This window comes from Sphingomonas sp. PP-F2F-G114-C0414, from assembly GCF_003688595.1.
Classification (GTDB): Bacteria; Pseudomonadota; Alphaproteobacteria; order Sphingomonadales; family Sphingomonadaceae; genus Sphingomonas.
In genome coordinates this window covers 57,672-113,852 of sequence record NZ_RCWT01000015.1, presented here as the reverse complement: position 1 = coordinate 113,852, position 56,181 = coordinate 57,672, and the positions used below count along the sequence as shown (strand labels likewise).

Genomic DNA, 56,181 nt, shown 5'->3' with positions numbered 1-56,181 from the left:
GACCCTGACGGCGCGGCCTTCGTCTCACGCCGTCCCAAGCCCGATCGCGGCAAAAAAGGCCGGCTGCGGCAGCAGAAGATGTTCCGCAAACTCCGGATGGCGAAAAGCCTGAAGGCGGGCGGTAACGCCGATGAAGCATGGGTCGGCTTCGCCGGCCGGGCGTCGCGGATTGCGAGCATTCACCAGGAAGGCCTGTCGGATGCACCGGCACCTGGTCAGGCGAAAGTCCGTTACGCGCGCCGCGTCCTGCTCGGTCTGACGGAAGCAGAACAGCAGCGGATCCTCGACCTCATTCTCGCCCAGGTCACCGCGCGCTGATCTTGTAGAAAGCGTTTCTACAAGAGCGCGGCATAGCCACGCCGTCGCAACCGCGACGACATGGCCGGACCATGGCCGCAATCTCCACCACCGTCGATCTGTCGCGCCTTCCCGCTCCGATCGTCGTCGAACAACTGACGTTCGACCAGATCGTCGACCAGATGGTCGCGACGCTGCGCGTTAAATTGCCTGCGTTCGATGCAACGGTCGATAGTGATCCCGGGGTGAAGGTGCTGCACGTCGCGGCGTACCGCGAGCTGATCGTGCGGCAGGCGTTTCAGGACGGCGCGCTGCAACTGTTCGTCGCGTACGCCACCGGCGCACGCCTCGATCATCTCGCCGCGCTGGTCGGCGTCACCCGCCAGATCGTCACGCCAGCCAACCCGGCGACGGGCGCGGCAGCAATCTACGAAGACGACGATCGTTTGCGCCAGCGTATCGTTCTCGCACCCGAGGGTTTCTCGGTCGCCGGCCCCGAGCTGGCCTACGTCAAGCATGCGAAGGATGCGTCGGCCGACGTCCTCGACGCCAGCGCGATCAGCACGACACCGGGGGAAGTCCTGGTATCGGTCCTGAATCGCAGCGGCGACGGGACTGCCCCGGCTGTTCTGCTCGCCAAGGTTACGGCGATCGTGAACGATCCCGGCATCCGACCGCTCGGCGATCTCGTCACGGTCGCCTCTGCCCGCATCGTGCCGTTCGTCGTCACCGCGCGGCTTCTCACCTTCTCCGGCCCGGATCCCGACCTTATCGTCGCGACCGCGCGCGATGCGCTGGTCGCCTTCCTTGCCGAGAACCGCAAGCTCGGCCGCACCATCACGCGATCGGGGCTCATGGCCGCTCTCAGTCCGAAAGGCGTGCACCGGGTCGACCTCGATCTCGATGCCGACGTCGTCTGCGATGCGACGCAGGCCGCCTACTGCACCGCCATCGCAGTTTCTCACGGCGGTATCGCCTCGTGACACTGCTACCGCCGAACGCAACGCCGCTCGAACGAGCGATCGAGGCGGCGACGGCGCGGGTCGGCGACGTCACCGCGCCGATCGATACGCTGTTCGATCCCGCCACGATTCCCGCGGAATGGTTGCCGTGGCTCGGCTGGGGCCTGTCGCTCGATAGCTGGGATGCCGACTGGAGCGAGGCGGTCAAGCGCCAGGCGGTTGCCAGCTCGATCGCGCTTCACCGGATCAAGGGCACGCGCGCCTCGGTCGAGATCGTGCTGCGCCGGTTCGACCAGCTCGCCTACGTCATCGAATGGTTCGAAGCGACGCCGCGCGCCGCGCCGCACACCTTCGAGGTCATGCTCCCGCTCACCGTCGACGGCACCGCGCCGGGCGGCACGCGCGCGACCGCGGCGTTCGCCGAGGCGATCATCCGCGAGGTCTCGCGCACCAAGCCGCTGCGCGAGCACTTCCGCCTGGTCCAGCTGCTCGCCGTCGCCGGCACGATCGGCGTGATGGGCGCGGTGCGCGCGACGCAGTCGCTTCGGCAGGACGCGACCCTGACCACCGCCCCGGCCGCCCCCTGGGATGCGTACCTCCAGACCGAGGACGGCGAGCCGCTGGAAGATGATGCCGGCAGATTTATCGAGGACGACGCCTGATGCCGCTGCCGTTGACGCTCACCTTCACCAATGCCGGCCTGGCGCGGTTCACCGCGGCGCAGCTCGGCAACGGCGCGGACCTGCGGATCTCCGCGGTCGGCCTGACGGACAATCCCATTGTGGTCGCTCCCACGCTGACCGCACTGCCGGGCGAATTCCGCCGCGTCGCGACGATCTCGGGCGCGCAGGTCGGCAACAACATCGTTCACCTGGTTGTCCGCGATGATGGCGTCAACGCCTACGGCTTTCGCGCGTTCGGCCTCTATCTGTCCGATGGCACGCTGTTCGCCGTCTACGGCCAGGCCGAGCGCATCATGCAAAAGGCGGCGGGCGCGTCGAACATGCTCGCCGTCGACATCGCGTTCCCGACCGCCAACGTCGCCAACGTCACGTTCGGCGACACCAACTTTCTCAATCCGCCGGCAACCGACGTCACCAAGGGCATCGTCGAACTCGCGACCGATGCAGAGACTCTCGCCGGTCTCGATCCGCTGCGCGCTGTCACCCCCAAGGGGCTCGCCGCGCGCATCGTATCGTTCCAGACGACGATCGACGCCGCGTTCGCTGCGGTCGGGCTGAAGATCAGCGGACTGGTCGTTTCGACGCGCCGTGTTTCGACGATCGGCCTCGCCACCGGTGGCCGCACCCTCGACGGTGACGTGACCATCGACGTGCCGGCCGCGACCGCTGGCGAAGCCGACGCCGCGGCGATCGGCACGAAAGCGCTGACGCCCGCCAGCCTGGTCAACATTCTCGCATCGATCCTCGCGCGCGTGCCGCTCGCCCGCCGCGTCGATACCTCCGGTCTCGCGATCGGCGGCAATGCCCTCACCACCGACATCACGATCACCGTGCCCGCCGCAACCGCTGCGCAGCTGCTCGCGGGCACGGCCAGCAACGCCGCCGCGACGCCGGCAGCGCTCGCCGCGGCCGGCGTCATCTACCTCGTCGAGAGCAAGTCGGACGGGGCCAGCCGCTACCGCCGGTTCTCGGATGGCAGCGTCGAGATGATGGGTGTGTCAGCGCTGCCGGGCAGCGAGGCGGCATTCACGCTGACTTTCCCGTGGCCGTTCCCGAACGCCTGCGACGGGGTCTTCGCGACGATCATCAACAGCGGGCAGTCCAATGACGGCCAGTCGACCGTCCAGGAGGTCTCGCTCGGCGCGGTCAGCGCGCAGCTTTACGCCCAGAACCACAAGAGCCCGACCGCCGATGCCGCAGGCGGTTTCCGCTGGTTCGCGCGCGGTCGCTGACATGCGCCCGCTTCCACCGATCTCCATTCGCAGGGCCTGACACATGGCGAAAATCTCCGCGCTTACCGTTCTCGACGCCGCTGACGGCACCGAGACCATTCCCGTCCTGAAGGGCGGGCGCACCATGCGCATGATGATGGCGCCGCTCGCGCGCGCGATGGTCCCGTTCCTCGCGAACTATTACCGCGGCGACAAGGGCGAGATGGGCGGCAACGTCCTGTCGGTCGGCCGCTTCGACCAGATCGGTGGCGACAACGGCATCAACGTGCCGGGCGGCACCGACCTGATCCAGACGAGCGGTGCAACGCGCGGGCTGCTGTACGAAGATACGACGCTGACCGATGCCGACGTTGCTGCGCATCCGCTGGCGATCGTGAAGACGAAGAACGGCCGCTATTTCCGCCGCGACCCGCGCGAGCTGTATATCGAGATGTTCGGCGCGCGCTCGGTCATCGACAAGTCGTTCGACAGTACGCCCGCCATCCTTGCAGCGATCAGCTATTCAGGTTTCTGCGCCAACCGGAAAGGCAGCGTGCGGGGCACGAGCAACGGACCGACGGTGTATCTTGGGATCGGCCGGTTCTACATGGCGTCGCGCGTCAACGTGAAAACGTCGCTCGCCATCCTCGGGGCGGGCCGCGGTCATATCCTCGGCGGTAACGCCTCGATCCTCGCGGTCGAGGAATCTGGCTTCCTGTTCGAACGCCAGGACACGCTGAATTTCAAGAAGGTCGCGCCGACGACCGGCGCGGACGGTTCGTGGATCAGCGGCGTGCAGATCGCCTATGTCGGCCCGAACAAACCGCGGTCGGGCGGCTATTCCGGCGAGTTCGGCATCGTCAACAAATGCCAGATGGATATCGACAACAACTATATCCACGGCTTCCCCGGGCCGGGGATCCTGACGCTTGCCACATCGGGCGGTGACGAGGTTGCGCAGGGTGAGGCGTCCTGCACGCGGATCCGGTCGAACTGGATCGAGGAATGCTGGGTCGGCTACATGCCGCAGGGTGCCGACGCCAACATCATCAAGGTCGAGGACAATACGTTTTCGACCTGCATATGGGCCATCTGCGCGCAACAGTTCCTGTCGTGCACGTTTATCAACAACCACTTCAAGGCCAACGGGCAGCTCGTCCACTTCGAGGGCAAGCGCTATCAGCCGATGCCCGAGAAGGATGACCTGTGGGGCACGACGCAGCCCGGCACCGACATCAGCGTCTGGGGCTATTGCGAGATGGGTGGGCCAACGGCTCCGGGATACGTCGGTTACGACGCGGTCCCGACCTGGACGCCGAACAGCACGGGCTATTATGCGGGCGGACCGGTCTGGCACCCGAGCCAGAATGCGCGCTCGGGCTTCCTGTTCAATTACATGGAAGGCGGGCAGCCGCTTCCGATCATCAGCTTCCCCGCGGTGTCGATCGGCGGGCAATGGGCGCATGCCCAGGCCGCGACGGGTGACTTCCTGAATTTCGAGCAGGGCTCGACCAATGCGCGGTCGTTCGTCGCAGCCCGTAACCAGGCCCTTCCTACTGTCGGCAAACGTACCGCGATCGACTGGAATGGCGGGCTTACCCTGTACAGCGGAGATCTCGCCTACGGCCTGAGTTTTCAGGTCTGGGGCAAAGACTTCCGGTTCACGCAGGGCAATGCCGATTACGGGCAGTCCGCGGCGATCACCGGCGACGTCACCACGCAGAAGTTCGGTCGCGCGACCACCGTCCCCAACACGTTCTGGTTCGCCAAGGGGTTCGCGTTCGGCAACCGTATATGGTCGAGCGGCAGCGGCCCGCCGGCCTCCGGTTCGGCCGGCCGCGGCGAGACCATCTGGCTCGACAACCCCACGCCGGGCGGCCGGATGTCGCAGATCTGCACCACCGCAGGCGACGTCAACTCGACCGCCGTATTCAAAGCCGCCGCAGCGATCGACGCATAGGAGACACCAGATGGCTATCATCACCAACCTCACCACCGACCAGGGCGATGTTCGCCCGGTCTATATCCGCCTCAACAGCTTCGACCAGGTCGCCAACCATGCGGTGCCGGCCATCGCGCGCTTTCGTGCGTTCGCCAGCCGCGATGCGTTCGAGGCGGGCGCGAGCTTCCTGTGGGAACGCCTGGTGTCGTTCACGGCCAATCACCAGGACGCGGCGCCTTCGCTGTGGACGCAGGCGTACACCGCGCTTCAGACAACCGACTTCGCATCCGAAACGCGCACGCGGTGCGCCGAGCTTGAGGGGCAGATATTCCAGATCGAGACGCAGCTCGCCGCGCTGCCGGAACCCGAGGCCACCGAACCGATGGCGAACGCTGCCGCGCAGGCCAGAGCGGACGCTGATGCCGAGGTGCGGCATGCTGCGCGCCAGTCGTTCGTCGAGCAGCTCGAACGCCTCGAGGCGGAGCGGCCGGTACTGGCGGCCGAACTCGCGCGGCACCGCGAAACGGCTGCGGCCATCGCCGCGTCGGCACCCGCATAACGGGCGGTTCGCCCTCGTACGCGCCGCTTCGTGTTTCACGTAGCTCTTGTAGAAAGCGTTTCTACAAGAGCGAGGCCTCGCCTCTCGAAACGTCACGCGCATGGTCGCCGCTATGGCTGCCACTGCCGATATCCAACGCCTTATTGGCGATCTCGCGCGCGAAGGCACTGTCGTGTCCGTCGATCTCGACGCCAAAACGTGTCGCGTCGAATTCGCCAACGATCTGACCACAGGCGATATCCCTTGGCTTGCCGCCCGCATCGGCAAGACGAAGGTCTGGTCGCCACCCTCGGTCGGCGAACAGGTCGCGGTGCTATGTCCCGAGGCCGACACGGCACGCGGGTTCGTTATCGGCAGCCTCAGCTCCGACGCCAACCCGCACCCGGCAAATGACGGGTCCACCTTGATCGAGTTCGAGGACGGCGCGCGGATCCTGTACGATCCGGACGGTCACTATCTGATCGCCGACTTGCCAGCAGGATCCTACGTCGAGGTCCGGGCCGACGACATCTATCTTCGCGGCAACCTGCACGTCGCCGGCTACGTCAAAGCTGACGGCGACGTGATCGGCGGGGGCAAGAGCCTCAAGGACCATACGCATACCGGCGTCCAGTCGGGTGCGGCGTTTTCGGGACCGCCGCGATGAACGGCATGGATCGCCACACCGGCGCGCCTCTCGCCGGCATGGATCACCTGAAGCAGTCGATCGACGATATCTTGAGCACGCCGTTAGGCACCCGCCTCGGCCGACGCGAGTACGGCTCCCTCGTCCCTCAGTTTCTCGACCAGCCGAACAACGAACTCGGCCGGATGCGGATTTTCGCCGCGGTCGCGCTGGCGCTCCTTCGTCAGGAAGGGCGCGCGCGGATCTCTCGTGTCCAGCTCTCCCCCGGAGAACGTCCGCACGAGGCAGTCATCACCGTCACAGGCCGTCGTACCGACATGTCAGGCGCGCGTCCCTTCTCTCTCTCCACATCCCTCCGCGCCTTGTCGGCGCTCGTCTGAAAGGCCCGCATATGAGCTTCCTCCACGGGATCAATGTCACCGAGGTTACGGCAACACGTCGCTCGATCGCGACTATCGCCACTGCCGTCATCGGTCTGATCGCGACCGCGCCCGCTGCGGTGGCTGGCGCATTTCCGCTCGACACCGCGGTCTCTGTCACGAACATCGACGACGCCATCGCGAAGGCTGGTGCGGACGGTACGCTCCGCGCCGCATTGCGGGCCATCGCCGGGCAGGTCGATGCGCCGATCGTCGTGGTGCGCGTCGCACCTGGTGCTACGCCGGCCGATACCGCGAAAGCCGTGATCGGCACCGACGTTGCAGGCGTGAAAACCGGCATGCAGGCGCTGCTGACCGCGCCGGCGCAGCTCAACCTCCATCCCCGGATCATCGGCGCACCCGGCCTCGAAGCCGAACTGGTGACGAAGGCCATGGTCACGGTCGCAAAGCGGCTGCGCGCCCGTGTCTATGCGAAGGCTATCGGCAACGATCGCGGCGAGGCTATCGCCCACCGGGCGCTGTTACCCGACGCGCGCGAGCTGACGTTGCTCTGGCCCAGCGTAACCGCACCGTATGGCGCTGACGGTGCCAGCATCGGCGTGCCGGTTGCGGCCGTCGCGATGGGCGCACGGGCCGCGATCGACCAGACGCAGGGCTGGCACAAGACGCTGTCCAACGTCGCCCTTCCGGAGCTCGACGGCCTGGCCGCGGATGTCACCTTCGATATCCAGGACGCGGACTGCGATGCCAATGTGCTCAACGCATCGCAGCTGGTCACCGTCGTCCGCATCGCCGGTGAGCTGCGCTTTTGGGGTAACCGCACATGCGCCGACCCGAAGAGCGACTTCGTGTTCGAAAGTGCCTGCCGCACCGCGCAGATCCTTGCGGACACCGTAGCGCTCGGCCTGGTGTGGGCAATGGACAAGCCGCTGCTGCCCAGCCTCGCCAAGGACATCGTCGAGCAGATCAACGAGAAGTTTCGGCAGGAGAAGCGCACCGGCCGGATCCTCGGTGCCGTGGCCGTGTTCGACGGTGCCAAGAACCCGGTCGACAAGCTGAAGGCCGGCCAGCTGCTCATTGGCTACCGCTACACCTTCGTACCGCCGCTGGAGGCGCTGGGGATCGAGCAGGAGATCTCCGACGAGTTCTTCGCCGACTTCACCAGCCTGGTCGCCGGCAACTAACCCTACCTCACGCACGAAAGGTCGACGCGATGGCGTTCCCCAGCAAGCTCAAGCAGACGATGATGTTCAACGACGGCGAAGCCTTCATCGGCGAAACCGTCTCGATCACGCCCCCAAAACTCGTGCGCAAATTCGAGGACTATCGTGCCGGTGGCATGAGCCGCGCGGTGAAGGTCGACATGGGCGGCGAAGCCCTGGAGATGGAGGCGGTCTACGGCGGCCCCATGCGCCAAATCCTGCGCCAGCACGGCATGCTCAATATGTCGGGCGTGCAGCAGCGCTTCGTCGGCTCGTTCCAGAACGACGACACCGGCGCTGTCGACGTGGTCGAGATCGTCACCCGCGGCCGGCACGAAGAAATCGACATGGGCGAATGGAAGCCCGGCGAGGACACCGAGTTCAAGGTCAAAAGCCAGCTCAGCTATTTCAAGCTGACGTGGAACGGCGCCGTCGAGGTCGAGATCGATGTGCTTGGCATGATCGAGGTCGTCGGCGGCGTCGACCTGATGGCCGCGCACCGCACGGCGCTTGGTCTGTAGTCCGCGCACCACAACCACCGCCCCGCCGCAAACGAAACCCGAGGACTGATACAATGAACGACCAGAACGACACGCCAATCTCCGCACACGCCGCCCCCGGCGACGTCACGCTGGAATACGACATCGTCGTCGCCGACAAAGTCGTGCTGCCAGCCGGCACGCTGATTCATGTTCGAAAGCCGATGGGCGGTGCGCTCCGCAACGCCAATCTCGGTGGCTTGGTGCGGATGGACTACAACCAGGTCGCGCTGGTCGCGCCGCGCGTGACGCAGCCGATCCTGCACCCGCATATGATCGATGCGATGGACCCGGCAGACGTCACCCAGATCGCGGGGGTGCTTGTTGATTTTTTGCTGCCGACTGCGACGAAGGAGGCTCTCTCCCAGAACATGTAGAGGATCCGATGGCGGACATTGCCTTTGTCTTCCACTGGTCGCCCGACGCCCTCGACGCGCTTTCGATCCATGACTTGATGCAGTGGCGCGCGCGCGCCGCCCGCCGCCATAACCCCGAAGGAAAGACCCGTGGATCGTAACCTGCGCATCCGCATGCTGCTGGAGGCCGGTGACCGCGTCACCGGTCCGCTGCGCGCCATCGCTGGCGGCTCGACGAAGGCGGCTCAGGCGCTCAAGCTGACGCGCGACGGTTTGAAAGAGATCGAACGCGCGCAGAGCGATATCGCCGGTTTCCGCAAGCTCAAGACAGGCCTCGGCGATACCGGCACCGCGCTGGGGACGGCACGCACCCGCATGGCGGGATTGCGGCAAGAGATCGCCGCCGCCGACAAGCCGTCCGCGACGCTGACCCGCGCGCTCGCCAAGACGGAACGCGAGGTGACGACGCTGGAAGCAACCGAGCGCAAACAGGCGCAGTCGCTTCAGGAGATGTCGCTGCGTCTACACACGGCCGGGATCGATACGAACGACCTCGCACGTCACCAGCGCCGCCTGCGCACCTAGGCCGTTCAGACCAACCGTACGATCATAGAGCAGACAGCGGAGGTCGGGCGGCTCGCCGACCGCGAACGCCGCATGGCGGCAGGTCGCGCGCGGTTCTCGCGGACGCAAGCTATGGCGACCGGGCTCGCGGCTGGAGGTGCCGCGGCAATCGGCACGGGCATGGCGATGGCCGCGCCGTTGATCGGCAGCATCAAGGCCGCGCAGGACTATCAGTCGGTCATGACTGACATCGGCCAAAAAGCCGATCTATCGCGCGCCGCATCGGAGCAGCTCGGGCGCAACCTGCTCGTTTCCGCGCGCGCCGCCAACCAGATGCCGGCAGACCTCCAGGCAGGGGTCGATGCGCTCGCCGGGCTCGGCGCGAAGGTGCCCGACGCGGTCGCGATGATGAAACCGATCGGCCGCGCCGCGACCGCGTACAAGGCTGAGATCTCTGACCTGTCTGCCGCCGCGTTCGCCGCCACCGACAACCTGAAGGTGCCGGTTGCACAGACCGGCAAGATCATCGACGTCATGGCCAGCGCCGGCAAGGCGGGCGCGTTCGAGATCAAGGACATGGCGCAGTATTTCCCCGCGCTCACCGCCGCGTATCAGGGGCTCGGGCAGACCGGCGTCGGTGCCGTCGCGGATCTGGCGGCCGGGTTGCAGATTGCGCGCAAAGGTGCCGGCGATGCCGCCAGCGCCGGTACGAACCTCGCCAACATTCTTCAGAAGATCGCGTCGCCCGCCACCAACAAGGCGTTCGAGAAAATGGGCGTCGATCTGCCAGCAGCGCTGAAGAAGGCCTATGCAGAAGGCAAGACGCCACTCGAAGCCATCGCCGAGCTGACGAACAAGACGCTGAAGGGCGACCTGTCGAAGCTCGGCTATCTGTTCGAGGATGCCCAAGTGCAGCAGGGCCTGCGTCCGCTGATCCAGAACATGGAGGAATTCCGCAAGATCCGCGCCGAGGCGGCAAAGGCCGGGGGCACGACCGACCGTGACTTCGCCGACCGCATGAAGGATTCCGCCGAACAGTCGAAACAGCTCAAGATCAACGCGACGACGCTGGCGATCACGCTCGGCTCGCAGCTGCTGCCGACCATCAACGCCATCGTGACGCGCGCGAATGCGTTCGCGACGTGGATCGGCGATGTCGCCAACCGCTACCCCAATTTGACCAAGGCGGTGGCGATCGGTGCCGCGGCATTTGCGGGGCTCTTTTTCGTGCTGGGGGGCGGCGCGATCGTCATTGCCGGCCTCGTCGCGCCATTCTCGGCGCTCGCGTTCGCGGCTGGAGCGCTCGGAATCGGGATGCTGCCGGTCGTCGGCATTGCGCTTGCCGTCGTGGCTGGCATCGTGGCGATCGGGGCGGCGGCCTATTTGATCTATGCCAATTGGGGCGCGATCGGCGGATGGTTCGCCGGGCTATGGCAGGGGATCAAGGGAACGTTCGCGGGGGCCGTGGACTGGTTCGCCTCGCTGCCGACCCGCTTTGCGCAGATCGGCCGCGATATGATCTCTGGGCTTATCCGCGGGATCTTCGGCATGTTCGGCTCGCTGAAAAGCACGATCGTCGGCGTCGCGTCGTCCGCCGCCGGCTGGTTCAAGGCGAAGCTTGGCATCCATTCGCCCAGCCGCGTCTTCGCCGGCTTCGGTGGCAACATCGTCGACGGGCTGACCAACGGCATTGCCGCGCAGGAGGGCGAGCCAGTCAAGCGCATGGTTCGCCTCTCCAGCCGCCTGACGTCCGCGATCGTCACCGGCAGCGCGATCCCGGCGCTGGCGATGGGCGGCACCGGCGCCGGCAGCGCCGGGGTCGCGTCAGCTCGCGCGGGCAACGCTGCGCCGCGCAGCTACACCATTCACATTAACCAGCAGCCCGGACAGGACGCGCAAGCTCTCGCGCGTGCCGTCGCCGACGAGCTGGACCGACGCGAGCGCGAGACCGCCGCGAGAGGCCGATCATCGTTCGCCGACACCCCTGATTACGAGACCGTCTGATGTTGCTCTCAATTGGCCTTTTTGCGTTCTCGATCGACACGCTGGCGTTCGATGAGATCTCCCGTCGCGCGAGCTGGCGGCACGCGACGTCTGCGCGGATCGGCGCTCGCGATGCCACCCAGTTCACGGGACCGGGCGACGAGACAATCTCGCTGCCAGGTACCGTGTATAACGAGATCGTGGACGGACGTGTGTCGATCGACGAACTGCGGCGCATGGCGGATACCGGCGACGCCTGGTCGTTGGTCGACGGCCTCGGCTACGTCTACGGTGCGTTCGTCATCACCAGCATCGACGATCGCGGGAAGGCGTTCTTCCCCGACGGCACGCCTCGCCAGATCGACTTCGCGATCGACCTCCTGCGCGTCGACAGCGACGTCGCATGATCGCCAACATCGCTGCCGTCCGTGTCGTCGTCGACGGCACCGACATCACGCCGCTGCTCGAAGGCCGCGTCGCGCAAGGCAATGGCCGCCCGCCGCGCCGTCGCCTCGTCTCGCTCGGCATCACCGAAAAGCGCGGCGAGGAGGCCGACCAACTCGATCTCGTCATCGACGATACCGATGGCGTCGTCGCGCTCCCGCCGACGGGCGCGAAGATCCACGTATGGCTCGGCTGGAAGCAGGGCAGCGACGTTACGCCCGGCTTGGTCGACAAGGGATGGTTCATCGTCGACGAGGTCGCGCATGGCGGCCCGCCCGACCTAATCACGATCCGCGCGCGCTCTGCCGACTTCACCAGCGACCTGAAGACCAGGCGGGAGAAGAGCTGGCACGGCACGACGCTCGGCGCGATCGTGACCGAGATCGCCGAGCGGCATCAGCTGACACTTCGCTGCGCGGCCAGCCTCGCCGACATCGCGGTCACGGCAAAGGCGCAGAACCGCGAAAGCGATATCGCCTTCCTCCGTCGCCTCGGCCGTGAGCGAGGGGCGGTGGCAAAGATCGCGCGCGGCGTTCTCATCTTTTCCCCCATCGCCGCCAGGACGACGCCGTCCGGCAAACCGATCGCGACCATCACCATCGCGCGACGCGACGGCGATGCCCACCAGTTCAGCCGCCAGAAACGCGACGACGTGCCGGGGGTTAAGGCGACGTGGCACGATCGGAAATCCGGCAAGCGCGAGCAGTTCGTGGCGGGGAAGGTCGAGGGGGCGAAGACGCTATCGCGAGTGTACGCCAACCAAGCGGATGCACAGGTCGCCGCCACTGCGGCAAGTAGCCGTGCGGCCCGGGAGCCAGCCTCGCTCATTCTCAGGCTTGCGCTTGGTCGGCCGGATGTCCACGTTGAAATGAAAGCGAGCGTGAGCGGATACAAAGCGCAGATCGACAGACCCGCGTGGCTTGCGGTCGAGGTGACGCACACATTTGGCGATCGGGGCTATTCGACGGACCTAAAGCTTGAAGCGGTCTAACGTTTAATCTGTCTATTCTCTTTCAATGATGCGACCATATTGGCCGCTGAAGTTCAGAGCCGATGTTCAACATGTGCGCACCTCAGCACTATCGGACAACCGAAAACATTTGCTCTTCAAAATTGCGACAGCCGTGCTAAATCGCCTATACTTCAAACTCCTACGGAATCGACAAGTTTTCTCACGTAATCAGCCAGCGGTATCAACAAATTACGATCGCGTTTGGCCATCGTTTGCAAAAGCTCTAGAGATTCCTTATTTTTGTTGAATGTCACGGTACCCTTGCTGACAGATTTAACCGCCTCAGCAATTAATCTACCTCCGTGCACCTCGGCGAGCCATTCCGGGTCGCTAATGCTGCCCTTCCAGCTTCCTACAAGCAGTGGGGGCTGGGCTGCTATTTGCCTCAAAGCCTCGGCAACCTCTTGAGCCGTAGTTGTCGAGGTTGTTTCAACTCTTGCATTAATGAACGCGGAGATCGCCTCTTCGTCCACAAGGTAGCATTCCAACATACGACGCGGTAGAAATATAATCCTATTCAGCGCACGTCGGTTTAAGTCTTCTTGCTCACGATCTGTAAGTTCCTCCGTATCAAAACTGAATACTACTGCCTTTACGAGCGAACTGGTGGCCGAGCTGAGTCGGGTATATATGTTGAAGATGAGAGTTGGATCCAAACGTTTACTTAGGAAATCTCCTGTTGCGGCGACTCTGCTGAAGACAGTGCCACGAGGTACATGGCCAAATAGCTGCTCATAGACATAAGGAAAGCAGCGCTCTTCGGTTTGCCCCTCCACCCAGATGACTCTTTCTGCAGCGAAAACGTCGCTCATCGAGATGCCGAGGTGGTCGGCCATAATCTTTAGTTGATCAATTGCGCCGAGATCGATTGATTGAACATGCGAGTTATACCCCTCACGAGTAACGAGATGGACGGTCGCTGGATTGCCAAAACTGACAACCTCTGGCGAATGCGTCGATACAATGTATTGATGCTCGCTGTATTCTGATTCAAGAATACGCAACAAATTCTTGACTGCTGCAGGATGCAAAAAGCTATTTATCTCGTCAATAACGATTACCGCCTCCTTGACTGTCATTACAGCGGTCAGAATAGCTATAACTTGTGCAACACCTGTTCCACTCTGTGAAAGGGGAAATGCAAGGAGGGGGTTATCTGCCTGGCTTGTCGGCCATATCAGCACTTCAACCAAGTTGGCACCAAAACTGTGAGGTCGCACACTCATGTTGCCCACAGTTGGGAATATATCAGTTAGATGATATACTAATCGATCGAATACACTTACATTTGATCCCCGTATCGTCATCAGTACTGCTGGGAGGTTAGACGCATCCGGTGTCAATCGGGTGGCATGCTGAAAAACACTTTCACCCAACGAAAGTCGCTGAGCAGAAAAGTAAAATAGCTTCCTGTCTAAAGCCTCAATAGCAAGACTTGGTAGATCGTCTCCATTGATGAGAGATTGCGCGAAGGCAATATCTCCATTTTTCCCGGCTACAAGCGCCGCTCCAGCATGAGCGCCTGAACTGAATAATTTATGCGACGGGTACTCCCCTGGCATAATTCCTTCCGGCGATCGGTCGATGGTAATGTCGACACCCTCATGAATTATTTTTTCGGCGTATTCAATGGCGGGATAAAGCTGACCATATGGCGTAGGAATAAGTGTCCTATTTCTTCGCCGCAACTCGTCCTTTAACTCAGACCCGCTTAGTGAAGCCACGATTTGCTGAGTAGGGGTGGGTAGCTGATGGCTCTCAAAGCGTTCGGGTGTGCGATGTGGATCATTTGGCAATTGGCCGTATAATGATCGAAGCAGGGCACTCTTGCCGGCATTGTTAGGGCCGATTATTAAATTCGTGCCTCTCTTCAACTCAATATCGCCGGTGTTAGCGAATGATTGAAAACCGACCAGTTTGATTTTGCTTAAATGCATAGTGCTTAGATCATCCAAAACCTACGATATGGAACTCACAACAACAGGATAACTAAATTGGTTCATATGCAAATCACAAAGTGACCGTTGTATATAATGTACGCTGCACACGTTGGCACCGACGTTTGCTCACCACACCTTCGTCAAGTCGACCGCCTACGTAACGGCAGCACGGCGTTGTCAACTGCCGAATGTTATGTCGGTCCCCATTTTTAAACCCCTCTTTTTTTATTGGAATTCGTGCCGTACAGCACGGAACATAACAAGAACAATATGAGTTGGCGTTATGGTGTCAGTTTTCCAGTCTCAGCCCCGCTGCGAGCGCGGATGCGCTCGGTGTGAAACCGCCTGCGCTATGCTCGCTGTCGTGCGGGACGATCGTCATGACCGTCTTCAGGTTCGCCTGGCGGAACATCGCTGTCGTCCGAGTCCTCGAACACAAGCGGCCCTTGCAGAAGCCCGAGCCCTTTGGGCAGCATCCGTGCAAGCTCATCAGAAAGAGCATCCTGAGACATCCCCTCAGACGCTTTCAGAATGCCAAGAAACATTCGGGCCAAGGCCCGCTGATCCGGCAGCAATACCTGCATGGTGGCGACCTGCACGGTCGGCCTAGGCCGCGGCGGAGCGGCTCCCTCATAGGGATCATCGACGTCACCCGTGAGATACGCCGGCGAGGTCGCCAATTCTCTCGCGATGGCAGCGATGTGCGTCGAGCCGCGGGATTGCCCGACGACCAGCTTATGTATGGTCTGCTGGCTGATACCTACGCGTCGCGCCAGTTCGGACTGCGACAGTCCATTGGCTTTCAGCCGCTCAGCTAATCGTTCACCGTCAATCATAAGGGCAAGCTACAACCAATGGTGTAGTTGCATACGGACGAATAGGTGTTGACCGAACTACAACCATATGTGTAGTCAGCGGTTATGGAGATCGCATCCCCTTCCGCGTCGCTGAAAACGGCGGTTCTCAAATTAGGTTCGCAATCCGCGTTCGCTCGACTGTGTGGCGTTTCGCAGACCGCCGTCTGGAAATGGCTGCAATCCGCAAAGCGCCTGCCCGCTGAGCATGTGCTCAAGGTTGAGCGAGCGACCGGCATTTCCAAGCATCTTCTCCGCCCCGACATCTACCCCGAGACTGAAGAAGTAATCGCGGAGGCTGCCGCCGTCGATTGTAATCGATCCGCGGTTTTCCAGAAGACGGCTTCGCTGTGACTAAGCCCCGCATCCCCGACAGCTTTCCCGACGCGATGATCAAGGTTCTCGCGCAGATCAAAGGGGAAGGCGCCGCTGCGGCGGTCGGCAAATCCGTGAGCACCATTTACGAGTGGTCCAACCCGAACAGCGGCACGCTGCCCTCGCTTCTCGACGCCCTTGCGCTCGATACCGCGCACCGGCTTTCTGGCGGTGAGGGTGCGCCGTTCTGCGATGCGTTCAGCCACCAGCTCGGCATCAAGGTCGACCAGGAAGATGCCTGCCGACGCCAGCTGGTCGCAGACTCGATCGATTTCGTCCGTGAGGCAGGTGAACTGACCTCCGCCCTATTCGGCGCCTCTCAGCCCGGCGCCTCCCCGCTCGATCATCATCGGGCGCTGGTCGAGGCACAGCAGGTTGACGGCGTTCTCCGCCGCATTCGCCGGCGCCTGCCAAATTTCCTTCGTCCCATCATGTCGACGGGGCCGGGGAATTCCGGGGGGACCCATCAGTGACGAAGAAGAGAAACTACACCCCGCGCGTACCCGCGACGGAGTGCCCGCACTGCCTGACGCGGGCGATCGCGTACGACTCCGTCAAGCTGGACGTGTTCACGCGCGAGATCCGCTACGTCTGCCAGGATGCCGATTGCCTACACACCTTCGTAGCGCAGCTGGGCATCTTCCGCACCGTGCGACCGAGCATGAAGCCCAACCCCGCAATCGAAGCGGTCCTGCCGAAGGGCGACTGGCGCTCGAAGCCCGCGAACGATGACCAGCGGGTTCCTGCCAACGACGATCAGCCTGACGCGGCGGAGGTCGCGCCTTCGCCGACCTGATCCCGTGACCTGATCCCCGCGACCTCAGCCGCGAATGTCCTGAACCATCCCCCCCGCCATCCGGAAGCACCCGCTTCCGGCACCGCTACCCCCTTGTCGAAAGGAATGCCCGATGATGCACGTCTTCCCGCGTACATTCACGATGCCGATGCAGAGAGGCGAGCGCGCCGCAACTGCTAGCGCCGCTCCCCTGACGCCCGCCGGATACATCAAGCTGCGTCGCGAGGCGTCGGGAATGTCGACCAAGGTAGCGGCCGGCATGCTTGCACAGAACGCCGATGAGGTTGCGCCCGCACTCAACCTGATCCACGCGCTGGAAACGCCCGGCAACACGGCTCGCCGCCCCGAAACGCTGGAAGCCCTGCGCAGCGTTTTCCCGTTCGACACGGACGTCTACCGCCAGCTCGCCACCGATCCGGCTGATAGCCATCCTCGCATCTGCCGTGGTTGCGGTTGTAGCCATTGGGATCCCTGCACGAGCGACGAACATGGCGCGTGCGCATGGGCGACCGATACCGCCTGCACCGCATGCCTGCCCGACACCGCGCCGGTGGAGTGCAGCCAGTGATCGCTGCGGCACCATGCAGCCCCGCACGGCTGGAGCGCCGCATGCGCAACCGCCGTATCGCCAAGATCGTCGTGGCGATCCTATTCGCGGTCGTTTGGATCCCCGTCGCGATCGTCATGGTCGTCGCCGGCACATCGGATCGGCGTCGCTGATGCTGCACGATGTCCTCACCGGCTTAGCGCTGGCCGTATTCGGCAGCGCAGGCGCAACGGCGATCGGCGTGATCGGCACGACGATTGCTCCCCAATGGGACCGGATCTGCCGGCTTGCGCTTGGCCATATCGAACCGGCCAGCGCGCCTATCGTTGAAGCGGTACGCTGATGCGCTGGTCCGCCACGTACAAGTCGCGTGCGATCGTTGCCACCGTGCTGCTCGCCTGGTCGCCGATCCTCGCATGGTGGATCCTGTGACGTGGCGGACGTCGCGGTCAGCGGTGGCGATCGTGCCCTCTTCGAAGGGCTCGGCCGTACCGGAAAGCAGTGCGACGTCCTGGCCGTCCGCAAGGCTTTCGCCTCGGTCCGCTTCGACGACGGACAGGCCGTCCTCTGCCTCGCCAAGGATCTGCACCCGATCCAGCGACGCCCGCCGCCCATGTTCTGACCCGTTCGCCGCTCTTGGCGAAATGCTTTCTACAAGAACGGCCGCTGGCGCGACCGCTCGATCCCCTCGCACCAACAGGATCTCCATGATGATCAGCGCCGCTCCCTCTGAAGCTCGCAAGTCTCTGCCATCGCCACAACCCAAGACCTGTTCCCCAAAGCGGGAACAGCGCGGCTTTCCGGTCGAAATGCCACGCATGATGGGGCTGCATACTGCCTACGAAATCCTCGGGGGCAAAAAGCAGACGCTGGCGGATATCTTGTGCGTCACCCCGCGCAACGTGAATTTTAAGCTCAACGCTGAACGCGGCATTTCTAACCTCGACCTGTTGCTCACCGCAAAGGCGCTTGAAGCCCGCGGCAACAAGATGCTGGAGCATGCCGCCAAGCTCCGCGCCGTCATGGCTGATGAGACCGTCCCAATGGTGTGCGGCTATTGCCGGGCCGAGATCACAGGCGGCGTATCTGTCATGCACGAGCATATTCGCGTCTCCCACAACGGTACGGGAACGCTCGCGGCGGAAATCATACTCGATAGCACGAAGATCTCTGACACCGCCTCGGCCAAGGCGCTGCGCTGATGTCACGCGCTACCCTGACCGCAAGCCTCCGCGCTCTGGAGATCATCCGCGACGACGGCGCAAAGCGCCTCCACGACGCTGGCATGATCACAACAGCGCTGGCGCACACGGCGATCATCGACAACGCGATCCGCGCGTCGCTGGACCTTGCCTATGCGGTGAAGGCCGCTGCCGAAGGCAACATGGCACCCGCATGGGAGGCGATCGACGTGCTCGCCCTCAGCCAGATCGAGGTGCGGGCTGCATGAACATGATGCCCAGCGAGCTTTCGCGCCGGAGTCTTGCGTCTGACAAAATGAACGGGCGCCCTAGCGACGGTGGCCGGTTCCTCCGCATAAACGACGTGATCGCCACTGTAGGGCTCAGCCGCGCGACGATCTACCGGCTCATGGACGCAGGGGATTTCCCGAAAAGCAAGGCGCTAACCAAGCGCTGCGTCGGCTGGTGGGAAGCAGAAGTATCCAAATGGGTAGCGGCACGACTGGCGGACGCCTTTGACACCGGATGACTAAAAGCTGGGGTCACCAAAGGGGGCACCAGTCTAGTTTTTTCGGATATTTATTTAACGTTTCAGGTGCCTTACCATGACTTACGCCGCAGTCACCCCGTCCGCCAATTTACGTCGCTCGCCCGTGCAAATTCCGAAACGGACGATCAGTTGGTTCGGTCCGGCGGGACGATCGGTAAGGGCAGCGCAGCAATCGCGACGCCTTCGTCCGCAAGAGCCTTAGCCTCGGCGAGGCTCGCCCGCCCGTGGATGGTGGCGTGCTTTTCCTCGCCGAGATGCATGGCGCGGGCGCGATCGGCGAAGGCTGTACCGACCCACTGCGATGATTCGAGCGCCTTGGCCTGCTGTTTCGCCAACATCGCCAGGGCGGACTTGATCGCGTCGGGGCTCGGCGATGGCGCCTTGCTGTTGCCCTTGGCGGGGATCGCAGGGGCCATGAGCGCCTTTATGATCGTGCTATCGCCGCAGATCGGGCAGTGGACCTGCCCCGCTTCGCGCTGCGTTTCGTACGCAATGCTGGAGCCGAACCAGGCCTCGAAGACATGGCCGCCGCCGCACTTCAGATCGAAGACGATCACCGCACGACCGTGACAAGGGGGATGGCACAACGGTGCGCGATCACCGGGATGCGCGATCGCACCTCGCGCAGTCGCTCGGCGTCGATCTCGGCAAAACCCAATCCAGCCGCGTCACCCATGTCGAGCAGGACATCGCCCCAAGGATCGATGACCAGCGAACGGCCGTAGGTCGTGCGTCCGTCGGGATGCTCGCCGGTCTGCGCCGCGGCAACGACGAACGCCCCCGCCTCGATCGCACGGGCGCGCAGCAGTATGTGCCAGTGCGCCGCGCCCGTCGATCGCGTGAAGGCGGCGGGGACGGACAATATAGTCGCACCGGCGTTGCTCAAAGCGCGGTACAGATCGGCGAACCGAAGATCGTAACAGATCGATGGACCGACCATCCCGACGGGCGTGTCGATCACGGTCGCGGTGTCGCCCGCGACATAGGCGGCGGATTCGCGCCAGCTCTCACCTGTCGGCAGATCGACGTCGAACAGATGCAGCTTGTCGTAACGCACGCGGATCGTGCCGGCATCGTCGATCACGAACCCGCGATTGGCGAGCCTGCCATCGGAGCGGCGAACTGCCAACGAGCCCAGATGCACCCAGATACCCGCATCGGCGGCAGCGGCGCAAACCGCTGCGAGCACGCGGTCCTCGGCCTCGCTCACGATCGAAGCGCCCGCCCGGACCCGATCGCGGTCGATCAGGCCGGACATCTCGGGCGTGAACAGCATCGCCGCGCCCTCGGCCGCCGCCCTATTGACCGCATCGACCAGCGTCGCCGCGTTGACGACCGGATCGATACCGCTCGTCATCTGGAGAACGCCGATCCTGGCCATCAGGCCAGCAGAGCGTCGAGACCGCCCTTTGCGTCGAGCGCCGCGAGGTCGTCCGATCCGCCGATATGCTTACCGTCGATAAAGACCTGCGGCATCGTGTTGCGACCGCCCGAGCGCTCGACCATCTCGGCTTTCTTCGGGCCGCCCATCGTCACGTCGAACTGCTCGGGTTCGACGCCCTTCGAGGCGAGAAGTTTCAGCGCGCGCGTGCAGTACGGGCAGAACGCCTTGGTATAGATTTCTACTTTTGCCATGCGCCGGAGATGTGGTTTCCGCCGAGCGCTGTCAACTCGGTGAGGGTAAATTGGGCGGTCAATTCGGCGTGGATCAATCGCTTGCCGTCGGAGACAGCACGCGCGCCCAGCACAATATCGTGACCGATCGCGCACCCGCCTTGAGCAAGACGCGCGTACAGCCGTCCGTGGTCGCGCCGCTGGTATACACGTCGTCGACAAGCACGACCGACCGCCCCCGAACCCGCTCGGGCGCGCAAACGGCGAATGCACCCGCGACCGCCTTCGCGCGCGCTTTCCCTCCCAATCCCCGCAGCACGAGCGTCCGCCGCGCCCGAACGAGTATATCGCAATCGTGGGTGACGCCGGATAATGCCGCCACCGAGCGGGCGATCAGCGTCGCCTGGTTGAACCCGCGCGACCAGATTCGCCATCGGTGCAGCGGCACCGGCACCAGCAGGTCGGCAGCATCGGGCATCAGGCGATGCATATGCCGCGCCATCGTCTCGGCAAAAGCGATCCGGCCGCCATATTTGAGCCGCAGCACGAGGCTGCTTGCGATGGGTCCGTAAGCGACCGCAGCGCGGACACCGGCATGCCGGGGCGGCTCGGCGAGACATGGCGCGCAGACGACGCCATCGCCGCGATCGAAGGCAAACGGGCGGTTGCACGCCACGCACCAGGGCGGTCCGAGAAACCGCAGGCTGCTCCAGCAGATCGCACAGAACCGGTGATCCTCGGCGACGGGTGTCCCGCAGCCGCCACAGCGCGGCGGCAACGCGAGGCCGATGATCCGGCGAAACAGTCCGGTCATGCCGTATCTCCCCTCGCCTTGAAGCCTGCTCCCGTCTGGCTCCCTTGCGAGACCTTGTCGTGGAAGCCCGACCACGGCACAAGCGCAGTCGTGTCAGACAGCCCTCCCGAAATCTTCGACCGCGCGGCGCGTCGCCGGCGTCGCGACCGCGCCGAGCCCGATTATGCCGATCATGCTTTTCTTCGCGAGACGATGCTCGACGGAATCGCCGAGCGGCTCGATGCGGTCACCCGCCCGTTCACCGACATCCTCGACCTAGGGTGTTTCGATGGCGGGTTTTCGCCGCCGCAGGGCGCCCGCGTAGTGCGGTGCGACGCGGGCTTCGCGTTTGCCGCAAGAACCGGCGGGGTACAGGCCGACGAGGATCGCCTGCCGTTCGCCGATGCGTCGTTCGATCTGGTGGTCAGCGCCGGCGTGCTCGACCAAGTCAACGACCTGCCCGGCGCGCTTGCTCTCATCCGACGCGTGCTGCGTCCGGACGGGCTATTTCTCGGCGCGTTCGTCGGCGCGGGGAGCTTGCACGCGCTCCGTGCGGCGTTGCGGATCGGCGAGAGCGAACGCCCCGCCGCGCGCCTCCATCCGCAGGTCGACGTGCGGTCGGCAGGCGACCTGCTGATGCGCGCCGGCTTCGCGTTGCCGGTCGCCGACGTCGAGACGCTCGATGTCCGCTATGCCGATCTGAGCCGCGTGTTCGCCGACCTGCGCGGCATGGCGGCGAACAATATGCTCGCGCAACGCCAACCCCTGACGCGCGACGTGCTCGGCCGGACTTTCGCGGCATTTGGAGACGCTGCCGACGATACGGGAAGAACGCGGGAGACGTTCCAGATCGTCTTCCTGACCGGCTGGTCGCCCGATCCCTCGCAACCCAAGCCCGCTAGACGCGGCAGCGCGACGGCGTCGCTGGGCGACGCGCTCAAACGCTAGGCGATCAGTCCGTCGCCCTCCGCGGCGCGCGCCAGGATGCGTCCCATCGCCTCGAACAGCGCATCCATCGCGACCGGCTTGAAGATCACGTCGTCCGCTCCCGCGGCAAGGCATCGCTGGCGGAGGTCGGGCGCGATATCCGCCGTGACGACGATGATCGGCACGACCGCCTTCGCATCACCTCGGGCGCGGATATGCCGGATCGCGGTTATCCCATCCATGCCGGGCATTCGCAGATCGACCAGGACGATCGCGAACTCGTCGTCATCGAGGATCTTCAAGCCGATTTCGGCGCTCTCCGCTTCGACCATCGTCGCCCCGGCGACGTCGAGCATGTCTTTGACAACACGCCGGTTCATCCGGTCATCTTCGATGAAAAGGACGTTCACGAGGTAGGTCGCGAGGGGCGTTTGAAAGGAGGCGAAAGGACCGTCATGCCGCTACGTCTACGCGTCATGCAGCGTGAGATACAAGGTCAGGAATTGAGTGGTTTTTTGAAACTGATCCATGTAAAACTGCTGCGATGAGATCGGCCCCGCTGACCGGCTTTGCCACGACGCGCGTGATCCCTGTCGCGAGCAATTCCTCGCGTTCCCGATCAGCCGAAATGGGCCAGAGCAGCGTCGTTTCGACACATGCCGATGCGGCTGCGTAGGCGATCCGAGTCAGCGCTGCGATATGATCGCCCTCCCCTCGTACCGTCACGTCGTCGATCAGCACGCGCGCGACATTGCCCAGATCAAGTCGTGCGATGGCTTCGTCGACCGACGTCGCGCACCCGACCGGACCACAACGCGGCGCGAGCAACGTCGTGAACATGCTGCGGGTGATCGGGTTGCGATCGAGCACCAGCGTTACCGTTCCCTCCACAGCGCCGCGTTCGGTGATCGCGATAGGTTCGGCGCGGATCAACGGGAGCGTCAACGTGAACGTCGCGCCGCGACCGATCGCGCTGCCGACCGACACCTCGCCGCCCATCGCACGCGCCAGATTGCGGCAGATCGAGAGACCAAGCCCGGTACCGCCGAATTGCCGCGTCGTGCCCGCATCGGCCTGTTTGAACGACTCGAATATCTCCTCGAACTTGCCCGGCGAGATGCCGATACCCGAATCGGTGACGGCAATGCGGAGGCGGTCATCCGTCGCGACGTCGATCGTCAGCGCCACCTCGCCCGATGTCGTGAACTTGAGCGCGTTCGACAGCAGGTTGAACACGATCTGTCGGACGCGCGCGGCATCACCCATGATCATGTCCGGACAGCCGTCCAAATCGACAACGAACGACAATCCCTTGGCACGGGCCTGCTCGTCCCACATCCGGGTCGCGTCGATTACCGTCGCGCGAAGATCGAACGGCGCGGACTCGATCGTCAAATTCCCCGTCTCCATCTTGGCCACGTCGAGAATGTCGTCGACCAAGGCGCGCATCCTGACACCCGCGCCGTGGACGATGTCGAGGCGGTCGCGGATCGCGGACCCGAGCGCCCGATCCGCGAGCATCACCTGCGTCATGCCGAGGATACCGTTGAGCGGCGTCCGTATCTCGTGGCTCGTGGTCGCCAGGAACTCGGTCTTGGCGGCGAGTGCTTTGCCGAGCGCATCGTTGGTCACGGCGAGGTCGTCGTTCGCCGCCCGCACGCGGTCGCGGCTGCGGCGGATCGTAACCAAGCCGACCGCCAACATTGCGATCAGCACTGCCACCGCGGCCGATGTCCCCAGAAACACGTAGCGCTGAGTCTGCGCGCGCGCGCGCTCGAACGCGATGCTGCGTTTAAGTTCTCTGGCCTTGAGTTGACTGATCTTCAGTTCCTGATTCGCGAAGTCGAACCTTGCCGCCATCAAAGCGGTCTTGGTGCTGGTTGCCAGTTTGGTGGCATCATCATCCAGTCGCTTGATCGCCTGAAGTTGAACCAAGGCGCTCGACGCATCGCCGCTTTTTCTACTGACGTCATAGGCCGTCTGGTGGACGTCCCTGTATGACATATCGGTGGTCTTGGAATCGATCCCCGACAATGCCGCAGAGATCAACTCATGTGCCGAAGCGATATCGCCGTGCTGCAATGCAGCCTGTGCTTCGGTAGCGAACAGCCGGCTGCGTAGCCCCGCGTCAAGCGAATCAGCGGCCTTGCGCGCCATTCTTAGCGCTTGGTCCGCCCGCGCGAAATTTCCAATCTCCAGTTGGATGCGCGCGGTATTGATATAGATTTCTTCTATGAGATTGCGGCTTCCAAGCTTTTTGGCCATCGCCAGTGCCTGCGCCAACTCGTCGCGTGCTTGCGGATAACGGCGCATCTGAGCCAGGGAGAGCGCCCGGTTATTATGAATGGCGAGCGAAAGACTGATATCGATCCCGTAGATATCCAATGCCTGCTGATAATATTTGAGCGCCGTCTGCTGCTCTTGGGCTTGGTCGTAGAGCGATGCGATAAACACCAGAGCGCGCGACTGCCCCCGCAGATCGTCGAGATACCGATATAGTTCGAACGCCCGCTGATAGTCCCGCAACGCGTTGCCCGCCTGACCTCGATTGCTGTCTACCCACCCAAGCGAGAGAAGAAGGTCAGCATGCAGCTTCGACCTCGGTTCGCGCTGCACTACCTCGGTGATAGCACTCCTTACCGCGGCCTCCGCCAAATCTGTCTTGTTCGTCCTTAAATATGCTTCCCCCTGCAGCCACAGCGCAGTTGCCAGCGCGATGTCGCGGCGATCAGCTTGCGGGATGCGTGCGCCGAGACGCTCGGCGTCGATTGCCTTGGTCAGCGCCTCCGTCGGATCGGTCAGCATCGCCTCCTTCGCTGCGGCGACCGCCGTTTCGTAATTTTTGCTGCTCGTCGTCACGCGCGCAAGCGGTGACGCCGTCGCGGATGCGGCGTTCATCAGCAACACCAGCGGCGCCACGAACGTAGCGAAAAATCGGACTAGAGCGTGGGTCAGGCGCGCTTCCACACGGTCGCCAGTCGATTGAATGGCGCCCGGACGTCGGTGGCCAGCGCCAGCGCCTTGCCGTCGTCGAGAAAATGGATCAGCGCATCGATATTGATCGGACGACTGATCAGGAATCCCTGGATCATGTCGCACCCCATCACCGAAAGGAGCGCCATCGCCGCGGGCGTCTCGACGCCTTCCGCGACGACTTCCATTTCCAGCGCATGCGCGAGATCGATGGTCGAGCGAACGATCAGCGGGTCGCGGTTCGAGCTCGTCAATTGAGTCACGAAAAGCTTGTCGATCTTCAATTCTCGGGCCGGCAACTGCTTGAGATACGCCAGCGAGGACAACCCCGCCCCGTAATCGTCGATCGCGATGACGATGCCGATCTCGGCAAAGACCTTGAGGTTCGCGATCGCGCTTTCGGGATCGCGAATGACCGACGTTTCGGTGATCTCGAACCCGAGTTGAGCACCGCTCTGCTCGACCAACGTGCATGCCTGTCTAACGAACCACGCATCTGCCAGGAGCACGCCGGAGATATTGATGAACACCCGCAGATCGTGCCCGGCCCGCGACAATATCTTCTGGTCCTCGATCGACCGTCGTATCGTCCACAGGGTCAGCGGGACAATATCGTGGGTTTCTTCAGCCAATGGAATGAAGTCGCTCGGCAACACCAGTCCGCGTGTCGGGTGGTTCCAGCGAACCAGTGCCTCGACGCTCGTGATCTGCTGCCGCCGAAGGTGGACCTTCGGTTGATACTGCAGAAAGAGTTCTTCGTTTTCGATCGCGACGGGCAAGTCCCGGACGAGTTGAGCCCGATCGATCGCCTCCGTACTTCCAGCTACGTCGAGCGCGACTGGGGTGCGCTCGATACGCGCCTCCGCCAAAGCCTGTTCCGCTGCCTCGATCAGATGAACCTCGTCGCGATGGGGCGCGGCCGCGGCACCACCGAGGCGTGGCTGGATATCATGGGTCTCGCCATCGATATCGAATGGGCTTTCGAACGCGCCTTCCAGTGCAGCGATCGCGACATCGAGCGCAAGCCGCGCCCCGCTCTCGAACGCAATTTCCAACATTTCGCGACCGACCGCAACGACGCGCGCGTCCGGAAGAGCTTCGCGGACCCGTGCGCCGAAATCGACGATCAGTGTCTCCGAACGGGCTTTGCCGAGGTGGCGTCGTAGCGCGGCAAAGTTGGCGATCTCTGCTAGGATCAGGAAACGCCAACCGTTCAGCGCCCGATCGCAGATCCCGTCCTGCCGAAGTTCGCCGAGCAAAACCGAATCGACCAGCCGCGCATCTGTTTGCGTCGGGCTGCACTCGATCTGCGAGTACGGATGTTCGCTCATCCCGTCGTGCTATCGGCGAGCCCTAAACATACCCTTAACCGCAAACGACACACACGCATAATGTATGGTTAACAGACTATAAAGATGATTGTTTAACGTCGCATTAGTGATATGTTGTGCGAGCACCGGTAACGGTGCCCATAAGGGAGCATAAACATGCTGAATTTCATTGTCTTTCTACTCGGTAACACCATCAAGCCTTGGTGAATAACGTTCGTCGGTCCGGATACAGATTCGCTACCAGTTGGCGCGTCAGGTTTCCGGACCGACATTTAACCGTTATTAGTCAATGACTAACGAGTTTTGATCAGGGATGTCCAAACGCGCTTTTGATCAAAGCTTCCAACGCAACGTCAAATAAAACCTTATTAGCTGCAAGTTGCACCAATTCCGGTTTCCAATCCTTGCATTGCCGAACAGCGCTCATTCAGGAGCCGAATCGACGGTTAGGCCCGCGTCATGTCAGCGCGTAGCGAATGAAGCGTCGCCGGGTTCGAGAACCTCATCGAATCGTCGACCGAGCCGAACTTCAACGCTAGCAGATCCAGCGCATAATTCTGGTTCAGCTTCCACGGCTTGCGTGCGCCTTGAACCGGCAGAGCCGCAGCAGCGCGCTGCACATAGCCTGAGGTGAAATCCAGGAACGCCTCCTGCTTCATGCTGGGATCGTCGTTGCTCGGCGTCGCTTGCCGCAACCCACGTTTCTTCATCGTGTTGAGCAAGCGGCAGACATACACCGCGGTCAGGTCCGCCTTCAGCGTCCACGACGCGTTGGTGTAGCCGAAGGTCGAGGACAGGTTGGGCACGCCGTCGAACATCATGCCCTTGTACTGGAGGCGCCCGGCGAGTTTGATCGGCTTGCCGTCGAGGCTGAACGCGACCCCGCTCATCAATTGCAGTTCGAGCCCCGTCGCGGTGACGATCACGTCGGCGGGCAGGTCCTTCCCCGAATCGAGGTGGATGCCGTCGGGCGTGATCCGCGCGATCGTGTCGGTGACGATCGAAGCGGTGCCGGCGTTGATCGCGGTGAACAGGTCGCCGTCGGGCACCAGGCAGACGCGCTGGTCCCAGGGATTGTAGCGCGGGGTGAAGTGCGTCGCGACATCGTAATCGGGACCGAGCTGATCGCGGACCATGCCGATCATCCGCTCCTTGATCTGGGCAGGCCGCTTCCGCGCCATCCGGTAGAAAAACATCCCCATCAGCACGTTCTTCCACCGCGTGATGCCGTACGCGGCCTTGGCCGGCAGCTTGCCACGCAGCCAGTTCGCCACGCCGTCCTCGCCCGGCCGCGCGACGATATACGTCGGCGATCGCTGAAGCATCGTCACGTGCGCCGCGGTCTTCGCCATCGACGGGACGAGCGTCACGGCGGTCGCGCCGCTGCCGATCACGACGACGTTCTTGCCGCTATAGTCGAGGTCCTCGGGCCAGAATTGCGGGTGGACGATCTGCCCGGCAAAACTATCCGCCCCCTCGAACTCGGGCGAATAGGCCTTGGCGTAATTGTAATAGCCCGCGCACATCGAGAGGAAGTTGCAGGTCAGCGTTACCGGACCGTCGGGGCCGGTCGCTTCGACCGTCCAGCGCGCGTCCTCGGTCGACCACGCAGCGGACTTTACGTGGTGGCCGTAGCGGATCTTTCGGTCGATGCCGTACGCTTGCGCCGTGTCCTCGACATAGGCGCGGATCGACGGGCCGTCGGCGATCGACTTGGCCGCGGTCCAGGGGTGGAAGGCGAACCCCAGCGTGTGCATGTCCGAATCGGAGCGGATGCCGGGATAGCGGAACAGGTCCCACGTCCCGCCCATCGACTGCCGACCCTCGAGGATCATGTAGCTGCGATCAGGGCAGCGCGTCTGCAGGTGGTAGCCGGTGCCGATCCCGGAAATGCCGGCACCCACCACGATCACGTCGACATGTTCGGTCATGCTGCATCCTCGCGCCCCGGCGTTACGCCGTAGGTTTCATAACCGAACCTATCCTGTTGTGATCTTTACTCAATAGTCCTTCGTATATTTCACGCTCGCGCTCTGCCCGCCGCTCGATCCCGCGGCCGACAACAGGCTGAGCGCCTTGGTCAGTGCGATCTCAAGCTGGGTCGAGGTGAAGCCCTTCGCGTCCGTCACGATCTCCACATAAATGTTCTTCGTGATGTACTTGCCGGCCGCGAGGCTGGTGCCACGCCCGGTCGCCTGATCGGCACCGAGCACGCGCAACCGGTCGAACCCGGTCGCCGAGCGGAGCTTGCCGAGCGGGTTCAGACCGCCGCCGCCCGACCCGCGCAGCGAGTTCAGTGCGGACGCCAGCTGGATCGCCTCGGTCGCCGACAGGTTTGCCGGGCTCGATCCGAACAACAGGCGGCTAAGCACTTCGTCCTGCGGCAGGACCGGGGTCGACGTGAACGCGATCTGCGGCTTCTGGCCGGTCCCGGTGACGTTGATGACGACGGTGATGTCGCTGGTGGTCGTGGTCGCCTGGATGTTGATGTCGGGATCGGTCAGCGCACCGCCGCGGAAGCGGATCTGGCCCTTGTTCACCTCGAACCGCTTGCCCGAGAACGAGTAGGTGCCGCGGACCACGTCCATGCCGCCGGTGACGATCGGCGCGGCGGACGTGCCGCCGATGTGCATGTCCATCTCCCATTCGGACTCGAGGCCCATTCCCGAGACGAACAGCTGGTTCGGCGCACGAACGCGAAGGTCGAGCTTGAACTTGCCTATCGCAGGCACGTCCGAGCGATCGGTCGAGACCGGCGTACGGATGTCGCTCTTGCGACGCACGCCCGTCAGCTCGGGAACTTCGGCCTGGCCCTGACGGATGATCTGGTAGCGCGCCTCGGGGATCTGGAGATCGCCCTGGATCAGGCCGCCATCGCGTCCGTTGGTGAGGTGAACCGTACCCGTGGTCGTCGCGCTGATCGCGTCGCTCTTGGCAAGCTGCGCATTGTTCAGCGTAGCGCGGATGTCGATCGGGAAGCCGCTATCCGCCGCAAACCCGATTTTGCCCTGCGCCTGCAAGGTACCGTCGCCGGCCTTTGCGCTTAGCTGCGTCAGTTGCAGGTCGGTGTTCGAGAACCGCCCAGCGATCCGCATCTGCGACAGACGCGTGCCATAGGTCTCGTTGTCGTAGGTCAGGTTGTCGGCCCGGACGACGCCGTTCAGCTGCGGTGCGGACAGGCGCCCGGAGAAGTCGGCGGCGACCGCGATCGGACCCGACAGCTGCTGGTTCGGGATCGCGGCAAAGCTGAACAGCACTGCCGACGGGCCGTTATAACGGATCCCGCCCGACAGCGGCGCGGCCATCAGGCGCGTGCTCCACGAACCGTTGCCCGCCGGCAGCGGCCGAAGATTTGCGACCATCCGGCCGATGACCGACGTTCCGCGACGCACCAGTGCACGACCGGTCGCACCCTCGCCGCCGAGCGTTCCGGCGAACACAATGTCGACGGGGTCGGAGACGGCAGCGAGACCCGAGCGGGTGAAGTTGGTGACGGTCACGCGTGCGTCCGCGGTCGGCAGTGCGGCCGAGTTCGCCTGCGCAAAGTCGAGGCTGCCGGTCGCCTTGCCGCCGATGCCGAGGTTCGGAACCAGCGCGGACAGCGTCGACAGATCGAGCCGATCGAGCCGGACCTGCGCGTTCGTGCCGCGGCCGTAGCTGCCAGCCAAGCGCGCCGAGCCACCGCCTGCGCCGCCGAAGTCGATCCGGGTCGGCGACAGGCGGTACTCGCCCTTCACCGCCTGGATACGCGCCGGATTGACGGTGCGGAAGTCGATGCCGTTCGCCTGGCCCTGTGCGGCGACGAGGTATTTGTTGGGGCTGAGCTTCGCGTTGACCGCGAGACGGAACGGCACGCCGTTCGAGCCGGTCAGCAGCGCCTGCGCAGTGCCGTTGCCGCCAACATAGTTTACCTTCGCGCGTGCCGCCGAGAGGACGATCGCGCCGTAGCGCATGTCGGCGATCTGCGCGTCGGCGACGATCTGTGGCGTCGGGGTCAGCACCGCAGTGGCGTTGACGATCGCGCGGCCGATGGTGAAGTCGACCATGCCGGGGATTTTGGCGCCGTTGGCACGAGCCGCGACGTCGGCGCGCTGGTAGCCACCCTGGTTGGCGAGGCGCACGTTGCCCGACAGGCCCTGCCCGGCGAACTGGAGCGCACCCGCGAACGGGCCGGCGGCGGTCTGCACGATCCGACCGCTGCCGACGATCCCGGCGAATACGACGCGGCGCACATCAACCGCGAGTTGCGCGCCCGGCTTGACCAGCACGTCAGCGGTGAATGGCCCATAGTTGGTGCCACCGCTCGCGGTGACGGCATACACGCCGCCACGGCCGACGATGCGCGCGTTGAGATTGACGAGGCCAACGCCCACGCCCGGCCGCGGTGCACGCAGGACGACGACCGGCGCCGTCGCGCTGCCCGTCACGCGAGCGGACAATGGGCCATAGGCGGTCGAATACGCGTCGGCATTCACCAGCACCGCGCCGGTGGCCGGATCGAACCGGCCTTCGCCACTCGTCACGCGGAACTGTGGCGCGTTCATGCGGAGATTGCGGAAGGTGACGATGCCTTCGGGGCTGTAGCCGATGTCCGAGCGGACGATCGCGTTGCCGCCGAGGAAGCTGCGCGCGCCCTCATTGAAGATCTGCGAGGTCTGCGCGACGACGCGACCGGTGATCCCGAAGCCGCCCTTGGGTCCCGGCACCAGCTTGGCGTCGGTCGTCAGGTTGACGATGCCGATCCCGTCGACGCGGTAGTTGTTGATCCGCCCCTTCAGCGCGCCGGTGTAGCGCCCGGTCGCCATGTTCGCGACGACCACCGCGGTCGCGTCGATCTTGTCCGAACGGATCTTGAGGTTGTCCGAGAGGACGTTGACGCCGGAGATCGCGAAGTCGCCGTCGATCGCGACGTTAGTCGCGAGCCCGCCGACTGCGGCATTGAGCCCCGTCACGCGACGTGCACGCGCCTTGATCGGTACGAGGATACGGTCCGAGTTCACGCGCGCGAGACCCTCGGCGTAGAGGTTCTCGACGCCCATGTCGCCGAACGCGATCGTTGCCGCGCGGACCTTGTAGTCGACCGTCGGCGTCGCGAACGCACCGTCGAGCACGACGCGCGCCGTGACGTCACGACCACGAAGGTTTGGCAGGATCGCGCCCGGGGTCAGCAGCTTCGCGTTGACCGCGAAATTGCCGAAACGGCTGTTGGCTAGATCGATCAGGCCACCGGCATCGACCGCGAGCGCGTCCGACTTCAGCGTCATCCGCGTGTCGGCCTTGCGGTCGTTGAGCGTCGTGTCGATCGCGACGTCGAGCTGCGGCGACGTCAGGCGCTCGACCGGACCTTCGAGATACAGACCGGGACGCGTCGAACCGCGCACTTCGATATGGCCGTTCTTCGCGGTCAGGCCGAGGTTGGCAAGTTGCCCGCCGCCGAGCGTCGCGACGGTGCGACCCTGCCACGAGGCCCAGCTGCCGCGGCCGTCGATGGTTGCCGTCAGCGGCGCCTTGAACGACCCCATCGTCGAGACGACGCCGCCGACCGGGGCGGTCAGCTTCACGTTGACGTCGAGCTTGTTCTGCTCGGGCACCGCGTCGAGCTTGAGCACGAGGCGGTCGCCACCAGCGATGCCGGGGCCGGTCAACGCGGTCGCGTTGGTGGTCAGCTGCGCGCGCTTGTCGGCGATGTGGACCGCGCCGTCGATCTTGACGATATGCGTCTGGCCGGTGACCGGCTTGGCGATCAGGAAGCGATCGATCACCAGACGGTTCACGTCGATGTCGAGATCGGGGAGCAACGGCGCGTTCGGATCGGTCGGCGTCGCGTTGAGCACGGGACGGCGCTGCAGCGTCACCAGCGGCGTGGTCAGCGAGCGCACATCGACATGGTTCTTGGCGAACGCGAACGGACGCCAGTCGACGGCGAGCTTCGGGCTGGTCAGGAAGACGCCCTTGGGATCGGACACGCGTACGTCGCTGAGCGTCATCGCGCCGTAGATCGAGCCGTCGATCCGGCCGACCTTGATGTTCAGCCCGGATGCGGTCGTGTAGCCGCCGATCTGGTCGGCGACGAGACGCCGACCCGGATCGGTGTTGATCCCGAACAGCACGATCAGGACGAGCGCGACCAGGCCGACAGCCAGGATCGCGAGCCATTTCAGGATGCGCTGCCATAGCGGGCGACGGTCTACGATCACCGTTTCGGTCTGCTCGAACTGGTCCCGCTCAGCAGGGCCCTGTTCAACAGGTGGAGTGCCGTTTTCGGCCATCAGAATGCCTGCCCGATCGAGATGTAGAGGGCGACCTTGCCGTCGCCCTTGCGGGGGTTCAGCGGAGTCGCGACGTCGAACCGCATCGGGCCGAAGCTGGTGTAGAAGCGCCCGCCGATGCCCGCGCCGTAGCGCAGGGACGACAGGTTCGGCGTGCTGCTCTCATAGCTGTTGCCCGCGTCGATGAACGGCACGATGCCGTAATCACCGAACCGGTAGCGAGCCTCCAGCGCGAATTCGTTGAGCGAGCGGCCGCCGACCGGGTTGCCGTTGGGATCGAACGGCCCGAGCCGCTGATAGCCATAGCCGCGCACCGATCCGCCGCCGCCGCCGTAGTAGCGCCGCGAGGGGGCGAGATCGTCGCGGTCGACGCCCTGGATCGAGCCGGCCTTGGCGCGGCCCGCGATGACGATGCTGCTGGAGACGGGATAGTAGAACGTCCCCTCGATCATCGTGCGGACGTACGGCTTGACCGACCCCTGCACCGAGGTCTCGGGGCTGAGGTTGAGCGTGAGGCGATAGCCCTTGGTCGGGTTGAGCAGACTGTCCGAGCGATCGAACTTCACCTGACCAGGCAGCGCGACGATGCCGTAAGTCCGGCGGACGTCCTTGCCTTGCGTGAAGTCGTAGACGCTTTCGTTCGTGCCGACGAGTTCGCCACCGTAATAATAGGTCAGCGGCTTCTGCCAGATCGGCGTGGAATCGTAGCTCCAGCGAACGCCGACGCTGGTCGTGAACGCGTCGTAGGCGTCGTAATTCGAATGGTTCGCGCCGGCGGTCAGGCTGAACGTCTTGTCGCGCTTGCCCGCGTTGGCGCGGCGGAACGTGCCCGCCAGACCCTGCTCCTGCGTACCGGCGATCACCGACGCGATCAGTGCGCCCTCGTACGGGAACAGGTTGCGGTGCTGCCACGTGCCTTCCGCGCGGAATCCCTGCCCGGTCGAGAACCCGACATTGCCGCCGAGCGAGCGCGGCTTGCCTTCGCTCTGGCGCACCAGCAGGTCGACCTGCTCGGTGCCGTCGGGGTTGATCGTGCCGGTGCGGACCGGTTCGACCGAGACGGTCGAGAACAGCGATGTCACGACCAGCGCATCGCGCAGGTCATCGGTCATCCGGTTGTCGTAGAGTTCCCCCGACTTGAACCGCGGGAACAGGTTTAGATGCTCGAGGTTGAAGACCGGATCGCCCTCGGTGCGAAGCTGCCCGAACGACGAGCGCGGGCCGGTATCGACGGGCAGCGTGTACGCGCCGGTCGGGGTCTGGTCGTCGAGCAGGATGTCGCGCTCGCCGACCTTGACGAACGGATAGCCCTGCTGCGGCAGCGTCAAGCTGACATTCGCCTCCGCGCCCTGGATCCGCGCGGCCTCGATCGGATCGCCGACCTTCAGCGGCAATTGCGTGCGGACGAGATCGGGCGGGGTCGTCGCGTCCGCCTTCACGGTGATCGACGACAGCGAATAGAGCCGGCCGGGTTGCGCGCTGACGGTCGCCTTCAGCCGCGCGGGCTTGGTCTTGTCGGCGTCGGGGATCGTCTCGATCGTCGAGATCGCGGTCGCATCGTAATAGCCGAGCGACTTCAGCAACCGCACTGCGAGCGCCTCGTCCTCGCGCGCACGCGCTGCGACCTGCGTGGCGTTCGCCGCCTTGCCCTTGCCCTCGGCGAGCGCGGACAGTGCCTTGTATTCGCCTTCGAGCCCGTCGCCCGCCTTGTCGAGACCCTTGGTCGCGGTCTCGTAGCGGATCTCGGGCGCGTCCTTATCCTTGATGTCCGCCGCGGTCTGGAGCGGGGTCGTGTCGAAGCTCGACAACGGCGTCAGCGGTTGCGCGAGTTGCGGATCGCTGGGGCCGGTCGGCGGCAGGACGTCACCGGCGAGCGTGGTCGCGGGGGTCGTTGCGATGGCGGGTGTCGCAGGTGCCTGGGCGCGTGTCTGGGCAGGTGCCTGGGTCGTCGGAGCGGGCAGCGGCGCCATCGCTTCCAGCGGCGCGTTCAGGTCGCCGCTCAACGGCGGCAGGGCGCTGTCGAACTCGGCGTCCGGCACGATCGGCGCATCGGAACGCGGGTCGTTCGATTGCGGCTGATCGCTGGGCTTGGGCGCATCGGGCCCCTTGGCCAGAGCGGTGCCCGGCTTGGCAAGCTGTGCGGACGCGAGGCCCGCAAATCCCCCGGTAAAACCTGTAGTCGACGCTACCAACGCCAGAGCGAGCCAATGATGCCGGCGGTTAGAAGCTGTCACACGATCCCCTTTGCAGGCAGCGATCGTGCTCGATTCACCCCCATCTTCGTCCACGTAACGCACATAGGACGGCTTGGTTTCACAAAAATTAACCTCAGACACAGCCGATTAGGCCACCGACCGGCATGACGATCGTATCGTGGCCGGGGCGGTCGATCCGTAGCGTCGCGGACGTCACGGTCGCGCCGGCGGAGATGTCGGCGCGGACGGCGACCGCCATGTCGAGCGTCGCGGTCACGTCGCCGCCGCGATATTGCGTGACACCGCCAAAGCCGAAGCCGATCGCGGGCGACTGGGTCGTCATCGCATAGTCATTGGTCTTGCCGTCGATCGCCAGGCGGATCTGCGCGGGGTCGGCGGTGGCCATCGCGACGAGTTGTCGGCCGGTGTCCGTGCTCCAGAGATACGCGGCGCATCCCTTGGCGGGGAGCTTCTGCGTGCCGATCGCGCCGAGGGGGCCCGGACCTGGATTCGTCCCCGGATTGGCCGCGGCAGACGGGGCCGCGGCTTGCAGCGCGAGCATAAGAGCGAGCGAGATCATGGCGTCAGGCCTATCATGAACAGCCACGCGGGATAAGCCGCGATCGCCAGCAACGCGCCGAACGGGAGCGCGGTGTCCGACGCCATGCTGCGCCCCTTGAGGTGCGCGGCCAGCACGACGCCGAGCCCGATCATGCTCGCGATCAGCAGGACGGCAGGCAGCATCTGCCACCCGAGCCACAGCCCGATCGCGCCGAACAGCTTGGGGTCGCCGCCGCCCATGCCGTCGCGGCCGCGTATGCGTCGATAGCCGAATGCGACCAGCCACAGCGTGCCGAATCCGGCGAGTCCGCCGATCAATCGCTCGGGGAGCGGCGGGTCGATACCGAGCGCGGCGCCGACGAGCCCGGTCGCGGCGAGAAGGATCGTCAGCCGATCGGGCAGCCAGAATGCGACGAGATCTAGACTTGCCAGCGCCAGCAACAGCCATCCGAACACCGCGCCGGCGATGCCGACTATCCCCGGTGCGACGATCCCCGCCGCCAGGCCGATCGCCAACCCCGCCAGCTCGATCCGCCAATGCACAGGACTGATCGCGACGCCGCACCCTCGACACCGGCCACGCAGGACGATCGCGCTCAGCAGCGGTACCAGCTCGACCGCGCGGAGCGTCCGCCCGCAGCCGTCGCACGCCGACCGCCCTTGCATCACCGATCGCCCGTCGGGCCAGCGCGTCACCAGCGCCGCGATGAAGCTGCCGATGATCGCTCCGAGCACCCCCAGCAACACCGCCCAGAACGGGGTCTCAGACACCCGTTTTCCGCACCAGGTAGCGATACACGCCGAGGAGGTTGATCCCGAACAACACGATGTTCTGCGTGCCCAGCGCCCAGTCCCCGGTCAAGGCCGCACCGCTCAGCCACGCGATCGACGAGCCGACGAACAGCACGAACCCCCACCCCGTCACGCGCCGCCCGAAGTCGAGCGACACCATGAAGGCGGCGATCACCCCCGACCCTGCTGCACACCATTTGAGCGTCGTGATGAGTGTTTCCATGATGGGAGGTCTAGGCGCATCGCGCGGTGCTTTGTATTGCCGCACATCAACCCCAGATACGGGGGCAGAAGAATACATGGAGAGTGAAGTGGCCGCCGATCGAGATCCCATCGTCATCCTGTCCTACGCGCGCACGCCGATGGGATCGTTCCAGGGCGCGCTTGCCGGCGCGACCGCGACGCAGCTCGGTGCCGATGCGGTGCGCGGGGCGGTCGAGCGGTCGGGCGTGTCGGCGGCGGGGATCGAGCGGATCTACATGGGCTGCGTGCTTCCCGCCGGGCTCGGCCAGGCGCCGGCGCGACAGGCGGCGATCAACGCTGGGCTTGGCGATCATGTCGAGGCGACGACGGTCAACAAGATGTGCGGATCGGGGATGCAGGCGGCGATCCTTGCCGCCGATGCGCTCGCGGCGGGCTCGGTGGACCTGCTCGTCGCGGGTGGCATGGAGAGCATGACCAACGCGCCGTATCTGTCGAAAAGCCACCGAGGCGGCGCGCGGATCGGGCACGACCGGATGTACGACCACATGTATCTCGACGGGCTCGAGGATGCGTATGAACCCGGCAAGCTGATGGGCAATTTCGCCGAGGACACCGCACACGAATACCAGTTCACGCGTCAGCAGATGGATGACTATGCGATCGAGTCGCTCCACCGGGCACAAGCCGCGCAGAAGTCCGGCGCGTTCGACCGCGAGATCGTCTCCGTGGATATTGCGGGGCGCAAGGGCACGACCACGGTCTCGCTCGACGAGCAGCCGGCCAAGGGTGACGTCGCCAAGATCCCGACGCTGAAGCCCGCCTTCTCGAAGGACGGCACGATCACCGCCGCCAACGCCTCGTCGATCTCCGACGGTGCTGCGGCTTTGGTGATGACTCGGGCGAGCGTTGCGGAACGGCTCGGCATCACGCCGATCGCGCGCGTTGTGGCCCACGCGGCGCATGCCCACGCGCCTGCCCTGTTCACGACCGCGCCGGTGTTCGCGATGCGGAAGGCGATGGAGAAGGCTGGCTGGTCCGCGTCGGACATCGACCTGTTCGAGGTCAACGAAGCCTTCGCCGTCGTCGCGATGATCGCGATGCGCGACCTTGGCCTGCCGCATGAGAAGGTGAACATCCACGGCGGTGCGTGCGCACTCGGTCATCCGATCGGCGCTAGCGGCGCGCGGATCCTGGCGACGTTGCTGTCGGCGCTGGAGACGACCGGCCAGAAGCGCGGGCTTGCCTCGCTTTGCATCGGCGGCGGAGAAGCGACTGCGATGGCGGTAGAATTGATGAACTGACGGTATCGAGGGGGCACTGCCCCCTCGACGGCCGCCGGGACTACATCGCCAGCGTATAATACGCCGCGAACACGCGGTCGCTGTAGACCCCGAACGGATCGCATGTCGTAAAACCGGCCTGTTCGTACAACACATGCGCCGCAGCAAAGGACGCTCCCGTTCCGGTTTCGAGGCTGATCCGCCGATACCCTCGGGCCCGGGCCTCGGCGATGACATGATCGAGCAGCATCCGCCCCACACCACGTCGTAGATAGTTTGGGGCAGTGCGCATCGATTTCAGTTCGCCATGGGTATCGTCGAGTTGCTTCAACGCCGCCAGCCCGACCACTCGATCGCCGTCCCATGCCGACCAGACCGTGACCGTGGGATCACGCAATCCGGTCAGGTCCAGCGCGAATACGCTGCCCGGCGGCGAATTCGCGTAAGCTGCGCGGAGGTGCAGTTCGACCAGCGCGACGACCTCCGGCCTCGTCAGATCGTCACGAACGATCCGCCACGAATCGGACTTCAAGGCAGAGTCTCACCAGCCTCGACCCCCCAAAGCCCCCCAACGGCGACAAACCCCGCCTGCCCCTTCACATCCAGCCGGCACCAGCCATTGCCGCACCGACTCAGCCGCCCGACCACCCCCGGTGCCGCGCGCCACAGCAACCGGCTCCCCGCATCGGGCTTGTCGCGCAGGTCCACCGGGCCCGCGCCATGCACGATTGCGGTGCGCGTGCCGCTCAGCAGGTTCGCCTGCATCCAGCCCTCGGTCCCGTCGGGATCGGCGATCTTGCGCCATTCCTTGAAGATCGCGACCACCTTGATGGGGAGATCCTGGCGTTGATAGAGCCAGCTCGCCGGATACGTCCGTGCCGGCCCAGTCCGCATCCGCGCGCGCGACGCCGCGATCGACGCGTAATAGGGCACGCTCTTCTTCGTCGCGTCGGCCGCGGTCGCCGGGTCGGGCACCAGCGCGGTGGCAACAAGAGCGGAAAGCGCGGCGGCGAGAATGCGCATGGTCATGTCCTAACTGGCGAACCGAACTCCTATAGCGACGAACCGCTTTCCTCAACCGAAGTTGCGGTGTCGACGTTGACAGGACGTTGACGGGCACGAGCGCCTTCGCCAAGCCATCCGCATGACCGACACACGCCGCTGTCCGAACCCCAAGGTCGTCGTCACCCGCGAGCTGGCCGATACGCTGATGGACCGGATGGAGGCGCTGTTCGATACGCAGAACAACCGTGCCGACATCAAGCTCGACCGCGAGCAGCTCGCCGCGGCGATGGCCGATTGCGACGTGTTCGTGCCGACGGTGACCGACGACATCGATGCGGCGTTGATCGCCGGCGCGGGCGACCGCCTGAAGCTGATCGCCAATTACGGCGCCGGCGTGAACCATATCGACCTGAAGGCGGCGCGCGCGCGCGGGATCATCGTCACCAACACGCCGGGCGTGCTCACCGAGGACACCGCGGACATGACGATGGCGCTGATCCTGTCGGTGCCGCGGCGGCTGGCGGAGGGCGAGAAGCTGGTACGGTCGGGCCAGTGGAACGGCTGGAGCCCCGGCGGGATGCTCGGCCACCGGATCGGTGGCAAGGCGCTCGGGATCGTCGGGATGGGTCGGATCGGCCAGGCGGTAGCGCTGAGGGCACGCGCGTTCGGGCTGACGATCCATTATCACAATCGCCAGCGCCTGCCCGCGGTCCGTGAGGCGCAGCTGGCGGCTACCTTCCACGCATCGCTCGACGACATGCTTGCCGCGGTCGACATCGTCACGATCCACACGCCGCTGAACGCCGACAGCCGTAACCTGATCGACGCGCGCCGGATCGGCCTGATGCAGCCGCATGTGTACCTGATCAATGCTGCGCGCGGCGGGATCGTCGACGAGGGCGCGCTGGTCGACGCGCTGGAGGCGGGCAAGCTCGCGGGCGCAGGGCTCGACGTCTGGGCGCACGAGCCGGTTATCGATCCGCGGCTGCTCGCGCTGCCCAACGTCGTGATGTTGCCGCACATGGGCTCCGCGACGCTCGAAGGGCGAATGGCATCGGGCGAGCGCGTTATCCAGAATATCCGGATGTGGGCGGATGGCCATCGCCCGCCCGATCAGGTGCTCGACGGCTGGGTCTGAACTTCAGCCGTCGATCCTCCCCCGCAAGGTGAGGTGGCGCTGAAGGTGACGGAGGGGACAAGCGACGTTTCGCTTTCCTCCCCCTCCGTCTGGCAAGCGCCAGCCACCTCCCCCTGGCGGGGGAGGATTAAACCATGCGTCTCAGACCGCGCGCATCCAGTGGGTTCGCGCTACCGTTCCGGTCAGCACCTTGGAGCCGAACGCCTTGATGATTTTCGCGGCATCCGCGCTGTTCATCAGCACGACGCGGGTGCCGCCCGACGGCAGCGTTTCGATCGCGCTGATGGTCGCGTCGTGCTTCTTGCACATCGCGACGACCTGAGGCTGTTCGACACTGACGTTGACCGCGCGCGAGATCGGCACGACCGTTTCGGTGCCAATCGTCACGATGCGATCCCTGTAGATGCGATGGCTGAAGTGATCGTCATGCGGCATTCCCGGCTCGGAGCGGGAGCGCAAAGCATCTCTCAGTCGCAGCCTGCCCGTACGAAGCGCCGCGATGCCTCGGCTATGCGCTCTATCGCCCCGAACGGCAATGGCGCGGCATGCTTTGGCTATGCCCGCACCCGCAGCAAAGCGAGGCCGAACCCGACGAAGATCGCCCCCGTCACGCGGTCGAACGCGCGCCGCAACGCCGGGCGCGTCAGATAGCGCGCGAGCGTTCGCCCACCGGCTGCATACATGCCGTACCAGAAGCTCTCGACCACCGCGAAAGTCGCCACCAGGATCGCGAACTGCGGTGCCTGCGGTGAGGCGCGATCGACGAACTGCGGCAGGAATGCTGCGGCGAACAACAGCAGCTTGGGATTGCTGATCCCGATCACGAACCCGCCGCGATACAGGTGCCACGCCGACACGGTCGGGGGGAGCGCCACCGGCGTCGTATCGTCGCCGACGTCGATCGGCGACCCTGCCCCGCGCCATGCCTTGATCCCGAGGAATATGAGGTACGCTACGCCGGCATAGCGCAACGCATCGAACACGCGTGGCCATGCCGCGAGCAGCGCGGACACACCCGCCGCCGACGCCGCCAGGACGAGCGCCAGCGCGGTAAGGCACCCCGCCATCGCCGCGACGCTGCGCCGCGCGCCGAAGGCGATGCTGCGTGTCATGACGTGCAGCATGTTGGGTCCTGGCGTTCCGCATAGGAGGAACACCGCGACCACGAACAGCCACCAGGCGTGTAGCGTCATGTTTACTCCCCTGCCCTTCATGCTGATGAAGAAGACCTGGCTGCCTACTGGCGCCCGCAGCCTGCTCAGAGCCCTGCCAAAAACAGTCCGTCACCCCGGACCTGTTCCGGGGTCCACGGTGCGGCAAACTCACACTCGAGAGAGCGCGGCACCGTGGATGCCGGAACAAGCCCGGCATGACGGAGAAAGTGGCGTGTTGGAATGCAGCACCGCAGCTAAACTGCGGTTCACTTCCTCCAGCCTCAATCCCCCGTCAAAATCCGATCGACCAGCTGCCCGACACTCGGCACGAACCCGTTCGAATAGAACGGATCCTTCTTGAAGTTATACGCCGCATGGCCTGCGAACATCAGGTTCTGGTCGATGTCGCCGCCGTGCGCGATGTCCTGCAGCGTCTTCTGGATGCAGAAACTGCGCGGGTCCGCGAGGCGGCCGGTCGAGTTGGTCTCGGTATCCGCCCAGCTCGAGAACGAGCATTGCGACAGGCAGCCCATGCAATCCGACTGGTCCTTGCGGATCATGCCCTTCTCGGTCGGGCTGACGAACACCAGCGTGTTGTCCGGCGTCTTGAGCGCGTCGGTATAGCCCTCGCCGAACCACTGCCGCGCGCGCAGCAGGTCGTTGCGCGTGACCCAGAAGTTCTTGCCCTTCACGCCGACGTCGAGCTGGAACACGTGATCGCCAGCCTCCTGCGTCGAGAAGGCGATCTGGCGCTCGGAGCGTGCTTCCAAAGAGCGCAGGAACGGATTGCGCACCGCTGACGAGTAGAACCCGGTCGGCGAGAATTTGTGCAGCAGCACGTCGCCGGGCTCGATCTGCGTCAGTGCGTTCTTCCAGCCCTCGGGGATCGGGCTCTCGCGCGTGAGAAGCGGCCGCGTGCCGAACTGGAACGCGATCGTGCCAAGCTCGGCATTGTCGATCCAGTCGTTCCAGTCGCGCAGATACCAGACGCCGCCGGCCATCACGATCGGTACGTCGTCGCTGATGCCGCCTTCGCGCATCACATCCCGCAGTTCCTTCACGCGCGGATACGGGTCCTGCGGCTTCAACGGGTCCTCGGCGTTCGACAGGCCGTTATGCCCGCCCGCAAGCCAGGGATCCTCATACACCACAGCCGCCAACCACTCGGCCGCCTTCGAATACGCCCGCTTCCACAGCGCGCGGAAGGCGCGGCCGGAGCTTACGATCGGCAGATAGCTCACGCCGTAGGACGCAGTGATCTCGGACAGTTTGTACGGCATGCCCGCGCCGCAGGTGACGCCAGCCACCTTGCCGCGCGTGCGTTCGAGAACGCCGTGCAGGATCCGCTGCGCACCGCCCATTTCCCACAGCACGTTGATGTTGATCGCGCCCTTGCCGTCGGCGATCTCGTACGCGCGCTCGACCTGCTGGACCGCGCCTTCGATCGCGTATTCGACGAGTTCCTCGTGCCGGTCGCGCCGCGTGAGCGCCGCATAGACCTGCGGGATGATCTTGCCGTCGGGATCGTAGCTGTCGGCGTTGACCGCCGACACGGTGCCGATACCCCCGGCGGCAGCCCAGGCGCCGGCCGACGCGTGGTTGGTCGCGGCGACGCCCTTGCCGCCCTCAACCAGAGGCCAGACTTCCCGACCGTTATAGACGATAGGCTTCAGGCCCTTGAACACGACGTCACCTCTCCCGGAAAATACGGCCCCCTATATCGCAAGGACGCAGCGCGCGAGCAATATTAAGACCTAGGTTAGTAGATCGCCCAGCGCGCCCGGTCGCCCGAGCGCGTCCTCGTACAGCGCGCGATAGCGAGCGATCATAACCGCTTCGTCGAATTCCGCCCGCGCCTTGGCCTGGTTCGCGGCCCCGACCGAGGCGCGCAACGCCGGATCGGCAACCAGTGCCTGCAACGCGTCGCGCAGCCGGACTTCGTTGGCGATGTCGGTCACGAACGGCAGGTTTTCCGACGAGACCATCCGCGTGATATCGCCGACCGGATAGCTCGCGATCGGCAGCCCCGCCGCCATCGCCTCGACCACCGCGATCGGAAACTGCTCGCTACGCGACGACACCGCGAGCATGTCGAAATGGCCGATATAGCGGTAGGGGCGATCGAGAAATCCGGGCAGCACGAGCTTGTCGGCCATCCCCATCGCCGCGGCGGCTTGCAGGATGTTGGCGCGCTCCGGGCCCTCCCCGATGATCACCAGCCGCACGCGGCCCGAAACGCCACCGACAGCACGGACCAGCGCGGTGAGGTCCTTCACCTCGCGCAGGCCGGCGAGCGCACCGATCACGGTTTCCTTGGCATTGCGCGTGAACCCGGGGATCGCCTTGGGCTCGGGCTTCTGCGCGTAATAGGCGGTGCCGATCCCGTTGACGATCCGATGGACGCGCTCGCGCGGCTGTTTCCAGGTCTTCAACGCAATACCTTCGAGCACCTCGGAGGGCACCGCGAGCGCATGCGCCGCGCCCAGCGCGAGCCGCCGATAGATGTTGCGCTCGATCTTGAGCCCGCCCGCCTCATCCGCGTTGAACCCGTCCTCGTGATGGACGAGCGGCGGCGCGCCCTTGGCGAAGGCGCGGCGCGCCATCGCCCCGTCGATCGCACCCCAGTTATAGCTCAGCACCAGATCGAACCGCCGCATATACTGCGCGATCGCCTCGTAGCGCTTGACCGAAGGCTTGCCGGTCAGCGGCGGCGGGTTCTGCGCGATCTCGTAGCGAATGCCTTTCGCGATCGAGTCCCGCGCGCTCAAGGCGTCCGGCATCCCCGATACGATGGTGTGTTTCGCCCGATCGCCGAACGCATTCATCAGCCGAACCGCGCGCGCCTCCTTGCCGCCGAGGTCGAACGACGAGTGGAGATGGAGGATGTTGACGGGTGCGGCCATCCGCGACCGATGCCGATTTTCGCGGCAGCTTTCAAGGTGGCGCAAAGCCGTTTCGGCGGGTGCGGTCTTGCACGATCGATACCGCGATGCCATTATATGACAACAACGTCATGCGCAGCAAGCAGCGTGACGACACCCGAAGACTGACAGAGAGTTGGACGAGGATTTCGAGCAGCGGTCGCGCTCGATCGATGGTTTTGCCTATATGCGGCAAGGTCTTCGCGCGGCCCGAACGACAATCCGGTCCCTTGAGTCCCGCCCCCGCTGTCGAAGCGCTGGAGGCCGGACCAGACCGTCAACGACGAGGCACGACGATGCGGCTCCCTTCCAACGACGACATGACCACGCCCCAGCTGAACGGCGACTCCGACCGCGCGGCGACGATCGACACGCGCGTAACGCGGCGCGGGCTGCTCGGGTCGGCGATCACCGCGGGCGGCGCGGCGATGCTGCCGCTGGCGTCCGCCGATGCCGCCCCGACCGAGCGCAACGTCGACGTGCTGCTGGTCGGCGGCGGCATCATGAGCGCGACGCTCGCGGTGCTGCTCCACCAGCTCGAACCGACCTGGACGATCGAACTGGTCGAGCGGCTCGACAAGGTTGCGGAAGAAAGCTCGAACGGCTGGAACAACGCGGGCACAGGCCATTCGGCGCTGTGCGAATTGAACTACACGCCGGTCAACGCGGCCGACGGCCTCGTCGAGATCAAGAAGGCGATCGAGATCAACGAGCAGTTCCAGGTCACGCGCCAGTTCCTCAGCCATCAGGTCGATGCCGGGATGCTCGCCAACCCGCGTTCGTTCATCAACTCCACGCCGCATATGAACCTGGTGTGGGGCGATGCGAACGTCGCGTTCCTGCGCAAGCGCCATGCCGCGTTGCAGGCGAGCCCGCTGTTCTCGGGCATGGAATTCTCGACCGATCCCAAGCAGATCGCGCAGTGGGTCCCGGTGATGATGCAGGGTCGCGATCCCACCATGAAGCTCGCCGCGACGCACTCGCCGCTCGGCACCGACTGCAACTGGGGCGAGGTGACGCGGCAATATGTCGACGCGATGCGCAAGCAGCCGGGCTTCACGCTGACCACCGGCCATGAAGTACGCTCGCTGGAGCGTAGCGCGGACAAAAGCTGGCGGGTGACCGCGCGCGACATGAAGAGCGACGAGAAGCGGATCATCAACGCGCGCTTCGTGTTCGCCGGTGCAGGCGGTGGCGCGCTGCCGATCCTGCAGAAGTCGGGAATTCCCGAAGCCGACGATTATGCCGGCTTCCCGGTCGGCGGCTCGTTCCTCGTCACCGACAAGCCCGAGGTGGCGCAGCGTCACCTCGCCAAGGTGTACGGCAAGGCCGCGGTCGGATCGCCGCCGATGTCGGTGCCGCATCTCGACACGCGCTATCTCGACGGCAAGCAGGCGCTGCTGTTCGGGCCGTTCGCGACCTTCTCGACCAAGTTCCTGAAGGAAGGCTCGTATTTCGATCTGCCGGCGTCGGTGACGCTCGACAATTTCCGGCCGATGATCGCGGTCGGCTGGGACGATTTCGATCTCGTCGAGTATCTCGCGGGGCAGCTGATCATGTCGGACGCCGACCGGATGACCGCGCTCCGCGAATATTTCCCGGGGGCGAAGGACGGCGACTGGCGGCTGTGGCAGGCGGGTCAGCGCGTCCAGATCATCAAGCGCGATCCGAACAAGGGCGGCGTGCTGAAGCTCGGCACCGAGATCGTCGCGTCGAAGGACGGCTCGATCGCGGCGCTGCTCGGTGCATCGCCGGGCGCCTCGACCGCGCCGTCGATCATGCTCGATTTGCTGAAGAAGGTGTTCCCCAACCATCTCGCGACCGCGGCGTGGCAGGGCAAGATCCGCGAGATCGTGCCGAGTTACGGCGTCACGCTCAACGACAAGCCTGAGCTGATCGCCAAGACCTGGGCGGCGACCGCGCAGACGCTGCAACTGACGGTGCCGTCGCCGGCGGTGTTCGTATCGACCCAGCCCAAGCCAGCGGCAACGCGCGTCAAGGTCGACCGCAGCCCCGATCTGGCGCTGTAAGAGCGGGGATCAGGTTAAGCCCTTGCAGATGCCAAAACCGCCCCGTCACCCCGGACTTGTTCCGGGGTCCACCGTGCCGCAAACCAAATCTCGATGAGTTTGCGGAACGGTGGATGCCGGAACAAGCCCGGCATGACGAAGGAAAAGCCGAAATTATCTCGCTGCAGAATCGCGATTACCCGGCGAACATGGCCTTGGGGATATGCGTGATCCGGCACGCTAGGTCGGCCTCGCCGCTTGCCACGACGTAGAAGTTGCCTGCGTCGGCGATGCCGGTCGTGAAGACGACGTTATCGAGGTACATCTGGTCCTTGAGCGGCTCGGTCAGCGTGGGGTTCGGCTCGAGCAGCGCAGTATGCTCCGTCGCCACGGTGATCGAGGGATCGTCCTTGTCGAGGATCGACCAGTACGTCCGGTAGATGCCGACCACGCCTGACGGCTCCACCCCGTGCCACAAGGTCAGCCAGCCGCGATCAGTCAGGATCGGGGGCGCGCCGCCGCCCATTCGCGCGGTCGAGACGGTGGCCGAATGTGGGCGGATGCCAGGCTTGTCATGCGGCTTCCAGTGCAGCGCGTCTGGCGAGCGCGACAGGTTGATCGACGGCCCGCTGCGCCATTCGCTGCCAGGCGGATACGCGAAATACAGGTCGCCGAGCGGTCGCGTCTGCGCCCAATACTGCCCGTCGATCAGGCCTTCGAAGATCAGCATGTCCTTGTTCTGGTGATCGAGGACAATCCCCTCGAGCTGCCAGTCGAGCGCGTCGGCGGACGAATACAACGTCGTCGAATGCCGCTCCGGGCTGACCGAGCAGGTCGTCATCAGATAGCGATCGCCGACCTTCGAGATCCGTGCATCCTCGACGCCGTAGCATTGGTACGACGTGCGCGGCGCGATCGCCTTGTCGTAATGCACCGCGACCACCGAGCGCCCCTCGGCATCGAGTTCGACCGGCAACAGCCACGACAGCGAGGTCAGCGCCATCACCTTCCACCCGCCGCCGGGGATCAGGAATTTGCGCGGGTCCTTGGTATCGACCATCTGCAACGGCCACGCGTCGAGCAGATATGCGCCGTCCTGCCAGCGGATCGCATGGACGTTGCCGTTCTTGACCGGCTGCTTGAGCGCCTCGGCGACGCGCACCATCAGCAGCAGATTGCCGTTCGCCAGCCGCGTCATCCCAGGATTGAACGCGCCGAGCACATAGGTCTCGGCGCCGACCTTCCCCGCCAGCGGCGAGCGCGACAGGTCGATGTCGGCGGGGGTGAAGACGAGCTGGTCCAACATGCTATTCTCCTTGGTGATACGCGGCGACGCGACCATTCATCACTACCGTCATCCTGACGAAAGTCAGGATCCAGAGCCGTGAAGGACGCCTCTCCGTTACTTTGGATCCTGACTTTCGTCAGGATGACGGGAAGGGCTTGGCGCTCGACGACATACCGCCAAGCCGTCGGCGCTTACTCCCCCTCGAGCGCACGCGGGACGATGACGATCTGCTGGATCACCGTCCGCGTCGGCTGCGTAAGCACGAACTCCACCCCGACCGCGATGTCCTCTGCGCGCAGCATCTGCTCCGCCTCGATCATCTGGCGCTGCTTGTCGTCGGGGACGTCCGGATACTGCATGTTCGACCCGACCTTGCCGGGTTCGACCAGCGAAACCTTGATCCCCTTCGGCCCGAGCTCGCGCCGCAACGCCTCCGAGAAGCCGGCGATGCCGGATTTCACCCCGGCATACACTGTCGAGCTCGGCCCGAGGATATGCGCGCTCAGCGAGCCGATGATGACGATGTCGCTGATCGGCTTCATCCGGTGCGCGGCGTGATGCGCGCTGAGCAAATACGCGGTGAAATCGACCGCGATCGCATAGCGGAGTTCGTCCTCGCTCATCTGCGTCAGGCCGCCGGCGGCAACCGCTGCGTTGACGACGGTGATGTCGAAGCCGCCGAGATACGCCTCGCCCGCGTCGAAGAACGCGCGGACCTTGTCGGGATCGGCGAGCTCGGTGATCATCCCGTCGCCCTCGCCGACTTCGCGAATGCGCGCGAGCGCGTCCTGCAGATAGCGTTCGTCGCGGCCGCAGATATAGACCTTGGCGCCCTCCGACGCGAGCAGCACCGCGATCGCCCGGCCGATCCCGGTGGTCCCCCCGGTAATGATCGCGCGGCGGCCCTTCAGCGGGCGGACGGTGGTGTGGGCGTCGGAGAGTTCGGTCATCAAGTATCCCGGCTTGTCAGCAGATTGGCGGCGAAATGCACGGTGAAACACTGCGCGCCGCCCTCCCCTAAGCGCGGATCGCCGCCCCCTCAAGCGCGCGCGCCAGCAACCGGTCGATCGACTCCTGCAGCATCGTCTCGCTCAGCGTCGGCGCGTGGCCGACGCCCGGCACCGTCACCACTTCGGCCAAGTCGAGCGACGCCGCCATCCGCTCCGCGGTCGCTGCCGACAGCAGGTCCGAGCGGCCACCACGCACGATCAGCGTCGGCACGTCGCGCAGCGAGCCCAGCGCCTGCCACATGTCCGGCCCGGCTTCGTTCCCCGGCACGCGGAACGGCTCGGCGATCTTCAGATCGTAATCGAGCACGATCCGACCCGAACTGTTGAGCCGGTACAGCCGCTTGGCCATCGCCAGCCAATCCTCGATCTGCCAGTCGGGATACACATCGCCGTTATTCTCGGCGACGCAGCGCGCGGCGTGCATCCAGGTCGGGAAGACGCTGGACTTGCCGACATAGCCGCGGATTCGCGCCAGCCCCTGCGCGTCGATCTCCGGCCCGACATCGTTGAGCAACGCCGCCGTCATCCGCCCCCGCGACGGCCCCGCCATCAGCATCGTGACGATTCCGCCCAGCGACGTGCCGAACGCGATGTACCGATCGATCCCCTGCTCCGTCAGCAGCGCCTCGACGTCCTGCACATAGGTCAGCGGGACATACGACATCGGGTCCTTCGCATAGGCGCTCTCGCCGCGCCCGCGAAAGTCCACCGCGATCAGGCGCCAGCGCCCGGCCAGCCTCGCCGCGAGCGCATCGAAATCGCGCGCATTGCGCGTCAGCCCGGCCATGCACAGGATCGGCGGTTGGCTTTCCTCGCCCCCCGGATAGTCGCGTGCGTGGAGTCTCAGCCCGTCGTTGGACCACCAATAGAGGTTTTCGTATGCGGCCATGGTTGCGTCCTTCGGGTAGCGGCCACCATATCGCCGCATGGCCATCGACCCGCAAGTGTATCGCCCCGAAGCTGAACTTCTAACGCTGGGGGACGGCTTCTTCGATCCCGTCGCGCCCGCCGACTTCCCCGAGACGCGGCTTCGTTTCCGCAACGACCGCGCCGCCGCGCAGATCGGTCTCGCCACGCTGACGGATGACGAATGGACGCGTCATTTCGGCCGGTTCGCGCCACTCCCCGGCACGCTGCCCCAGCCGTTCGCGCTCCGTTACCACGGCCATCAGTTCCGCAACTACAATCCGGATCTCGGCGATGGCCGCGGTTTCACCTTCGCGCAGATGCGGGATGACCGAGGCCGGTTGATGGACCTCGGCACCAAGGGATCGGGCCAGACGCCGTGGAGCCGCGCGGGCGATGGCCGCCTGACACTCAAGGGCGGGATGCGCGAGATCCTCGCCACCGAGATGCTCGAGGCGCTCAACGTCCCCACTTCGCGGACGCTATCGCTGATCGAGACGGGCGAAGAACTCCAGCGCGGCGACGAGCCAAGCCCGACGCGTTCGGCGGTCCTCGTTCGCCTCAATCACAGCCATGTCCGAATCGGCAGCTTCCAGCGCCTCGCCTACGAACGCGACGAAGCGGGTTTGCGCAAACTCGTCGGCTATACGCTCCGCAACCTCTACGACGAGGACAGCGACGATCCGGTCCGCCTGCTCGACCTCGTCGTCGGTCGCACCGCGCGTCTCGCGGCGCGCTACATGGCGGCGGGCTTCGTCCACGGCGTGCTCAATTCGGACAATATCAACGTCACCGGCGAAAGCTTCGACTATGGCCCGTGGCGGTTCGCCCCGACCTGGGACCCGGCCTTCACCGCCGCCTATTTCGACCACCAGGGTCTGTACGCGTTCGGCCGCCAGCCCGAGGCGATCCACTGGGACGTGATGCAGCTGGCCGTCGCGCTCCGCCAGATCGCCGAGAGCGACCCGCTGGTGGCCGCGCTCGACCAGTTCGGTCCGCGCTATCAACCCGAAGTCACGCAGGCGATCCTCTGGCGCCTCGGCGTCCGCCCGCGCGATCCGGATGCGGACCGCGACCTCGTCCAGGCCACCGAACGCGCACTCCGCATCTCCGGCGTCGGGATCGACCGGTTCTTCTTCGACGCGTTCGGTGGGGATCTGCCCGATACCTACGCCGAACCCTGGGCCGACGTCCGTGCCGCGCTCGCTGCCTACGAACCCCGGAAGGACCGCTCGCACCCGTACTGGGCGGGCGAGCCGTGCAGCATGCTGATCGACGAGGTGGAGGCGATCTGGGCGCCGATCGCCGAGCACGACGACTGGCGTGCGCTGAACGCCAAGGTCGCCGCCATCCGCGAAATGGGCGAAGCGCTAGCCGAGTGATCTCCCCCCTCCCTGGAAGGGAGGGGCTGGGGGTGGGTCGGTTTCCATGTAGCGCGACGGTTGCGTCACAAACCGGCCTACCCACCCCCGCCCCCTCCCTTCCAGGGAGGCGAGAAGCAAGCCGGGCACACCCCACGGCAAAGACCCCACATCCGCCAGTGGAAACTCGCCGCGAATCAAGGCAAGAGCGGCGCATGTCCGACGAGATCATCTCCTACGAGCCGGCCACCGGCGCGATTCTCTGGCGTCAACCGATCGGCGACGTCGATGCCGAAGTCGCCTGCGCGCGCGCCGGCTGGTCGAGCTGGGCGTCGAAGCCGCTGGCCTTCCGGATCGAGACGATGCGGCGCTTTGCCAACATCGTCCGGCAGCGCAACGACGCCTTCACCGACCTGATCTCCCGCGAAACCGGCAAGCCGATCTGGGAAGCGCGCGGCGAGGTCGAGACGGTGATCGCCAAGGTCGACATCTCGGTCAGCGCCTATGCCGACCGTACCGCGCAGCGTCGTCTGGAAGCGACGATGGGGTCGCGGATCGCCGTCCGCCACAAGCCGCATGGCGTGCTGGCCGTGCTCGGGCCGTACAACTTCCCCGCGCATCTGCCCAACGGCCACATCGTCCCCGCGCTGATCGCTGGCAACGCGGTCGTCTTCAAACCGTCGGAAAAAACCCCCGCGGTCGGCGCGTTCCTCGTCGAATGCTTCCGCGCCGCGGGCGTGCCGCCCGAGTGCATCCGCCTCGTGATCGGCGGCCCGAACGAAGGCAAGGCGCTCGCCGCGCACCCCGATATCGACGGGCTGTTGTTCACCGGCTCGGCGCGCACCGGCCTGGCGCTCAACCGCGCGTTCGCCGACAAGCCCGAGAAGATTCTCGCGCTCGAGATGGGCGGCAACAACCCGATCGTCGTGTGGGACACGCCCGACCTACACACCGCGGCGATCCTGATCATCCAGTCGGCCTTCACCACCGCCGGGCAGCGCTGCACCGCGGCGCGCCGGCTGATCGTCGATACCAAGCTCTACGATCCGCTGATCGCCACCGTCGACAAGATGGTCGGCCGGATCATCGTCGGCGAGCCGCACGCCAACCCCGCCCCGTTCATGGGCCCGGTGATCGACAACGAAGCCGCCGAGCAGCTGACCGAAAGCTTCCTCGAACTGCTCACGCGCGGCGGCCGACCGATCCGCCACCTCGAACGCCCGGTCGCGGACCTGCCGTTCCTGAAACCCGCGCTGATCGACGTCACCGATATCGCCGACCGCCCCGATATCGAGCTGTTCGGTCCGATCCTGCAGGTCGTCCGCGTCGATGATTTCGACGCCGCGATCGTCGAGGCGAACAACACGCGCTACGGCCTGTCCGCCTCATTGATCAGCCAGACGCCCGCGCTCTACGACCGCTTCTGGGCGAACATCCGCGCCGGCATCGTCAACTGGAACAAGCCGACCAATGGCGCCTCGAGCGGTGCGCCGTTTGGCGGCATCGGCTGGTCGGGCAACCACCGCCCGAGCGCCTATTACGCCGCCGATTACTGCGCCTACCCGGTCGTCAGCAGCGAATCGGAGAGCGCGCGTGCGTCGATCGGCATCGGCCTCGCCGACGGCTGACCGCGTTCCGGCGCGTTCGAAAGCAATCCTACCTCCCGCCAAAGCATCATTCGGTTGCGGTGCAGCGGGTTGCCGTCCATCTCTTATCCTATGGCAAGCCTCCTAGATCCCACCGCCCGCGGGCGCGTCATCCTCGTCGGGGCGGGCCCGGGCGATCCCGGCCTCCTCACCGTCCGCGCGGTCGAGGCGCTGAAGACCGCCGACGTCGTCGTGCATGACGGACTGATCGACCCGCGCGTGCTCGACATCGCGCCGCCGGCAGCGCAGCGCATCTCTGTCGCCAAGCAGCGGGCGCGGCATACCCTGCCGCAGGAGGCGATCAACGCGCTGATCATCGCGCATGTGAAGACCGGTGCGATCGTGATCCGCCTGAAGGGTGGCGATCCGTTCGTGTTCGGCCGTGGCGGCGAAGAGGTCGAGGCCGTCCGCGCCGCTGGCCTTCCGGTCGAGGTGATCCCCGGTGTCTCGGCCGCGCTCGGCTGTGCCGCCGAAGCGATGCTGCCGCTCACCCACCGCGACCATTCGAGCGCGGTCAGCTTCGTCGCTGGCCAGTGCAAGGGCCTGAGCGAGCAGAACTGGGCGGGGTTGGCCGGACAGGGTCGAACACTGGTGATCTACATGGGCATCGCGAGCGCGACCGACATTGCCGACAAGCTGATGACCGACGGCGTCGCCCCCGACATGCCCGTCGCGGTGCTCGAACGCGGTACGCTCGAGGGCTCGCGGGCGATCCGGACGTTGCTTGCCGATCTCGGTGCGATGGTGACGCGTGAGGCTGTGAAGAGCCCCGCGATCATCGTCGTCGGAGAAGTCGTCGAACTGTCGGACGCCGAAGACAAACTCGCCCGCTGGGCCCGCGTAGCAGAGGACGCCGCCGCATGAAGCTGTTGACCGGAAACGACCTTCCCACCGGTGACGTCGTCTGGTGGACCGGCAATGGCTGGTCGCGCCACATCGAGGACGCGACCGATGTCGGCGTCGCTGGCGAAGCGATCCTCCAGGCGGAGGAAGGCGCGCGCCGCGTCAACGTCCCCTATCTGATCGAGGCGACGCAGACCGACGACGGCCCGCGCCCCGCCCACATCAAGGACCGCATCCGCGCTTTGGGCCCGACGATGCGGCCCGACCTGACACTCAAACCCGCCGACCCGACCGCTGGCAGCTGGGTGATATGATTCACGCGAAGGCGCGAAGGCGCGAAGAGGTTAGCGAGAAGGTGTTTCACGCGGAGACGCGGAGACGCGGAGGTGTTGCGCTTGCCGCGCAGCGGCCTTCACACTCGTTAGCCGCTTCAGCTTTGTTGCCCGCTAGCGCGGGTGCTTTCTCCTCCGCGTCTCCGCGTCTCCGCGCGAACAAAATTCTTCCGAATCTCTTCGCGCCATCGCGCCTTCGCGTGAACCAAAACTTCTCCGGGACCCCGCATGTATAAATACGACGAATACGACCAGGCGATCGTCGACCAGCGCGTCGACGAGTTCCGCGATCAGGTCCGCCGCCGCCTCTCGGGTGAGCTGACCGAGGACCAGTTCAAGCCGCTGCGGCTGATGAACGGGCTGTACCTCCAGCTGCACGCGTACATGCTGCGCGTGGCGGTGCCGTACGGGACGCTCGACGGACGCCAGATGCGGATGCTTGGCCACATCGCGCGCAAGTATGATCGCGGCTACGGCCACTTCACCACGCGGCAGAACATCCAGTTCAACTGGATTCAGCTCGACCAGACCCCGGACATCCTCCAGGAGCTCGCGACGGTCGAGATGCATGCCATCCAGACCAGCGGCAACTGCATCCGCAACATCAGCTCCGACCAGTTCGCCGGTGCTGCCGCGGACGAGGTCGCCGACCCGCGGCCCTGGGCCGAGCTGATCCGTCAGTGGTCGACGTTCCACCCGGAATTCACCTACCTCCCGCGGAAGTTCAAGATCTGCGTTATCGCGGCGAACGAGGATCGCGCGGCGATGCGCCTCCACGACATTGGCATCGGGCTGCACGTCCGCGACGGCGAACTCGGCGCGAAGATCTTCGTCGGCGGCGGCATGGGCCGCACGCCGATGATCAGCCACGAGATCCGCGACTTCGTCCCCGCCGACGACCTGATGAGCTATCTCGAGGCGTGCCTGCGCGTCTACAATCGCTATGGCCGGCGCGACAACATCTACAAGGCGCGGATCAAGATCCTGCTCCACGAGATTGGCCCCGACGAATATCGCCGTCAGGTCGAGGAAGAATTCACCGCGGTGAAGGGCCTTGGGCTCGATCCTCCGCGGGCCGAGCTAGAGCGCATCACGAGCCACTTCGGCGCGCCCGATTTCGACCCGAACGCCTCGACCGCCATCGACCGCAGCGATCCCGACTTCGCGGTCTGGCTCGACCAGAACGTCAAGGCGCACAAGCAGCCCGGCTATGCGATCGTCAACATCAGCTTGAAGCCGATCGGCGGCATCCCCGGCGACGCGTCGGCGGACCAGATCGACGTGATGGCCGACCTCGGCACGCGCTACAGCTTCGACGAACTACGCGTCACGCATGCGCAGAACATCGTCCTGCCGCACGTCCGCATCGCCGACCTGCATGCGGTGTGGTCGGCGCTGAACGATGCCGGGCTGGCCGAAGCCAATCTCGACCTGATCAGCGACATCATCGCCTGCCCCGGTCTCGATTATTGCAGCCTCGCCAACGCGCGCTCGATCCCGCTCGCGCAGAAGATCGCGACCCGCTTCGGCAGCCTCGATCGTCAGCGTGACCTCGGCGAACTGAAGCTCAAGATTAGCGGCTGCATCAACGCGTGCGGGCACCATCATGCCGGCCACATCGGCATCCTCGGCGTCGACAAGAAGGGCACCGAGAATTACCAGCTCTCGCTCGGTGGTTCGGGCGCGGAGGATGTGAGCCTCGCGAAGATCACCGGGCCCGGCTTCTCGGAGGACGGCGTGGTCGACGCGATCGAGCGCGTCACCGATCGGTACCTTCAGGTCCGCGACCCCGGCGAGCGTTTCCTCGACACCTACCGCCGCGTGGGCTTCGAGACGTTCAAGGAGGCGATCTATGGTTGAGTATCCGGACCAGACGCTGCTCCGCTTCCGCGACGACGAGCCGCATGACGAGCCCGCGGTGACGCTCGATTCGTTCATCGGGCAGAGCAACGCCGCGGCGGTTCGCCTGGAAGCGGGCGACGATGCGCGTGCGCTGTTGCCGCAGATCGACCAGCTTGCGCTGATCGAGGTCAGCTTCCCCGGCTACCGCGACGGACGTGGCTATTCGTCCGCGCGAATCCTGCGCGAGGCGGGCTATACCGGCGAACTGCGCGCGCAGGGCGACGTGCTGGTCGATCAGATTCCGCTGATGCGGCGCTGCGGGTTCGACAGCTTCGCACCGCAGGCGCCGATCGATATCGACGTGCTGCGTGCGAGCCTGGAGCGCTACGATACGCCGTACCAGAAGGCGGCGGACGGCGCGGTGCCGGTTTGGAAGCTGCGCCATGGGTGAGCCCGCGCGCCAACTCGACATGATCGACATCACGCCGGCGTTCACGCGCGCCGACGCGATGGCGATGCAGGAGCGGTTCGAGGGCGTCTCCGCACAAGAGATGCTGTTCGAGCTGCTGGTCGGCGAGTTGCGCGGGCGGATCGCGGCGGTGTCGTCGTTCGGCGCCGAGTCGGCGGTGCTGCTCCACATGGTCGCGCAGGTCGATGTCGATGTGCCGGTGGTGTTCACGAATACGCAGAAGATGTTCGGCGAGACCTTGGCGTACCGCGATGAGCTGGCGGAGAGACTGGGGTTCACCGATCTACGCGTGTTCCGTCCCGATCCGCGGCTGCTC

60 protein-coding genes (2 of these 60 running past the window's edge) are annotated in these 56,181 nt (G+C 64.9%); 36 read left to right on the top strand and 24 right to left on the bottom strand.

Features of this window, described 5'->3' with window-relative positions:
* The 16 genes from C8J47_RS17505 to C8J47_RS17435 form a co-directional block, all read left to right on the top strand.
* Positions 1–318, top strand: the 3' portion of a protein-coding gene (locus C8J47_RS17505) for a phage virion morphogenesis protein (protein WP_121886743.1). Its footprint begins 138 nt before the window's first position; 318 of the gene's 456 nt are visible here — the last part of the coding sequence; its start codon lies off the left edge, out of view; its stop codon occupies positions 316–318.
* 71 nt (positions 319–389) lie between these two features.
* Complete coding sequence (locus C8J47_RS17500) at positions 390–1,280, top strand: baseplate J/gp47 family protein (RefSeq protein WP_121886742.1); 891 nt, start codon at positions 390–392, stop codon at positions 1,278–1,280.
* Positions 1,277–1,921, top strand: a complete 645-nt coding sequence (locus tag C8J47_RS17495) for a phage tail protein I (protein ID WP_121886741.1) — start codon at positions 1,277–1,279, stop codon at positions 1,919–1,921. The genes C8J47_RS17500 and C8J47_RS17495 overlap by 4 nt, the downstream gene beginning before the upstream one ends.
* Positions 1,921–3,174: a hypothetical protein gene (locus C8J47_RS17490; RefSeq protein ID WP_121886740.1), complete on the top strand. Its 1,254-nt coding sequence runs from the start codon at positions 1,921–1,923 to the stop codon at positions 3,172–3,174. The genes C8J47_RS17495 and C8J47_RS17490 overlap by 1 nt, the downstream gene beginning before the upstream one ends.
* 43 nt (positions 3,175–3,217) lie before the next feature.
* The gene (locus C8J47_RS17485) at positions 3,218–5,113 is read left to right on the top strand and encodes a hypothetical protein (RefSeq protein ID WP_121886739.1); all 1,896 of its coding nucleotides are present in this window, start codon (positions 3,218–3,220) and stop codon (positions 5,111–5,113) included.
* A gap of 10 nt (positions 5,114–5,123) precedes the next feature.
* Positions 5,124–5,654: a hypothetical protein gene (locus C8J47_RS17480; RefSeq protein WP_121886738.1), complete on the top strand. Its 531-nt coding sequence runs from the start codon at positions 5,124–5,126 to the stop codon at positions 5,652–5,654.
* 100 nt (positions 5,655–5,754) lie between these two features.
* A complete protein-coding gene (locus C8J47_RS17475; RefSeq protein ID WP_259467626.1) occupies positions 5,755–6,300 on the top strand; it encodes a phage baseplate assembly protein V in 546 nt (181 codons plus the stop codon).
* On the top strand, positions 6,297–6,659 hold the full coding sequence (locus C8J47_RS17470) for a GPW/gp25 family protein (protein WP_121886737.1): 363 nt from the start codon (positions 6,297–6,299) through the stop codon (positions 6,657–6,659). Before C8J47_RS17475 ends, C8J47_RS17470 begins: the two co-directional genes overlap by 4 nt.
* An 11-nt stretch (positions 6,660–6,670) precedes the next feature.
* Entirely contained in the window at positions 6,671–7,843 is a 1,173-nt protein-coding gene (locus tag C8J47_RS17465) for a phage tail sheath subtilisin-like domain-containing protein (RefSeq protein ID WP_121886736.1), read from the top strand.
* 29 nt (positions 7,844–7,872) lie between these two features.
* Positions 7,873–8,382 (top strand): phage major tail tube protein, encoded by a 510-nt coding sequence (locus C8J47_RS17460; RefSeq protein ID WP_121886735.1) that lies wholly within the window; start codon positions 7,873–7,875, stop codon positions 8,380–8,382.
* Positions 8,383–8,435: 53 nt separating this feature from the next.
* A complete protein-coding gene (locus tag C8J47_RS17455) occupies positions 8,436–8,777 on the top strand; it encodes a phage tail assembly protein (protein ID WP_121886734.1) in 342 nt (113 codons plus the stop codon).
* 8 nt (positions 8,778–8,785) lie between these two features.
* The gene (locus C8J47_RS17450) at positions 8,786–8,917 is read left to right on the top strand and encodes a GpE family phage tail protein (RefSeq protein ID WP_121886733.1); all 132 of its coding nucleotides are present in this window, start codon (positions 8,786–8,788) and stop codon (positions 8,915–8,917) included.
* The gene (locus tag C8J47_RS19635) at positions 8,907–9,341 is read left to right on the top strand and encodes a hypothetical protein (protein WP_259467625.1); all 435 of its coding nucleotides are present in this window, start codon (positions 8,907–8,909) and stop codon (positions 9,339–9,341) included. The genes C8J47_RS17450 and C8J47_RS19635 overlap by 11 nt, the downstream gene beginning before the upstream one ends.
* A gap of 72 nt (positions 9,342–9,413) precedes the next feature.
* Complete coding sequence (locus C8J47_RS17445; RefSeq protein ID WP_259467624.1) at positions 9,414–11,324, top strand: phage tail tape measure protein; 1,911 nt, start codon at positions 9,414–9,416, stop codon at positions 11,322–11,324.
* On the top strand, positions 11,324–11,710 hold the full coding sequence (locus C8J47_RS17440; protein WP_121886732.1) for a phage tail protein: 387 nt from the start codon (positions 11,324–11,326) through the stop codon (positions 11,708–11,710). Before C8J47_RS17445 ends, C8J47_RS17440 begins: the two co-directional genes overlap by 1 nt.
* The gene (locus C8J47_RS17435; protein WP_121886731.1) at positions 11,707–12,738 is read left to right on the top strand and encodes a contractile injection system protein, VgrG/Pvc8 family; all 1,032 of its coding nucleotides are present in this window, start codon (positions 11,707–11,709) and stop codon (positions 12,736–12,738) included. The genes C8J47_RS17440 and C8J47_RS17435 overlap by 4 nt, the downstream gene beginning before the upstream one ends.
* Before the next feature lie 152 nt (positions 12,739–12,890).
* Here the strand turns inward: C8J47_RS17435 and C8J47_RS17430 are convergent, their stop codons facing one another.
* Positions 12,891–14,696, bottom strand: coding sequence for an ATP-dependent endonuclease (locus C8J47_RS17430; RefSeq protein ID WP_121886730.1), 1,806 nt, complete (start codon positions 14,694–14,696; stop codon positions 12,891–12,893).
* Between the two features lie 353 nt (positions 14,697–15,049).
* Positions 15,050–15,535 (bottom strand): helix-turn-helix domain-containing protein, encoded by a 486-nt coding sequence (locus C8J47_RS17425; RefSeq protein WP_121886729.1) that lies wholly within the window; start codon positions 15,533–15,535, stop codon positions 15,050–15,052.
* A gap of 84 nt (positions 15,536–15,619) precedes the next feature.
* Between C8J47_RS17425 and C8J47_RS17420 the strand changes: the two genes are divergently transcribed.
* From C8J47_RS17420 to C8J47_RS17385, 9 genes are all read left to right on the top strand, one after another.
* Positions 15,620–15,907 carry a YdaS family helix-turn-helix protein gene (locus C8J47_RS17420; protein WP_121886728.1) on the top strand — a complete coding sequence of 96 codons (288 nt, stop codon included), beginning with the start codon at positions 15,620–15,622 and terminating at the stop codon, positions 15,905–15,907.
* A 35-nt stretch (positions 15,908–15,942) separates the two neighbouring features.
* Positions 15,943–16,401: a hypothetical protein gene (locus tag C8J47_RS17415; protein WP_147454358.1), complete on the top strand. Its 459-nt coding sequence runs from the start codon at positions 15,943–15,945 to the stop codon at positions 16,399–16,401.
* On the top strand, positions 16,398–16,724 hold the full coding sequence (locus tag C8J47_RS17410; RefSeq protein WP_121886726.1) for an ogr/Delta-like zinc finger family protein: 327 nt from the start codon (positions 16,398–16,400) through the stop codon (positions 16,722–16,724). Before C8J47_RS17415 ends, C8J47_RS17410 begins: the two co-directional genes overlap by 4 nt.
* 112 nt (positions 16,725–16,836) lie before the next feature.
* Entirely contained in the window at positions 16,837–17,292 is a 456-nt protein-coding gene (locus C8J47_RS17405) for a hypothetical protein (RefSeq protein WP_121886725.1), read from the top strand.
* A 151-nt stretch (positions 17,293–17,443) separates the two neighbouring features.
* Complete coding sequence (locus tag C8J47_RS19265; protein ID WP_183129158.1) at positions 17,444–17,614, top strand: hypothetical protein; 171 nt, start codon at positions 17,444–17,446, stop codon at positions 17,612–17,614.
* Between the two features lie 90 nt (positions 17,615–17,704).
* On the top strand, positions 17,705–17,893 hold the full coding sequence (locus tag C8J47_RS17400) for a hypothetical protein (protein WP_121886724.1): 189 nt from the start codon (positions 17,705–17,707) through the stop codon (positions 17,891–17,893).
* An 85-nt stretch (positions 17,894–17,978) separates the two neighbouring features.
* Positions 17,979–18,473: a hypothetical protein gene (locus C8J47_RS17395; RefSeq protein WP_147454357.1), complete on the top strand. Its 495-nt coding sequence runs from the start codon at positions 17,979–17,981 to the stop codon at positions 18,471–18,473.
* Positions 18,473–18,721, top strand: a complete 249-nt coding sequence (locus tag C8J47_RS17390; RefSeq protein WP_121886722.1) for a hypothetical protein — start codon at positions 18,473–18,475, stop codon at positions 18,719–18,721. Before C8J47_RS17395 ends, C8J47_RS17390 begins: the two co-directional genes overlap by 1 nt.
* A gap of 47 nt (positions 18,722–18,768) precedes the next feature.
* Positions 18,769–18,981, top strand: coding sequence for an AlpA family transcriptional regulator (locus C8J47_RS17385; RefSeq protein WP_121886797.1), 213 nt, complete (start codon positions 18,769–18,771; stop codon positions 18,979–18,981).
* A 146-nt stretch (positions 18,982–19,127) separates the two neighbouring features.
* On the opposite strand, the gene C8J47_RS17380 is transcribed toward C8J47_RS17385, so the two are convergent.
* The 4 genes from C8J47_RS17380 to C8J47_RS17365 form a co-directional block, all read right to left on the bottom strand.
* Positions 19,128–19,559, bottom strand: coding sequence for a DUF1178 family protein (locus C8J47_RS17380; RefSeq protein WP_121886721.1), 432 nt, complete (start codon positions 19,557–19,559; stop codon positions 19,128–19,130).
* Complete coding sequence (locus tag C8J47_RS17375) at positions 19,556–20,383, bottom strand: carbon-nitrogen hydrolase family protein (RefSeq protein WP_121886720.1); 828 nt, start codon at positions 20,381–20,383, stop codon at positions 19,556–19,558. The genes C8J47_RS17380 and C8J47_RS17375 overlap by 4 nt, the downstream gene beginning before the upstream one ends.
* Positions 20,383–20,637 carry a glutaredoxin 3 gene (gene grxC, locus C8J47_RS17370; RefSeq protein ID WP_056050631.1) on the bottom strand — a complete coding sequence of 85 codons (255 nt, stop codon included), beginning with the start codon at positions 20,635–20,637 and terminating at the stop codon, positions 20,383–20,385. The genes C8J47_RS17375 and grxC overlap by 1 nt, the downstream gene beginning before the upstream one ends.
* 73 nt (positions 20,638–20,710) lie before the next feature.
* Positions 20,711–21,430: a ComF family protein gene (locus C8J47_RS17365; protein WP_121886719.1), complete on the bottom strand. Its 720-nt coding sequence runs from the start codon at positions 21,428–21,430 to the stop codon at positions 20,711–20,713.
* 90 nt (positions 21,431–21,520) lie between these two features.
* On the opposite strand from C8J47_RS17365, the gene C8J47_RS17360 reads away from it, so the two are divergent.
* Complete coding sequence (locus tag C8J47_RS17360) at positions 21,521–22,357, top strand: class I SAM-dependent methyltransferase (RefSeq protein WP_121886796.1); 837 nt, start codon at positions 21,521–21,523, stop codon at positions 22,355–22,357.
* Here the strand turns inward: C8J47_RS17360 and C8J47_RS17355 are convergent.
* From C8J47_RS17355 to C8J47_RS17315, 9 genes are all read right to left on the bottom strand, one after another.
* Entirely contained in the window at positions 22,354–22,746 is a 393-nt protein-coding gene (locus tag C8J47_RS17355; RefSeq protein ID WP_056050637.1) for a response regulator, read from the bottom strand. The two genes, C8J47_RS17360 and C8J47_RS17355, sit on opposite strands and share 4 nt — an antisense overlap.
* A 64-nt stretch (positions 22,747–22,810) precedes the next feature.
* Positions 22,811–25,303 (bottom strand): ATP-binding protein, encoded by a 2,493-nt coding sequence (locus C8J47_RS17350; RefSeq protein WP_147454356.1) that lies wholly within the window; start codon positions 25,301–25,303, stop codon positions 22,811–22,813.
* Positions 25,288–26,640 carry an EAL domain-containing protein gene (locus C8J47_RS17345; protein WP_121886717.1) on the bottom strand — a complete coding sequence of 451 codons (1,353 nt, stop codon included), beginning with the start codon at positions 26,638–26,640 and terminating at the stop codon, positions 25,288–25,290. The genes C8J47_RS17350 and C8J47_RS17345 overlap by 16 nt, the downstream gene beginning before the upstream one ends.
* Before the next feature lie 446 nt (positions 26,641–27,086).
* Positions 27,087–28,571, bottom strand: a complete 1,485-nt coding sequence (locus C8J47_RS17340) for an NAD(P)/FAD-dependent oxidoreductase (protein WP_121886716.1) — start codon at positions 28,569–28,571, stop codon at positions 27,087–27,089.
* 69 nt (positions 28,572–28,640) lie between these two features.
* Complete coding sequence (locus tag C8J47_RS17335) at positions 28,641–32,909, bottom strand: translocation/assembly module TamB domain-containing protein (RefSeq protein ID WP_121886715.1); 4,269 nt, start codon at positions 32,907–32,909, stop codon at positions 28,641–28,643.
* Entirely contained in the window at positions 32,909–35,023 is a 2,115-nt protein-coding gene (locus C8J47_RS17330) for a BamA/TamA family outer membrane protein (RefSeq protein ID WP_404969296.1), read from the bottom strand. The genes C8J47_RS17335 and C8J47_RS17330 overlap by 1 nt, the downstream gene beginning before the upstream one ends.
* A 214-nt stretch (positions 35,024–35,237) precedes the next feature.
* Complete coding sequence (locus C8J47_RS17325; protein WP_121886713.1) at positions 35,238–35,684, bottom strand: hypothetical protein; 447 nt, start codon at positions 35,682–35,684, stop codon at positions 35,238–35,240.
* Positions 35,681–36,436, bottom strand: coding sequence for an A24 family peptidase (locus C8J47_RS17320; protein WP_121886712.1), 756 nt, complete (start codon positions 36,434–36,436; stop codon positions 35,681–35,683). Before C8J47_RS17320 ends, C8J47_RS17325 begins: the two co-directional genes overlap by 4 nt.
* Positions 36,429–36,680 carry a hypothetical protein gene (locus C8J47_RS17315; RefSeq protein ID WP_165895429.1) on the bottom strand — a complete coding sequence of 84 codons (252 nt, stop codon included), beginning with the start codon at positions 36,678–36,680 and terminating at the stop codon, positions 36,429–36,431. The genes C8J47_RS17320 and C8J47_RS17315 overlap by 8 nt, the downstream gene beginning before the upstream one ends.
* Positions 36,681–36,768: 88 nt before the next feature.
* Between C8J47_RS17315 and C8J47_RS17310 the strand changes: the two genes are divergently transcribed.
* A complete protein-coding gene (locus tag C8J47_RS17310; protein WP_404969293.1) occupies positions 36,769–37,962 on the top strand; it encodes an acetyl-CoA C-acyltransferase in 1,194 nt (397 codons plus the stop codon).
* Positions 37,963–38,002: 40 nt separating this feature from the next.
* Here the strand turns inward: C8J47_RS17310 and C8J47_RS17305 are convergent, their stop codons facing one another.
* Both C8J47_RS17305 and C8J47_RS17300 read right to left on the bottom strand, forming a co-directional pair.
* The gene (locus C8J47_RS17305; RefSeq protein ID WP_121886710.1) at positions 38,003–38,473 is read right to left on the bottom strand and encodes a GNAT family N-acetyltransferase; all 471 of its coding nucleotides are present in this window, start codon (positions 38,471–38,473) and stop codon (positions 38,003–38,005) included.
* A complete protein-coding gene (locus C8J47_RS17300) occupies positions 38,470–38,964 on the bottom strand; it encodes an SH3 domain-containing protein (protein ID WP_404969292.1) in 495 nt (164 codons plus the stop codon). The genes C8J47_RS17305 and C8J47_RS17300 overlap by 4 nt, the downstream gene beginning before the upstream one ends.
* Positions 38,965–39,085: 121 nt before the next feature.
* Here C8J47_RS17300 and C8J47_RS17295 point away from each other — a divergent pair, with 121 nt between their 5' ends.
* Complete coding sequence (locus C8J47_RS17295) at positions 39,086–40,084, top strand: D-glycerate dehydrogenase (protein WP_121886708.1); 999 nt, start codon at positions 39,086–39,088, stop codon at positions 40,082–40,084.
* A gap of 141 nt (positions 40,085–40,225) precedes the next feature.
* Here the strand turns inward: C8J47_RS17295 and C8J47_RS17290 are convergent, their stop codons facing one another.
* The 4 genes from C8J47_RS17290 to C8J47_RS17275 form a co-directional block, all read right to left on the bottom strand.
* Positions 40,226–40,471 carry a hypothetical protein gene (locus tag C8J47_RS17290; protein WP_259467623.1) on the bottom strand — a complete coding sequence of 82 codons (246 nt, stop codon included), beginning with the start codon at positions 40,469–40,471 and terminating at the stop codon, positions 40,226–40,228.
* Between the two features lie 167 nt (positions 40,472–40,638).
* A complete protein-coding gene (locus tag C8J47_RS17285) occupies positions 40,639–41,277 on the bottom strand; it encodes a LysE family translocator (protein WP_121886707.1) in 639 nt (212 codons plus the stop codon).
* Positions 41,278–41,519: 242 nt separating this feature from the next.
* Complete coding sequence (locus C8J47_RS17280) at positions 41,520–42,923, bottom strand: nitronate monooxygenase family protein (protein ID WP_121886706.1); 1,404 nt, start codon at positions 42,921–42,923, stop codon at positions 41,520–41,522.
* A gap of 69 nt (positions 42,924–42,992) precedes the next feature.
* Positions 42,993–44,141, bottom strand: coding sequence for a glycosyltransferase (locus tag C8J47_RS17275; RefSeq protein WP_121886705.1), 1,149 nt, complete (start codon positions 44,139–44,141; stop codon positions 42,993–42,995).
* Between the two features lie 314 nt (positions 44,142–44,455).
* On the opposite strand from C8J47_RS17275, the gene mqo reads away from it, so the two are divergent.
* A complete protein-coding gene (mqo, locus tag C8J47_RS17270) occupies positions 44,456–46,189 on the top strand; it encodes a malate dehydrogenase (quinone) (RefSeq protein WP_220683396.1) in 1,734 nt (577 codons plus the stop codon).
* A 175-nt stretch (positions 46,190–46,364) separates the two neighbouring features.
* Here the strand turns inward: mqo and C8J47_RS17265 are convergent, their stop codons facing one another.
* The 3 genes from C8J47_RS17265 to C8J47_RS17255 all read right to left on the bottom strand — a co-directional run bounded on the left by C8J47_RS17265 (position 46,365) and on the right by C8J47_RS17255 (position 49,355).
* On the bottom strand, positions 46,365–47,474 hold the full coding sequence (locus C8J47_RS17265; protein ID WP_121886795.1) for a glycosidase: 1,110 nt from the start codon (positions 47,472–47,474) through the stop codon (positions 46,365–46,367).
* A 173-nt stretch (positions 47,475–47,647) separates the two neighbouring features.
* Positions 47,648–48,406: an SDR family oxidoreductase gene (locus C8J47_RS17260; protein ID WP_056050664.1), complete on the bottom strand. Its 759-nt coding sequence runs from the start codon at positions 48,404–48,406 to the stop codon at positions 47,648–47,650.
* A gap of 67 nt (positions 48,407–48,473) precedes the next feature.
* A complete protein-coding gene (locus C8J47_RS17255; protein WP_121886794.1) occupies positions 48,474–49,355 on the bottom strand; it encodes an alpha/beta fold hydrolase in 882 nt (293 codons plus the stop codon).
* A 37-nt stretch (positions 49,356–49,392) separates the two neighbouring features.
* Between C8J47_RS17255 and C8J47_RS17250 the strand changes: the two genes are divergently transcribed.
* The 7 genes from C8J47_RS17250 to C8J47_RS17220 form a co-directional block, all read left to right on the top strand.
* A complete protein-coding gene (locus C8J47_RS17250) occupies positions 49,393–50,754 on the top strand; it encodes a protein adenylyltransferase SelO family protein (RefSeq protein WP_121886703.1) in 1,362 nt (453 codons plus the stop codon).
* A 194-nt stretch (positions 50,755–50,948) separates the two neighbouring features.
* Positions 50,949–52,361 (top strand): succinylglutamate-semialdehyde dehydrogenase, encoded by a 1,413-nt coding sequence (gene astD, locus C8J47_RS17245; protein WP_121886702.1) that lies wholly within the window; start codon positions 50,949–50,951, stop codon positions 52,359–52,361.
* Positions 52,362–52,451: 90 nt separating this feature from the next.
* Positions 52,452–53,243 carry a uroporphyrinogen-III C-methyltransferase gene (gene cobA, locus C8J47_RS17240; RefSeq protein ID WP_121886701.1) on the top strand — a complete coding sequence of 264 codons (792 nt, stop codon included), beginning with the start codon at positions 52,452–52,454 and terminating at the stop codon, positions 53,241–53,243.
* On the top strand, positions 53,240–53,536 hold the full coding sequence (locus tag C8J47_RS17235) for a DUF2849 domain-containing protein (RefSeq protein WP_121886700.1): 297 nt from the start codon (positions 53,240–53,242) through the stop codon (positions 53,534–53,536). Before cobA ends, C8J47_RS17235 begins: the two co-directional genes overlap by 4 nt.
* Positions 53,537–53,782: 246 nt before the next feature.
* Positions 53,783–55,414: a nitrite/sulfite reductase gene (locus C8J47_RS17230; RefSeq protein ID WP_121886699.1), complete on the top strand. Its 1,632-nt coding sequence runs from the start codon at positions 53,783–53,785 to the stop codon at positions 55,412–55,414.
* Positions 55,407–55,847, top strand: coding sequence for a DUF934 domain-containing protein (locus tag C8J47_RS17225; protein ID WP_056050673.1), 441 nt, complete (start codon positions 55,407–55,409; stop codon positions 55,845–55,847). Before C8J47_RS17230 ends, C8J47_RS17225 begins: the two co-directional genes overlap by 8 nt.
* A protein-coding gene (locus C8J47_RS17220) for a phosphoadenylyl-sulfate reductase (RefSeq protein WP_121886698.1) crosses the window boundary here: on the top strand, positions 55,840–56,181 show its beginning. 411 nt of this gene lie beyond the right edge of the window; the window shows 342 of its 753 coding nt (coding positions 1–342); it begins with the start codon at positions 55,840–55,842; its stop codon lies off the right edge, out of view. Before C8J47_RS17225 ends, C8J47_RS17220 begins: the two co-directional genes overlap by 8 nt.

Bases quoted from the DNA above. Each gene is read 5' to 3' on its own strand.
- C8J47_RS17225 (WP_056050673.1), top strand. From the start codon at position 55,407: ATGGTTGAGTATCCGGACCAGACGCTGCTCCGCTTCCGCGACGACGAG.
- C8J47_RS17365 (WP_121886719.1), bottom strand. From the start codon at position 21,430: ATGACCGGACTGTTTCGCCGGATCATCGGCCTCGCGTTGCCGCCGCGC.
- C8J47_RS17480 (WP_121886738.1), top strand. From the start codon at position 5,124: ATGGCTATCATCACCAACCTCACCACCGACCAGGGCGATGTTCGCCCG.
- C8J47_RS17475 (WP_259467626.1), top strand. From the start codon at position 5,755: ATGGTCGCCGCTATGGCTGCCACTGCCGATATCCAACGCCTTATTGGC.
- C8J47_RS17275 (WP_121886705.1), bottom strand. From the start codon at position 44,141: ATGGCCGCACCCGTCAACATCCTCCATCTCCACTCGTCGTTCGACCTC.
- C8J47_RS19265 (WP_183129158.1), top strand. From the start codon at position 17,444: ATGCTGCACGATGTCCTCACCGGCTTAGCGCTGGCCGTATTCGGCAGC.
- C8J47_RS17465 (WP_121886736.1), top strand. From the start codon at position 6,671: ATGAGCTTCCTCCACGGGATCAATGTCACCGAGGTTACGGCAACACGT.
- C8J47_RS17300 (WP_404969292.1), bottom strand. From the start codon at position 38,964: ATGCGCATTCTCGCCGCCGCGCTTTCCGCTCTTGTTGCCACCGCGCTG.
- C8J47_RS17295 (WP_121886708.1), top strand. From the start codon at position 39,086: ATGACCGACACACGCCGCTGTCCGAACCCCAAGGTCGTCGTCACCCGC.
- C8J47_RS17435 (WP_121886731.1), top strand. From the start codon at position 11,707: ATGATCGCCAACATCGCTGCCGTCCGTGTCGTCGTCGACGGCACCGAC.
- C8J47_RS17440 (WP_121886732.1), top strand. From the start codon at position 11,324: ATGTTGCTCTCAATTGGCCTTTTTGCGTTCTCGATCGACACGCTGGCG.
- C8J47_RS17285 (WP_121886707.1), bottom strand. From the start codon at position 41,277: ATGACGCTACACGCCTGGTGGCTGTTCGTGGTCGCGGTGTTCCTCCTA.
- astD (WP_121886702.1), top strand. From the start codon at position 50,949: ATGTCCGACGAGATCATCTCCTACGAGCCGGCCACCGGCGCGATTCTC.
- C8J47_RS17425 (WP_121886729.1), bottom strand. From the start codon at position 15,535: ATGATTGACGGTGAACGATTAGCTGAGCGGCTGAAAGCCAATGGACTG.
- C8J47_RS17345 (WP_121886717.1), bottom strand. From the start codon at position 26,640: ATGAGCGAACATCCGTACTCGCAGATCGAGTGCAGCCCGACGCAAACA.
- C8J47_RS17450 (WP_121886733.1), top strand. From the start codon at position 8,786: ATGGCGGACATTGCCTTTGTCTTCCACTGGTCGCCCGACGCCCTCGAC.
- C8J47_RS17460 (WP_121886735.1), top strand. From the start codon at position 7,873: ATGGCGTTCCCCAGCAAGCTCAAGCAGACGATGATGTTCAACGACGGC.
- C8J47_RS17395 (WP_147454357.1), top strand. From the start codon at position 17,979: ATGATGATCAGCGCCGCTCCCTCTGAAGCTCGCAAGTCTCTGCCATCG.
- C8J47_RS17445 (WP_259467624.1), top strand. From the start codon at position 9,414: ATGGCGGCAGGTCGCGCGCGGTTCTCGCGGACGCAAGCTATGGCGACC.
- grxC (WP_056050631.1), bottom strand. From the start codon at position 20,637: ATGGCAAAAGTAGAAATCTATACCAAGGCGTTCTGCCCGTACTGCACG.
- C8J47_RS17385 (WP_121886797.1), top strand. From the start codon at position 18,769: ATGAACGGGCGCCCTAGCGACGGTGGCCGGTTCCTCCGCATAAACGAC.
- mqo (WP_220683396.1), top strand. From the start codon at position 44,456: ATGCGGCTCCCTTCCAACGACGACATGACCACGCCCCAGCTGAACGGC.
- C8J47_RS17315 (WP_165895429.1), bottom strand. From the start codon at position 36,680: ATGGAAACACTCATCACGACGCTCAAATGGTGTGCAGCAGGGTCGGGG.
- C8J47_RS17255 (WP_121886794.1), bottom strand. From the start codon at position 49,355: ATGGCCGCATACGAAAACCTCTATTGGTGGTCCAACGACGGGCTGAGA.
- C8J47_RS17335 (WP_121886715.1), bottom strand. From the start codon at position 32,909: ATGGCCGAAAACGGCACTCCACCTGTTGAACAGGGCCCTGCTGAGCGG.
- cobA (WP_121886701.1), top strand. From the start codon at position 52,452: ATGGCAAGCCTCCTAGATCCCACCGCCCGCGGGCGCGTCATCCTCGTC.
- C8J47_RS17265 (WP_121886795.1), bottom strand. From the start codon at position 47,474: ATGTTGGACCAGCTCGTCTTCACCCCCGCCGACATCGACCTGTCGCGC.
- C8J47_RS17470 (WP_121886737.1), top strand. From the start codon at position 6,297: ATGAACGGCATGGATCGCCACACCGGCGCGCCTCTCGCCGGCATGGAT.
- C8J47_RS17420 (WP_121886728.1), top strand. From the start codon at position 15,620: ATGGAGATCGCATCCCCTTCCGCGTCGCTGAAAACGGCGGTTCTCAAA.
- C8J47_RS17455 (WP_121886734.1), top strand. From the start codon at position 8,436: ATGAACGACCAGAACGACACGCCAATCTCCGCACACGCCGCCCCCGGC.
- C8J47_RS17250 (WP_121886703.1), top strand. From the start codon at position 49,393: ATGGCCATCGACCCGCAAGTGTATCGCCCCGAAGCTGAACTTCTAACG.
- C8J47_RS17230 (WP_121886699.1), top strand. From the start codon at position 53,783: ATGTATAAATACGACGAATACGACCAGGCGATCGTCGACCAGCGCGTC.
- C8J47_RS17405 (WP_121886725.1), top strand. From the start codon at position 16,837: ATGATGCACGTCTTCCCGCGTACATTCACGATGCCGATGCAGAGAGGC.
- C8J47_RS17260 (WP_056050664.1), bottom strand. From the start codon at position 48,406: ATGACCGAACTCTCCGACGCCCACACCACCGTCCGCCCGCTGAAGGGC.
- C8J47_RS17375 (WP_121886720.1), bottom strand. From the start codon at position 20,383: ATGGCCAGGATCGGCGTTCTCCAGATGACGAGCGGTATCGATCCGGTC.
- C8J47_RS17325 (WP_121886713.1), bottom strand. From the start codon at position 35,684: ATGATCTCGCTCGCTCTTATGCTCGCGCTGCAAGCCGCGGCCCCGTCT.
- C8J47_RS17235 (WP_121886700.1), top strand. From the start codon at position 53,240: ATGAAGCTGTTGACCGGAAACGACCTTCCCACCGGTGACGTCGTCTGG.
- C8J47_RS17485 (WP_121886739.1), top strand. From the start codon at position 3,218: ATGGCGAAAATCTCCGCGCTTACCGTTCTCGACGCCGCTGACGGCACC.
- C8J47_RS17340 (WP_121886716.1), bottom strand. From the start codon at position 28,571: ATGACCGAACATGTCGACGTGATCGTGGTGGGTGCCGGCATTTCCGGG.
- C8J47_RS17500 (WP_121886742.1), top strand. From the start codon at position 390: ATGGCCGCAATCTCCACCACCGTCGATCTGTCGCGCCTTCCCGCTCCG.
- C8J47_RS17430 (WP_121886730.1), bottom strand. From the start codon at position 14,696: ATGCATTTAAGCAAAATCAAACTGGTCGGTTTTCAATCATTCGCTAAC.
- C8J47_RS17490 (WP_121886740.1), top strand. From the start codon at position 1,921: ATGCCGCTGCCGTTGACGCTCACCTTCACCAATGCCGGCCTGGCGCGG.
- C8J47_RS17415 (WP_147454358.1), top strand. From the start codon at position 15,943: ATGATCAAGGTTCTCGCGCAGATCAAAGGGGAAGGCGCCGCTGCGGCG.
- C8J47_RS17390 (WP_121886722.1), top strand. From the start codon at position 18,473: ATGTCACGCGCTACCCTGACCGCAAGCCTCCGCGCTCTGGAGATCATC.